41 protein-coding genes and 1 pseudogene (1 of these 42 running past the window's edge) are annotated in these 50,610 nt (G+C 72.8%); 28 read left to right on the plus strand and 14 right to left on the minus strand.

What is annotated here, in order from left to right; genetic code table 11:
• Positions 1 to 180, minus strand: the beginning of a protein-coding gene (locus ACFCXS_RS28755) for a substrate-binding domain-containing protein (protein ID WP_376646238.1). 831 nt of this gene lie to the left of the window's left edge; the window shows 180 of its 1,011 coding nt (coding positions 1–180); it begins with the start codon at positions 178 to 180; its stop codon lies beyond the left edge, outside the window.
• Between the two features lie 360 nt (positions 181 to 540).
• On the opposite strand from ACFCXS_RS28755, the gene ACFCXS_RS28760 reads away from it, so the two are divergent.
• A complete protein-coding gene (locus ACFCXS_RS28760; protein ID WP_376646283.1) occupies positions 541 to 888 on the plus strand; it encodes an ArsR/SmtB family transcription factor in 348 nt (115 codons plus the stop codon).
• Positions 878 to 3,379 carry a magnesium-translocating P-type ATPase gene (gene mgtA, locus ACFCXS_RS28765; protein ID WP_376646239.1) on the plus strand — a complete coding sequence of 834 codons (2,502 nt, stop codon included), beginning with the start codon at positions 878 to 880 and terminating at the stop codon, positions 3,377 to 3,379. Before ACFCXS_RS28760 ends, mgtA begins: the two co-directional genes overlap by 11 nt.
• Here mgtA and ACFCXS_RS28770 read toward each other — a convergent pair.
• Positions 3,370 to 4,932 carry an LCP family protein gene (locus tag ACFCXS_RS28770; RefSeq protein WP_376646240.1) on the minus strand — a complete coding sequence of 521 codons (1,563 nt, stop codon included), beginning with the start codon at positions 4,930 to 4,932 and terminating at the stop codon, positions 3,370 to 3,372. The genes mgtA and ACFCXS_RS28770 overlap by 10 nt on opposite strands.
• Before the next feature lie 77 nt (positions 4,933 to 5,009).
• On the opposite strand from ACFCXS_RS28770, the gene tatA reads away from it, so the two are divergent.
• Positions 5,010 to 5,255 (plus strand): Sec-independent protein translocase subunit TatA, encoded by a 246-nt coding sequence (tatA, locus tag ACFCXS_RS28775; protein WP_376646241.1) that lies wholly within the window; start codon positions 5,010 to 5,012, stop codon positions 5,253 to 5,255.
• Here tatA and ACFCXS_RS28780 read toward each other — a convergent pair.
• The 3 genes from ACFCXS_RS28780 to ACFCXS_RS28790 all read right to left on the minus strand — a co-directional run bounded on the left by ACFCXS_RS28780 (position 5,212) and on the right by ACFCXS_RS28790 (position 7,704).
• A complete protein-coding gene (locus tag ACFCXS_RS28780; protein WP_376646242.1) occupies positions 5,212 to 6,456 on the minus strand; it encodes a cytochrome P450 in 1,245 nt (414 codons plus the stop codon). The two genes, tatA and ACFCXS_RS28780, sit on opposite strands and share 44 nt — an antisense overlap.
• A gap of 124 nt (positions 6,457 to 6,580) precedes the next feature.
• Entirely contained in the window at positions 6,581 to 7,039 is a 459-nt protein-coding gene (locus tag ACFCXS_RS28785; protein ID WP_376646243.1) for a DUF6114 domain-containing protein, read from the minus strand.
• Complete coding sequence (locus tag ACFCXS_RS28790; protein ID WP_376646244.1) at positions 7,039 to 7,704, minus strand: DUF6230 family protein; 666 nt, start codon at positions 7,702 to 7,704, stop codon at positions 7,039 to 7,041. The genes ACFCXS_RS28785 and ACFCXS_RS28790 overlap by 1 nt, the downstream gene beginning before the upstream one ends.
• A gap of 637 nt (positions 7,705 to 8,341) precedes the next feature.
• Between ACFCXS_RS28790 and ACFCXS_RS28795 the strand changes: the two genes are divergently transcribed.
• Positions 8,342 to 8,983: a Tat pathway signal sequence domain protein gene (locus ACFCXS_RS28795; RefSeq protein ID WP_376646245.1), complete on the plus strand. Its 642-nt coding sequence runs from the start codon at positions 8,342 to 8,344 to the stop codon at positions 8,981 to 8,983.
• A 19-nt stretch (positions 8,984 to 9,002) separates the two neighbouring features.
• Here the strand turns inward: ACFCXS_RS28795 and ACFCXS_RS28800 are convergent, their stop codons facing one another.
• Positions 9,003 to 9,938 (minus strand): lytic polysaccharide monooxygenase, encoded by a 936-nt coding sequence (locus ACFCXS_RS28800; protein WP_376646246.1) that lies wholly within the window; start codon positions 9,936 to 9,938, stop codon positions 9,003 to 9,005.
• Between the two features lie 363 nt (positions 9,939 to 10,301).
• Between ACFCXS_RS28800 and ACFCXS_RS28805 the strand changes: the two genes are divergently transcribed.
• From ACFCXS_RS28805 to ACFCXS_RS28825, 5 genes are all read left to right on the plus strand, one after another.
• A complete protein-coding gene (locus ACFCXS_RS28805; RefSeq protein WP_376646247.1) occupies positions 10,302 to 12,101 on the plus strand; it encodes a S8 family serine peptidase in 1,800 nt (599 codons plus the stop codon).
• Between the two features lie 290 nt (positions 12,102 to 12,391).
• Complete coding sequence (locus tag ACFCXS_RS28810; protein WP_376646248.1) at positions 12,392 to 13,039, plus strand: ScbR family autoregulator-binding transcription factor; 648 nt, start codon at positions 12,392 to 12,394, stop codon at positions 13,037 to 13,039.
• Between the two features lie 55 nt (positions 13,040 to 13,094).
• The gene (locus ACFCXS_RS28815; RefSeq protein WP_376646249.1) at positions 13,095 to 14,285 is read left to right on the plus strand and encodes a damage-control phosphatase ARMT1 family protein; all 1,191 of its coding nucleotides are present in this window, start codon (positions 13,095 to 13,097) and stop codon (positions 14,283 to 14,285) included.
• A 133-nt stretch (positions 14,286 to 14,418) separates the two neighbouring features.
• Positions 14,419 to 16,617: a germacradienol/geosmin synthase Cyc2 gene (gene cyc2, locus ACFCXS_RS28820; protein ID WP_376646250.1), complete on the plus strand. Its 2,199-nt coding sequence runs from the start codon at positions 14,419 to 14,421 to the stop codon at positions 16,615 to 16,617.
• A 281-nt stretch (positions 16,618 to 16,898) separates the two neighbouring features.
• Positions 16,899 to 17,459, plus strand: a complete 561-nt coding sequence (locus ACFCXS_RS28825; RefSeq protein WP_376646251.1) for a PDZ domain-containing protein — start codon at positions 16,899 to 16,901, stop codon at positions 17,457 to 17,459.
• A gap of 124 nt (positions 17,460 to 17,583) precedes the next feature.
• Here ACFCXS_RS28825 and ACFCXS_RS28830 read toward each other — a convergent pair whose 3' ends face one another.
• Positions 17,584 to 18,339, minus strand: a complete 756-nt coding sequence (locus ACFCXS_RS28830) for a phosphodiesterase (RefSeq protein WP_376646252.1) — start codon at positions 18,337 to 18,339, stop codon at positions 17,584 to 17,586.
• 182 nt (positions 18,340 to 18,521) lie between these two features.
• Between ACFCXS_RS28830 and ACFCXS_RS28835 the strand changes: the two genes are divergently transcribed.
• From ACFCXS_RS28835 to ACFCXS_RS28845, 3 genes are read left to right on the plus strand one after another with little or no spacing between them, the layout of a single operon-like run.
• Complete coding sequence (locus ACFCXS_RS28835; protein WP_376646253.1) at positions 18,522 to 19,649, plus strand: aminopeptidase P family protein; 1,128 nt, start codon at positions 18,522 to 18,524, stop codon at positions 19,647 to 19,649.
• A gap of 46 nt (positions 19,650 to 19,695) precedes the next feature.
• The gene (locus tag ACFCXS_RS28840) at positions 19,696 to 20,721 is read left to right on the plus strand and encodes a phosphotransferase (RefSeq protein ID WP_376646284.1); all 1,026 of its coding nucleotides are present in this window, start codon (positions 19,696 to 19,698) and stop codon (positions 20,719 to 20,721) included.
• Positions 20,722 to 20,760: 39 nt separating this feature from the next.
• A complete protein-coding gene (locus ACFCXS_RS28845) occupies positions 20,761 to 21,465 on the plus strand; it encodes a hypothetical protein (protein ID WP_376646254.1) in 705 nt (234 codons plus the stop codon).
• A gap of 37 nt (positions 21,466 to 21,502) precedes the next feature.
• Here the strand turns inward: ACFCXS_RS28845 and treZ are convergent, their stop codons facing one another.
• A complete protein-coding gene (gene treZ / locus ACFCXS_RS28850) occupies positions 21,503 to 23,248 on the minus strand; it encodes a malto-oligosyltrehalose trehalohydrolase (protein WP_376646255.1) in 1,746 nt (581 codons plus the stop codon).
• A 173-nt stretch (positions 23,249 to 23,421) separates the two neighbouring features.
• Between treZ and ACFCXS_RS28855 the strand changes: the two genes are divergently transcribed.
• Together ACFCXS_RS28855 and ACFCXS_RS28860 are read left to right on the plus strand one after the other, a co-directional pair.
• Positions 23,422 to 23,973, plus strand: coding sequence for an FHA domain-containing protein (locus ACFCXS_RS28855; protein WP_376646256.1), 552 nt, complete (start codon positions 23,422 to 23,424; stop codon positions 23,971 to 23,973).
• 230 nt (positions 23,974 to 24,203) lie between these two features.
• Positions 24,204 to 25,550, plus strand: coding sequence for a M14 family zinc carboxypeptidase (locus tag ACFCXS_RS28860; RefSeq protein ID WP_376646257.1), 1,347 nt, complete (start codon positions 24,204 to 24,206; stop codon positions 25,548 to 25,550).
• Between the two features lie 34 nt (positions 25,551 to 25,584).
• Here the strand turns inward: ACFCXS_RS28860 and ACFCXS_RS28865 are convergent, their stop codons facing one another.
• Positions 25,585 to 26,832, minus strand: coding sequence for a M14 family zinc carboxypeptidase (locus tag ACFCXS_RS28865; protein WP_376646258.1), 1,248 nt, complete (start codon positions 26,830 to 26,832; stop codon positions 25,585 to 25,587).
• 110 nt (positions 26,833 to 26,942) lie between these two features.
• Positions 26,943 to 28,388, minus strand: coding sequence for a dihydrolipoyl dehydrogenase (gene lpdA, locus ACFCXS_RS28870; protein WP_376646259.1), 1,446 nt, complete (start codon positions 28,386 to 28,388; stop codon positions 26,943 to 26,945).
• An 85-nt stretch (positions 28,389 to 28,473) separates the two neighbouring features.
• On the opposite strand from lpdA, the gene ACFCXS_RS28875 reads away from it, so the two are divergent.
• Positions 28,474 to 29,412: a LysR substrate-binding domain-containing protein gene (locus tag ACFCXS_RS28875; protein WP_376646260.1), complete on the plus strand. Its 939-nt coding sequence runs from the start codon at positions 28,474 to 28,476 to the stop codon at positions 29,410 to 29,412.
• A gap of 2 nt (positions 29,413 to 29,414) precedes the next feature.
• On the opposite strand, the gene treY is transcribed toward ACFCXS_RS28875, so the two are convergent.
• Entirely contained in the window at positions 29,415 to 31,784 is a 2,370-nt protein-coding gene (gene treY, locus ACFCXS_RS28880; RefSeq protein ID WP_376646261.1) for a malto-oligosyltrehalose synthase, read from the minus strand.
• Between the two features lie 108 nt (positions 31,785 to 31,892).
• Positions 31,893 to 34,052, minus strand: a complete 2,160-nt coding sequence (gene glgX / locus ACFCXS_RS28885) for a glycogen debranching protein GlgX (protein WP_376646262.1) — start codon at positions 34,050 to 34,052, stop codon at positions 31,893 to 31,895.
• Between the two features lie 179 nt (positions 34,053 to 34,231).
• Here glgX and ACFCXS_RS28890 point away from each other — a divergent pair, with 179 nt between their 5' ends.
• The 4 genes from ACFCXS_RS28890 to ACFCXS_RS28905 all read left to right on the plus strand — a co-directional run bounded on the left by ACFCXS_RS28890 (position 34,232) and on the right by ACFCXS_RS28905 (position 38,682).
• The gene (locus ACFCXS_RS28890; protein WP_376646263.1) at positions 34,232 to 35,080 is read left to right on the plus strand and encodes a Tat pathway signal sequence domain protein; all 849 of its coding nucleotides are present in this window, start codon (positions 34,232 to 34,234) and stop codon (positions 35,078 to 35,080) included.
• 57 nt (positions 35,081 to 35,137) lie between these two features.
• On the plus strand, positions 35,138 to 36,484 hold the full coding sequence (locus tag ACFCXS_RS28895) for a copper amine oxidase (RefSeq protein ID WP_376646264.1): 1,347 nt from the start codon (positions 35,138 to 35,140) through the stop codon (positions 36,482 to 36,484).
• A 72-nt stretch (positions 36,485 to 36,556) separates the two neighbouring features.
• The gene (locus ACFCXS_RS28900) at positions 36,557 to 37,828 is read left to right on the plus strand and encodes an SAV2148 family HEPN domain-containing protein (RefSeq protein WP_376646285.1); all 1,272 of its coding nucleotides are present in this window, start codon (positions 36,557 to 36,559) and stop codon (positions 37,826 to 37,828) included.
• A 131-nt stretch (positions 37,829 to 37,959) separates the two neighbouring features.
• Entirely contained in the window at positions 37,960 to 38,682 is a 723-nt protein-coding gene (locus ACFCXS_RS28905; RefSeq protein ID WP_376646265.1) for a 3'-5' exonuclease, read from the plus strand.
• 55 nt (positions 38,683 to 38,737) lie between these two features.
• Here the strand turns inward: ACFCXS_RS28905 and ACFCXS_RS28910 are convergent, their stop codons facing one another.
• A complete protein-coding gene (locus tag ACFCXS_RS28910; RefSeq protein WP_376646266.1) occupies positions 38,738 to 39,601 on the minus strand; it encodes a phosphotransferase enzyme family protein in 864 nt (287 codons plus the stop codon).
• Between the two features lie 217 nt (positions 39,602 to 39,818).
• Here ACFCXS_RS28910 and ACFCXS_RS28915 point away from each other — a divergent pair, with 217 nt between their 5' ends.
• The 6 genes and pseudogenes from ACFCXS_RS28915 (at position 39,819) to mgt (ending at position 46,518) form a co-directional block, all read left to right on the plus strand.
• Positions 39,819 to 40,742 carry a carbohydrate ABC transporter permease gene (locus ACFCXS_RS28915; RefSeq protein WP_376646286.1) on the plus strand — a complete coding sequence of 308 codons (924 nt, stop codon included), beginning with the start codon at positions 39,819 to 39,821 and terminating at the stop codon, positions 40,740 to 40,742.
• On the plus strand, positions 40,739 to 41,572 hold the full coding sequence (locus ACFCXS_RS28920; RefSeq protein WP_376646267.1) for a carbohydrate ABC transporter permease: 834 nt from the start codon (positions 40,739 to 40,741) through the stop codon (positions 41,570 to 41,572). The genes ACFCXS_RS28915 and ACFCXS_RS28920 overlap by 4 nt, the downstream gene beginning before the upstream one ends.
• On the plus strand, positions 41,572 to 42,846 hold the full coding sequence (locus tag ACFCXS_RS28925) for an ABC transporter substrate-binding protein (RefSeq protein ID WP_376646268.1): 1,275 nt from the start codon (positions 41,572 to 41,574) through the stop codon (positions 42,844 to 42,846). The genes ACFCXS_RS28920 and ACFCXS_RS28925 overlap by 1 nt, the downstream gene beginning before the upstream one ends.
• A 71-nt stretch (positions 42,847 to 42,917) precedes the next feature.
• Positions 42,918 to 43,541: a TetR/AcrR family transcriptional regulator gene (locus ACFCXS_RS28930; RefSeq protein WP_376646269.1), complete on the plus strand. Its 624-nt coding sequence runs from the start codon at positions 42,918 to 42,920 to the stop codon at positions 43,539 to 43,541.
• Positions 43,538 to 44,968, plus strand: coding sequence for an MFS transporter (locus ACFCXS_RS28935; RefSeq protein WP_376646270.1), 1,431 nt, complete (start codon positions 43,538 to 43,540; stop codon positions 44,966 to 44,968). The genes ACFCXS_RS28930 and ACFCXS_RS28935 overlap by 4 nt, the downstream gene beginning before the upstream one ends.
• A 241-nt stretch (positions 44,969 to 45,209) precedes the next feature.
• Positions 45,210 to 46,518: pseudogene (mgt, locus tag ACFCXS_RS28940) on the plus strand (macrolide-inactivating glycosyltransferase).
• Here mgt and ACFCXS_RS28945 read toward each other — a convergent pair.
• Positions 46,500 to 47,450: a zinc metalloprotease gene (locus ACFCXS_RS28945; RefSeq protein ID WP_376646271.1), complete on the minus strand. Its 951-nt coding sequence runs from the start codon at positions 47,448 to 47,450 to the stop codon at positions 46,500 to 46,502. The pseudogene mgt and the gene ACFCXS_RS28945 sit on opposite strands and share 19 nt — an antisense overlap.
• Positions 47,451 to 47,684: 234 nt before the next feature.
• Between ACFCXS_RS28945 and ACFCXS_RS28950 the strand changes: the two genes are divergently transcribed.
• From ACFCXS_RS28950 to ACFCXS_RS28960, 3 genes are all read left to right on the plus strand, one after another.
• On the plus strand, positions 47,685 to 48,002 hold the full coding sequence (locus ACFCXS_RS28950) for a hypothetical protein (RefSeq protein ID WP_376646272.1): 318 nt from the start codon (positions 47,685 to 47,687) through the stop codon (positions 48,000 to 48,002).
• Positions 48,003 to 48,127: 125 nt separating this feature from the next.
• Complete coding sequence (locus ACFCXS_RS28955; protein ID WP_376646273.1) at positions 48,128 to 48,583, plus strand: hypothetical protein; 456 nt, start codon at positions 48,128 to 48,130, stop codon at positions 48,581 to 48,583.
• Positions 48,580 to 50,403, plus strand: coding sequence for a caspase domain-containing protein (locus ACFCXS_RS28960; protein ID WP_376646274.1), 1,824 nt, complete (start codon positions 48,580 to 48,582; stop codon positions 50,401 to 50,403). The genes ACFCXS_RS28955 and ACFCXS_RS28960 overlap by 4 nt, the downstream gene beginning before the upstream one ends.
• Positions 50,404 to 50,610: the final 207 nt, after the last annotated feature.

Consider the following 50,610-nt stretch of genomic DNA (forward strand, 5'->3'; position numbering starts at 1 on the left):
GCCGTGGGTGATCAGGGCGACCTTCATCCCGCCGCCCGGCCGGCCCGCGGCGTCCCCGCCCGCTGCGTCGTCGGCAGCGCCCAGGACGGAGCAGCCCGACACCAGCAGACACAGGGCGGACAGCAGGGCCGCGACACGGATGCCTGTGCCGGAGGTGCGGGGCGGGCAAGGAGTGTTCATGGGGGTGGACCTCGCTGTGCGGCCGAGCAAGAGCAGGGTGAGAGTGCAGACGGGCCGCAGGGCTGCACCGACCGGATGACTCTCGCTGGCCCGGAGCCAACCGTGTGTGACCACCGGTAGTCAAGTGAGCGGCCACATGCCGTGAGTTGATGCTGCCGCATCGTGATGATCTGTCCGGCCGGTCGAACAAAGGGGGTTGCGGTGGCTCCCACCTCGGCTTTTCCATACCGTCCGTGCGGTTCGGACGTCCGTGCGGACCGGCCTGACGACGTGCGGAACGCTCGCGCGGTGGGTCCTCCGGGCCCGCCTAGACTGGGGCGGCGCACAGGGCGAGCAGGCGGACGGAAAGGGGCGGTGACGGTGGCGGCAGCCGGCGGTGGTTTCGAGGACCCCTCCGAGGACGTGCTCGCCCAGGCGGCGGCGTCCTTCGCGCTGCTCGCCTCGCCCGCCCGGCTGCACATCGTCTGGGCGCTGGCGCAGGGCGAGAGCGACGTGACCGGGCTCGCCGAGCGGGTCGGCGGCGCGCTGCCCGCGGTCAGCCAGCACCTGACCAAACTGAAGCTGGCCGGACTCGTCCGCTCCCGCCGCGAGGGCCGCCGGCAGGTGTACTACGTCGACGATCCCGACGTCGTCGAGGTCGTGCGGCTCCTGGTGGGCCGGCTCACCGACCGCGCCGCACCGGCGCCCCGCCGCCTCCATGGCCTCTGAGCCCGCCGAGGGCACCACACTGGAGGTGCTGCGGCGGCTGGAGTCGGGGCCCCGCGGGCTGACCGACGCGCAAGCCGTCTCCCGGCTGGACGCGTTCGGCGAGAACACGCTGCCGGACCGCCGCACCCCCTCCTGGCCCCGCCGGTGCGCACGTGCCCTGCGCGACCCCTTCACCGCCGTACTCCTCTGTCTCGGCCTGGTGTCCGCCGCCGTCGCCTCCTGGGGCACCGCCGTGGTGATCCTCGCCCTGGTCGTGGTCAGCTGTGTCCTGCGGGCGAGCGGGGAGCACCGCGCCGACCGGTCCCTGGCCGCCCTGCGCGAGCTGGTCGCGGGCACCGTCACGGTGCTGCGCCGCACCGACCCCGCCGGGCAGCCGGACCCCCGGGAGGTGCCGGTCGCCGAGCTGGTCCCCGGCGACGTGCTGCGGTTCGGCCCCGGCGATCTGGTCCCGGCGGACGTACGGCTGTTGCGGGCCCGCGGGCTCATGGTGCAACAGGGGGCGCTGACCGGGGAGTCGGCGCCGGTGGCGAAGCGGGCGGCCGACGGTGACGCCCCCGACGAGTCCCGGCTGTGCTTCCAGGGCAGCACGATCGCCGCCGGCAGCGCCACCGCCGTCGTGACCGCGACCGGGGCCGCGACACGGTTCGCCGCCGCCCACCGGGTGCCGGACGCGCCCCGGCCGGGCGGTGCCTTCGACCGGTCCGTGCACGGCATCTCCTGGGTGCTGATCCGGTTCATGCTGCTCACCCCGCCGCTGGTGCTGATGGCGAACGCCACCCTGCGCGACCGCGGACTGGAGACACTGCCCTTCGCCGTCGCGGTCGCCGTCGGGCTGACGCCCGAGATGCTGCCGGTGATCGTCACGACCTGCCTGGCCCGGGGCGCCGCCCACCTCGCCCGCGCGCACGCCGTGATCGTCAAACGGCTGCCCGCCCTGCACGACCTGGGCGCGGTCGACGTGCTGTGCGTCGACAAGACCGGCACCCTCACCCAGGACCGCCCGGTCGTCGAGCGGGCCCTGGACCCGGCCGGGCGGGACGAGCCAGAGGTCCTGCACTGGGCCGCAGCCGGCGCCTGGTGGACCCTCCAGCTCGCCGAACTCCCGGCCCCCGACGCCCTCGACGAGGCCCTGCTGGAGGCGGCCGGGCCGGTGGGCGAGGAGTACGACGGGGTGGACGCCGTGCCGTTCGATCCCGTGCGGCGCACGTCGACGGCGGTGGTACGAAGCGGCCTCGGACGGCACACCGTCGTCCTCACGGGCGCCGCGGAAGCCGTCCTGGAACGCTGCGCGACAGCGCCCGGCGAGCGCGAGCGGCTGCTCGCCCTCGCCGCCCGGGAGGCGGACGCCGGGCTGCGGGTGCTGGCCGTCGCCACGGCCGACCGTCCCGCCGGCCCCCGCACGGCCGACGCCCGGGGCCTGGCCTTCCGGGGCCTGGTGACCTTCCGGGACGCCCTCGCCCCCACCGCCGCCGACGCGCTGCGCGCCCTGGCCGACCGCGGCGTCACCGTGACGGTCCTCACCGGCGACCACCCGGCCACGGCGGCCCGGGCCTGCCGGGACCTGGGCCTGGACCCGGGCGAGGTACGGACCGCCGCGCAGGTCGCCGACGGCCCCGGCGGCCCCGGCGGCCCGACGGTCGTCGCCCGCTGCACCCCCGAGGACAAGGCCCGTGTCGTCACCGCCCTGCGCGCCGCCGGGCACACCGTGGGCTTCCTCGGCGACGGCGTGAACGACGTGGCCGCCCTGCGCGCCGCCGACGTCGGCATCGCACCCCGCTCCGCCGTCGGCGTGGCACGGGAGAGCGCCGACGTCGTGCTCGCCGACAAGGACCTCACGGCGATCGGCCAGGCGATCACCGCGGGCCGGCACGCCAGCGGCAACATCGCCTCCTACCTGCGCGTCACGCTCTCCTCGAACCTGGGCAACGTCGTCGCCATGCTCGCCGCCGGTCTGCTCCTGCCCTTCCTGCCGATGCTCCCGGCCCAGGTCCTCGCCCAGAACCTGTGCTTCGACGCGGCCCAGCTCGCCTTCGCCCACGACCGTCCGGGCGCCGCGGCCCTGCGCGGACCGGCGGTGCTGAGGCCGCGCGCCTTCCTCCGGTTCGCCCTCGGCTTCGGGATCCTCAACGCGCTCGCCGACCTCGCGACCTTCGCCGTCCTCGCGCTGGCCCTGAACGGCCCCGACGCGGTGAACGACGAGGCCGTGTTCCACTCCGCCTGGTTCACGGAGAACCTGCTCACCCAGGCCGCGGTGATGCTGCTCCTGCGCACCGGCAGGCGCGACGCGGCGGGCCGCCCGCCGGGCCCGGTCGGCCTGGCGGCGGCCGGCCTCGCCGCCGTCGGCCTGCTCCTCCCGCCGAGCCCCCTCGGGGCGGCCCTCGGTATGACGGCCCTGCCCGCCGCCTACTACCTGCTGCCGGCCGCCGTCCTCGGCCTGTACGCCCTGGCCCTGGTCGCGGCCCGCACCCGGCACCGGCGGCGTCAGCCGTAGGTGAGGTTCGAACAGGGGTTGTCGTCCGCGGACCTGGCCCCGTCGGCGACCTCGGACGGCACGGCCGTCGGCGCCGGGGAGGCGGAGGCGCCCGCCTGCGGGTCGTCGGCGTACGACTGCCCGAGGACGACGCTGATCCCGCTGCCGGTCGTGGACCGGAGCTCGGCCCCGGGGAAGGCCCGGGCCACCGTCCGGGCCCGCTCCTCCATGCCCGGCCCGTACTCGACCAGCGTGGTCGTGTGGTCCTGGTCGGCCGCCGTCGCGGTGCCCGTCACGGTGAAGCCGTCCCCGGTCAGGGTGGCGGCTGCGCGGGCGGCCAGGCCCGGGACGGCGGTGCCGTTGTAGACGGCGACGTCGACACCCTCTCCGGAGACCGGAGCGGGGGAGGCGGACGACGCGCCGGAGCCGGAAGCTCCGCTCTTCTTCCCGCCGGCGTTCTTGCCGTCGATCGTGCGGTCGGACCTGAGCGCGGCCCACAGGGCGTCCGCGTCCGGCTGGACGATCGCCACCCGGGATCCCTCGTAACGCCAGGGCAGGGTGACGAACTTGGTGTTGTGCAGGTCGATGTCCTTCAGGGACATCGCGAAGGAGATCAGCTTGTCGGCGGAGCCCAGGCCGGGGTCGACGGTGAGCGACTTCGTCGCGGCGTCGGCCAGCGGCAACAGCTTCGTGGGCGTGAGGCCCTTGCTCTTGACCTCCTTCAGCAGACTCGCCACGAACGCCTGCTGGCGCTTGATCCGGCCGATGTCCGAGCCGTCGCCGATACCGTGCCGGATCCGGACGTAGTCCAGCGCCTTCTGCCCCGACACGGTCTGCTCGCCCTTGGGGAAGAGCAGCTTGCCCGGGGCGGTCAGATGCGGGTTGAGGTCGTTCTCGTAGACGTTCTGCGGCAGGCACACGCGCACCCCGCCCACCACGTCCGTCAGCGCCGCGAAGCCCTTGAAGTCGACGACGACGGTGTGGTCGACGCGCAGCCCGGTGAGCTGTTCCACGGTGTTCTGGGTGCAGGCCGGGTTGCCTTCGGGGGTCTGGCCCACCGAGTACGCGGCGTTGAACATGGTGTTCGGCCGGGCCTCGGTCCAGCTGCCGTCGGGCAGTTTGCAGGACGGGATCGTGACCAGTGTGTCACGGGGGATGGAGACGGCGATCGCGTGCCGGTGGTCGGCGTAGACGTGCAGCAGGAAGGCGGTGTCGGAGCGGCCCACGTCGTCCTTCTCGCCGCCGCCCAGCGCGTTGTTGCCGCCGGTGCGCGAGTCGGAGCCGATGACCAGGACGTTCTGGCCCTTCGACGAACCGGCGTCGGGGCGGTTGTCGGAGACGCCCCCGGAGTCGAACGTGCTGATGTCGCCGTCCAGTTTCAGATACAGCCAGCCGGCACCCCCGGCGGCCAGGACGAGCAGGGCCAGGGCGACCAGGAGGGCGGTGCGTATGCCCCCTCCGCGGCGGCGGCCGCGCCGGCGTTTGTGGTCCCGGGGCGCGCCCCGGTTGCCGCGGCCGGTGCCCCCGCTCCGGTGCCGCGGCGGGTCCGTCGTCCGATTGCTGGTGACCGTCATCGGCGTCTGTTTGCCTCTCACCCGTGGGTTGTACAGTTGCGCAATGTAGCAACTGTCGACGAAAGGGAGGGCAGGACGTGCTGCGCAACGGACTGGAGCCCTGGCATCTGCTGATCGTGGCGATCGTCGTGATCGTCCTGTTCGGCTCGAAGAAACTGCCGGACACGGCACGATCGCTGGGCCGCTCGATGCGGATCCTCAAGAGCGAGGCCAAGGCCCTGAAGGAGGAGGGCGCCGCGGAGCCGCACTCCCCGGACGCGGCGCCCGCCGCACCGCCCGTCAGCCGGTCAGAACCGGCAGCGACCGATGGCCGTGCGAGATGAAGGAGTCCACCGGCGCCAGGCCGCCCGCCGGTTCGGCGAGCGTGAGGCCGGGGAACCGGTCGAACAGCGCCGGCAGGGCCACACGCGCCTCCAGCCGGCCCAGCGGTGCGCCCAGGCAGTGGTGGACCCCGTACCCGAAGGCCAGATGATCCTTCGAGGCCCGGGTGACGTCGAAGACGGCGGCGTCCGGGCCGTGCTGCCGCGGATCGCGTCCGGCGGCGGCGTACGCGGCGAGGATCGCATCCCCCTTGCGGATCACCGCGCCGTCCGGGCCGCCCAGTTCGCCGAGGGGGAGGTCCTCGACGGCGTACCGCAGCGGCAGGCTGGCCACCGGCGCCTCGGCCCGCAACGTCTCCTCGATCACGTCGTCCCAGGAGGCCCGCCCCTCGCGGACGTGTGCGAGCTGGGCGGGGTGGGTGAGCAGTGCGTGGACGGCGTTGTCGAGCAGGTTGACCGTCGTCTCGTGACCGGCGCTGATCATCAGCATCAGCGTGTCGAGCAGCTCCTGCTCGCTGAGGCGCGTGCCGCTCTCCTCCTCGTGGGCCGAGATCAGCGCCGAGGTCAGGTCGTCGCCGGGCGCGGCCCGCTTCGCGGCGACCAGTTCACCGAGGACGGCGTAGAACCGGGCGTAGACGTCGGCGACTTCGGCCGCGTCGGCCGAGGTGTGGAAGACGCCGTCCACCACGACCCGCAGTTCGGCGCCCAGCTCCTCGGGCAGTCCGAGCAGTTCGCCCATGACCTGGATGGGCAGCGGGTAGCAGAACTCCTCGCGCAGGTCGACCTCGAGTCCGTCGGCCCCTGCCTTGGCGACACGGTCGAGGAGCGCCGCGGTGATCTCCTGGATCCGGGGCCGCAGCGCGGCGGTGCGGCGGGCGGTGAACGCCTTGGACACGAGGGTGCGCAGCCGTTTGTGCTCGGTGCCGTAGGCCGTGAACATGTTCTGCACCGCGACCCACGTGTACAGCGGCCAGTCGGGCGAGACCTCGCCGTCGGCCCAGCGCTGCCAGTGCCGGCGGGCGTCCTTCGACACCCGCGGGTCGGTGAGCAGCCGCTTCAGGAGGGGCGCGCTGCTGACCGCCCAGGCCGGGACACCGTGGGGGAGTTCGACGGGTGTCACGGGTCCGCGCTCACGGATCCGGGCGGCCTCGCCGTGGATGTCGCGGCCGGTCGGGTCGATCACCATCGGGTGGCTGAACTCCATCGGACTCTCCCTGGGCTGACGGCTGGTCGCGGGACGCGCACACGCCGGTGGGTGAGCGCGCGACACGTCCAGCCAAGTGGCCGCGGCCGGGCGGCGCCAGGGAACGGAGGAGCACTGACCTGATTCAGGCGGTCTGGCCGGTCCTCGCCTCCAGCGGCTGTGTCACGGCCTGCGCGGCCTTGGCCTCCCTGCGGCGCTGCCTGCGGCCGACGCGGGGCTCCTGGTCAGGGAGCCAGCCGAAGGCGAGGCAGCTGCCCACCACGCCCAGCAGCAGCCCGACGAAGAAGCCGCCGAGGTTGGAGGTCAGCCAGGTGCCCAGGGAGGCCAGGACCCCGATGACCGAGTAGAACAGGCGCTGGGCGGGGCTGAAGAGGATCAGTACGCCGCACAGCAGCATGACGACCGGAAGCAGGTAGCCGGCCAGGCCCTGCATGCCGACGTGCAGGATGACGTCCAGCGACGCCTTCAGCGTGAGCAGCACCTCCACCCCGCCCAGGGCGAGCAGCAGCCCGCCCCAGAACGGGCGGCCGGCCCGCCACTGCCGGAAGGCGGGCCGGACTCCCTCGCGCGGACCGCGCGACATCAGCAACCCGATCCGCTGAAGCCCAGCTTCAGGCCGGGCAGCTTGAAAACACCCGCCGTCGTGGCGTAGTTGGTCTGCCGCAGGTTGGCGATGTGCACCGTGTCGGACTGCTGGCTGAACACGCCCTTCGGCCCGCGGCCCTTGGGGCCGGCCTTGTTCAGGGTGCTGGCGTCGTTGCCGATCTCGATGTTGTTGAACGCGGCGTCACCGGTCAGCTCGGTGGAGTCGGTCGTCAGATCGCTGGCGGAGACCTTCTGCGCGCCCTCACCCGCCCTGATGACCAGGTTCGTGCCGCCCAGATCCACGCTCTGGCACAGCTTGGAGAGCGTCGCGTTCTTGATCACGGACGTGACGACCAGCACCTGGCCGCCGGTGTCGCCCGCGTTGGGGCTGCCTTCGGCCATCTCGTCCAGGCCGCCGAACTGCGCGAAGCCGGTGCCGTTCAGCTCGGTCGCGGTGACGGTGAACGGCATGCCGGAGATGGCGAACTGCACGCCCAGCGCCCCCTCGGCGGTGAGGACCGCGAGGCCGGCGGCGGCCAGGGTGGCCGGTACCGCCATCACGGCGGCGCGGCGCGCCCGGACCCGCCCGCGGCGCGCGGGACCGGCGCTGACAGCGGGGGCGGCGTCCGGTCTTTCGGGGGTGTGCTCGGCGGAGGAGGTCATGTGTGCTCCAGGTGCATGTCGGTGCGGATCGGACTTCGGTGGCACGTTGCCCTGGCGCGGACATCGACCGCGTACGCACGTCTCCCGCAACTCCCGGCGGTTGCAAGGGCTTTCTCGTTACGCCGCAGTAGCCGTCGAGGAAGTTACCGGGGGTTACATGAGGGGTCAAGGGAGTTGTGAACAAAGAGTGTCGATTGTGCGCCAGGAATGATCCGCCCGTGCTCCGGAGGGCTCAGCCCACGTACAACTCCCCTGCAAAGTCTTGACGTTGACAGACACGCAGGTCTACAACTCTCCTCGTCCCACCGGATCCGTGGCGCCGGATCCGTCACGCGGCACGTCCCCGTGTCCCGGACCCGCCCGTCCCCGTACGGGCATCCCGTCGCCCGGCGCGTCCGCACGGGCTTTCCTTCGCCCGACCCACGCCAAGGCACGGCCGCTTCCCTGATGCCGTGCCATCAGCCACCCCCCGCCCGGCCCGGCCGGAGGACCCCTCCCGTGTGAACCTCCGGCCGGTGTCCGGCCTGCCGTGGCCGGCCCGTCACGTACGGAGAAGGCGTGACGAGCCGGCCACGGCGGACGCCCGGCGCCACCCCCCTCACCCCCCGCTATGGAAAACGGAAAGAGGCACACCCGCATGCGTACACGCACCCTCCTCGCCCTCACCACCGCCGTCGCCGCCCTGGGCCTCGCCGCCCCCGCCTCCGCGGCCGACACCCCCGTCCTGACCACCGCCGACGGCTCGGCCGTCGCGGTCGGCGACGTCCTCGACGCGTCCCTGGCGAACGGCACCGCCGCCACCTTCTACTCCAGCGCGACCGGCACCAGCGGCATCTCCTGCACCAAGTCGGCGTTCTCCGCCACCGTCACCGACAACCCGGCCGCACCCGGCACCGCCACCGAGTCCCTGACCTCGCACAGCTTCGACACCAGCAGCTGCACCACCAACGTGGTCGGGGTGCTCGGCGTCAGCGGCATCACCGTCGACAACCTGCCCTACACCACCAGCGTGTCCTCCGGCGGCGCCGTCTCCGTCACCCCGGCCGCGGGCTCCACCGTCCAGTCCACGGTCAAGCTGCGCACCCTGCTCGGCAGTGTCACCTGCGTCTACCAGGCCCCCGGCCTGACCGGCACGGCGAGCAACGCCGACAACAGCATCTCCTTCACCAACCAGCAGTTCACCAAGGTGTCCGGCTCGTCACTGTGCTTCGCCAACGCCTTCTTCACCGCCAAGTACGCCCCGGTGACCAAGGGCGGCGCCGCCGTCAACGTCAACTAGGCAGTCGCCGGGCGCTGATTCAGCGCCGCCGCAGTCGTACCGCCAGGGCGGCGCCGCCGGTGAGCAGCAACACCGCCGCGGCGCCGCCCGCCAGCATCGGCGCGGACGGGCCGGAAGCCGGCTCGGACGTACCGGCCAGCGGTGTCTCGTCGCCACCCCGGGGCCGCGGGTCGGGGGGATCCTGCACGGCAGCGCTCGCCTTCGGCTCCTCCTTCTCCGGCTGCGTCTTCCCGCCGCGCTCCTTCTGCTCCGGTTCCTCACCCTTCTTCCGCTCAGGCCCGGGTTTCTTCTCCTGAGGCCGCTGCTCGGTCTTCGCCTCGGGAAAGACCACGTCCGAGCACGAGTAGTAGGTGTCCGGCGTGCTGCTGTTCTGCCAGACCGTGTACAGCACATGGCGCCCGGTGCGGTCCGACGGCAGCGTCGCCTCGAAGCGGTACGCACCGTCCGTCAGCGCCGGGTCCGTCACCTGGGCGAACGGCTTCTCGGGCAGGTCGGACCAGGACAGCGGCCCGGCCGGGTCGTAGCCGGGCTTCGTCAGGTACATACGGAACGTGCCGGTGTGCGGGATCGTCGAGACGTACCGCATCCGCAGGGTCGCACCGGGCGTCATCCGGGTCGACGGCCAGTCGGCGCGGGCGAGATCGAGACCCCGGTAGGCGGGCAGGCCGCCGCTGCACAGCTTCCCGTCCGGAACGACCTCCCGGTCCCGGCCGTTCACGTTCGCCACCCGCAGGTTGTCCCATGCCGTGAAGGGCCCGCCGTTCGCCGCGACGGCGGCACGGCACGCCGCCGTGCCCGTGCGGCCGCCACCCTCCGGTGAACAGGCCACCACCCGGCTCACCGGGTCCGTCGGAGCCCCGTGGGCCCGGGCCGGTCCCGCCGCCCACAGCGGCAGCAGCAGCGGGGTCACGAGGGTGGCCGCGAGTGCGGTGCGGTGTGCGGTCGTACGAGGCATGCCTCTGCTTCTCCTCGGCCCGGGCGAACGACGTTCGGTAGTGCAGTACGGGAAATCGACCCGACGCGTTCATCACGCCACGACCTGCTCGAAAAGGGTCCATTGGGCGCCCGACTGCCCGCCGTAGAGGGTGGTGTTCCAGCCTGATCGAGGGTTTCCCCCGTATCCCGGTGACCTTCCCTTTGCCTATCGTTCGACCACAGCTGACCCACAGGTAACCCCGAACGGGTCCGCTTTCGCCTCACGCATGGCCGGCCATCGCGTCGCTCTTCGCTTTTCGAACCACCCCCCTGCGCTTCGAGGACGAAGCGAGTCCACCGCCGCTCCGCCCAGCCCGGAGTCCGGCCACGAAAGGCAACGACCGTGCGTACCTCCCCAGAGCTCAGACGGAAGCTGATATCCGTCGCCGCAGTCTCCGCCGCCCTGCTGACCGCGGCCCCCGCCTCGGTCGCCGTCGCCCAGGAGGCCGCCCCCCGCGCGGCCGCGGTGCCGGCCGCCCGGACCGAGGCCGCCCCCGGCATCCAGGCCGAGCGCCTCATCGTCGGCTACAAGTCCGGCGCCGCCGAGGCCGAGTCCAACAAGGCGGCGGCCGCCGACGCCGAGTCCAAGGCCGAGAAGACCGGCGAGGACGTCGACTTCCAGCGCCGCCTCGGCACCGGCGCCGCCCTCGTCGAGCTGGGCGACAGCCCCGACCGGGCCTCCGTCGCCGACGTCGTCGCCCAGTACAAGGCGGACCCGCAGGTCGCCTACGTCGTCCCGGACCGCCTGAACAAGCCGACGGCCGTCACCCCGAACGACACCGACTACGGCAAGCAGTGGGACCTGTTCGAGTCCACCGCGGGCATGAACGTCCCCGGCGCCTGGGACACCACCACCGGCAGCGGCGTCACCGTCGCCGTCATCGACACCGGCTACGTGGCCCACTCCGACCTGGCCGCGAACATCGTCGGCGGCTACGACTTCATCTCCGACACGGCCGTCTCCGTCGACGGCAACGGCCGTGACAGCAACCCGGCCGACCCGGGCGACTGGTACAACGACAACGAGTGCGGCCAGGGCATCCCGGCCTCCACCTCCTCCTGGCACGGCACCCACGTGGCCGGAACCATCGCCGCCGCCACCAACAACGGCAAGGGCGTCGCCGGTATCGCCTACGGCGCGAAGATCTCCCCGCTGCGCGTCCTCGGCAAGTGCGGCGGCTACGACTCCGACATCATCGACGCCATCACCTGGGCGTCCGGCGGCACCGTCTCGGGCGTCCCGGCCAACACCAACGTCGCCAAGGTCATCAACATGAGCCTCGGCGGGGGCGGCGCCTGCTCCTCCGCCACCCAGAGCGCCATCAACGGCGCCGTGAACCGCGGCACCACGGTCGTCGTCGCGGCGGGCAACGAGAACCAGAACGTCTCGAACGCCTCCCCGGCGAACTGCAACAACGTCATCGCCGTCGCCGCGACCAACCGCGCGGGCAGCAGGGCCTCGTACTCCAACTACGGCTCGCTCGTCGACATCGCCGCCCCGGGCGGTGAGACCCGCACCTCCACCGCCAACGGCATCCTCTCCACCCTGAACTCCGGCACGAAGACGCCGTCGAGCGAGAACTACGACTACTACCAGGGCACCAGCATGGCGACCCCGCACGTCGCGGGCCTCGCGGCGCTGGTGAAGTCGGCCGACTCCGCCCTCACGCCGGCCCAGGTCGAGTCGGCCATCAAGGCCAACTCCCGTCCGCTGCCCGGCACCTGCTCCGGCGGCTGCGGCGCGGGCCTCGCGGACGCCGCCAAGACGGTCCAGGCCGTGAAGGGCGGCACGTCCACCGGCACGACGTTCTCCAGCACCACCGCCGTCGCCGTCCCGGACAACGGCGCCGCGATCGAGTCGCCGATCAGCGTCACCGGCCGCAGCGGCAACGCCCCCTCCGCCCTCCAGGTCGGCGTCGACATCACCCACACCTACCGCGGCGACCTCGTCATCGACCTGGTCGCGCCGGACGGTTCGACGTACCGCCTGAAGTCCGCCGCGTCGGACTCGGCCGACGACGTGAAGACCACGTACACGGTGAACGCCTCGGCCGAGGCGGCCAACGGCACCTGGAAGCTGCGCGTCCAGGACACCGCGGCACAGGACACGGGCACCCTCAACGGCTGGAAGCTGACCTTCTGATCCCTGTGATCGATCTTCCGGAACTCTGAACGAGGCGGGCCACAGAGCGGGCGGGCCGGCCGGTGCGGATGGGGCACCGGCCGGCCCGCCTTCACGTATGGCCCCGCTTCCCTCACAGTTAGATACCGAACGCGCTGTTTTCTTTCACCAGTTGCGCTTGTTCTGCCGGATGTGCACCCGCACTCCGGCATACTGGCGTGATGAGCGCCCTCTCAGGGTGAGTTATCGTGTACGGGGGGTAAAAACAAACGGCATGACCCGTTCATTTCCGTCCCGGGAGAGTTCAGTCGATGGCGAGGCAGTTGCGAGCCGAGCAGACCCGCTCGACGATCATCACGGCCGCCGCTGACCTGTTCGACCGTCGCGGCTACGAGTCGACCAGTCTCAGCGACATCGTGGAGCACGCTCACGTCACCAAGGGTGCCCTGTACTTCCACTTCGCGGCGAAGGAGGATCTGGCCCACGCCATCCTCGAACTTCAGTCGCACACCGCCCGCCGACTGGCCACCGAGACCGACAACCGCGGCCACACCGCTCTGGAGGCGCTGATGCGCCTCACGTTCGGCATCACCCGCCAGTCCGTCGAGGACCCGGTGCTGCGGGCCGGGCTGCGGCTCGCCACGGGCGGGATCCGGCCCCGGCCGCCGCTGAGCCACCCGTTCACCGAGTGGCTGGACATCGTCACGGCCCGGCTCGTCGGCGCGGTCAAGGAGTCCGACGTCCACCCCGACATCGATATCGACGTCGTGGCCCACTCGCTGGTCTGCTTCTTCGTCGGGACCCGCGTGGTGGGGCGCTCCCGCGAGCCGGTCGCGCGCCAGCCCCGCCGCACGGCCGAGATGTGGAACATACTGATCCGCGGTCTGGTCCCGGTCACCCGCCGAGCCCGCTATCTGAGCCTGGCGGCACGCCTGGAGCGGGAGATCGCCCCCGTGTGACCCGACGGCGGGCGGCGCGACCCGTGCGACGGGCGGGCGCGTTACGGTGAGGCCCATGCCCGACACCCCCTCCGCACCCCTGCTCCTCGCCGACCGGCCGGGCTCCTTCCCCCACAGTGTGCTGGCCGAGCGGCACCCCGCGATCATCCAGCAGGTCCGGGACGCCTTCCCGTACGAACCCGCGCAGCACCGCGCCCTCGACGAACTGCTCGCCAACTGCACCGAGGGCACCATCGAACCGCTCCCCGCCGACGCGCACGACCGGGACCGCTGGGAGACCTGGGGGCTTCGCGAACACACCGGACGCTCCTGGTTCGACGTGCCGTGGCTGTGGTCCGAGAGCTGGTTCTACCGCCGGCTGCTCCAGGCCGTCGGCTTCTTCGGCCCCGGCCCCTGGCAGGGCATCGACCCCTTCCGCCCCTTCAAGCTCGCCGAACTCGACTCCGCCGAGACCGACCGTGAACTCGCCGCCCTCGACGACCTGGCCGACCGCCCGGCCGCCGAACAGGCACAGGCTCTGCTGCACGGCTCCCTGTGGGGCAACCGCGCCGACCTCGGCTTCCGCCTCTCCGCCGAAGGCGCGCGGGCCGCGGACGCCGCGCCCGGCCTGGTCGCCGACGACAGCGACCGGCTCTGGTCGCTGCTGGACGACGCCGGCGGGGGCACACTGTGCCTGGTCGCCGACAACGCGGGCCGCGAACTCGTCCCCGACCTCCTCCTTGTCGCCCATCTCCTTCGGACGGGCCGCATCGGGCAGGCGGTCCTGCACGTCAAGCCCTACCCCTACTACGTCTCGGACGCCACCACCGCCGACGTCGTCGACGCGCTGCGCCGGCTGACCGGCGCCCAGGGCGCGGCCGCCGCGTACGGGCGAAGGCTCTGGTCCGCCCTGGCCGACGGCAGCCTCACCCTGCGCGCCCACCCCTTCTCCAGCGCCCCGCTGCCGTACGAGGAGATGCCCGGCGACCTGCGCGCCGAGTTCGCCTCGGCCACGCTCACGATCGTCAAGGGCGACCTCAACTACCGCCGCCTGGTGGGCGACCGGCTGTGGGCCCCGACGACTTCCTTCCCGGACGTCACGGCCCACTTCCCCGGCCCGGTCGCCGCCCTGCGCACCCTGAAGTCCGACGTGATCACCGGCCTCGACGCGCACACCGAGGCCGCCCTGGTCGCGGCGGAGGGCGGGCGCTGGCGCACCGGAGGCACGCACGCGCTGATCCAGGTGCGGGACTCCGGTAAGGAGTGAGGGGGAACCTGAGGTCGGGGGAGGAACGCCACAAGTCCTCTCCCTGACTCCCGTGTTGGCCCCGATTCACGCGATAGTGTGATCATGTCCGGTCCGGCGGATGCCGCCGTGGACCCCCGGGTAGGGCCCGGCCATGACGCAGCCGTTCGAACTCCCGCACTTCTACCTGCCGCACCCCGCGCGGCTGAATCCGCACGTCGACGAGGCCCGGGCCCATTCGACCGAGTGGGCGCGCGAGATGGGCATGCTGGAGGGGTCCGGCGTCTGGGAACAGGCCGACCTCGACGCGCACGACTACGGCCTGCTCTGCGCGTACACCCACCCCGACTGCGACGGCCCCGACCTCTCCCTCATCACCGACTGGTACGTGTGGGTCTTCTTCTTCGACGACCACTTCCTGGAGATGTACAAGCGCAGCCCGGACCGCGCCGCGGGCAAGGCCCACCTGGACCGGCTGCCGCTGTTCATGCCGCTGGACCTGTTCGCTCCCGTCCCGGCGCCCGAGAACCCCGTCGAGGCGGGTCTCGCCGACCTGTGGGCGCGCACGGTGCCGAGGATGTCCGAGGGGTGGCGCCGGCGCTTCGCCGTGGCCACCGAGCACCTGCTCAACGAGTCGATGTGGGAGCTGTCCAACATCAACGAGGGGCGGATCGCCAACCCCGTCGAGTACATCGAGATGCGCCGCAAGGTCGGCGGCGCCCCCTGGTCGGCGGGGCTCGTGGAGTACGCGACCGCCGAAGTGCCCGACCCCGTCGCGGGGACCAGGCCGCTGAGGGTGCTGATGGAGACGTTCTCCGACGCCGTGCACCTGCGCAACGACCTGTTCTCCTACCAGCGCGAGGTCGAGGACGAGGGCGAGAACAGCAACGGCGTGCTCGTCCTGGAGACCTTCTTCGGCTGCACCACCCAGGAGGCCGCCGACACCGTCAACGACATCCTCACCTCCCGCCTCCACCAGTTCGAGCACACGGCGTTCACCGAAGTGCCCGCCGTGGCCCTGGAGAAGGGCCTGCGGCCGGACGAACTCGCGGCCGTGGCGGCGTACACGAAAGGCCTTCAGGACTGGCAGTCCGGCGGCCACGAATGGCATCTGCGCTCCAGCCGCTACATGAACGACAACGCGGTGCGCGGCGGCAGTCCCTGGCCCGGATGCACCGGCTTCGGCACGTCGGCGGCCGACGTCCGCACCCTGTTCGCCACGGCCGGAGCGATGGGGGCACCGCCCGCGCCTGTCGGGCAGTGGGGGAGGCTGCGCTCCTTCACGCACGTGCCGTACCGGAAGGTCGGGCCCTCGCGCATCCCCGACATCCGCATGCCGTTCCCCCTGGAGCTCAGCCCGCACCTCGACAACGCCCGCCGGAACCTGCGCGAGTGGACGGAGCGCGTGGGCATCCTCGCCGAGGGCGTCTGGGACGAGGACAAGCTCCGCGCCTACGATCTCGCGCTCTGCTCGGCCGGCATCGACCCGGACGCCACGTCCGAGGCCCTCGACCTGAGCGCGCAGTGGCTCGCCTGGGGCACCTACGGCGACGACTACTACCCGCTGGTTTACGGCCACCGCCGCGACCTCGCAGCCGCCCGGCTGGCCACGGCCCGCCTGTCCGACTGCATGCCGGTCGACGGTGAGGAGCCCCCGCTCCCGGCGAACGCCATGGAACGCGGACTGGCCGACCTGTGGGCGCGCACCACCGACGGGATGACGCCCGAGGATCGGCGCTCGTTCAAGGACGCGGTCGACGCCATGACGGAGAGCTGGCTGTGGGAGCTGTCCAACCAGCTCCAGAACCGTGTGCCCGACCCGGTGGACTACCTGGAGATGCGCAGGGCGACCTTCGGCTCCGAGCTCACCCTGAGCCTGTGCCGGAGGGGACACGGCCCGGCCATCCCCGCCGAGGTGTACCGCAGCGGTCCGGTGCGCTCCCTGGAGAACGCCGCGATGGACTTCGCGTGCCTCCTCAACGACGTCTTCTCGTACCAGAAGGAGATCGAGTTCGAGGGCGAGATCCACAACGCGATCCTCGTCGTGCAGACCTTCTTCGGCTGTGACTACCCGACCGGGCTCGGCATCGTGCACGACCTGATGAGCCAGCGCATGCGCCAGTTCGAGCACGTCGTCGCACACGAACTGCCCGTCCTGTGCGACGACCTCCGGCTCTCGGCGGATGCACGAGCGGCGATGGGCGAGTACGTGGCGGACCTGCGGAACTGGCTGTCCGGCATTCTCCACTGGCACCGGGAGGTGGACCGCTACAAGGACGCGTGGCTGTCCCGGCGCACCCACGGCTTCCTCCCGGGCCGGCCACCCGCCCTACCCGTGCCCGCCCTTCGCTGAGCTCGGCGATCGCCTGGGGCGGACTCCTCCGGTGAGGGGGCGATCCGCCGGGAGGGCCACACCGGCCGGGCGGTCGCCACCTGCTCCACGGCTCGTACCGCCCCCGGAGACCCGGGTGCGGTACGAGCCGTGCCCGCGTTCGGCGCCGCCCCCTGGCCGCTGAGGCCCTCGGTCAGTCTCACTCGTTCGTGGCTCGTCGGCCGCCGATGCGCCGGGTAGAGCACCTGCCGAGATCGTTCCGGGACCGGCCGGAGCCGATCGGCACCATCCGGAGGCGAGCCATGGAACAGACCGCGCTGCGACCCAAGCCGATGCCGGGGCAGGACCCCGGCGGGGCCGCGCCGGGTACGGGGCCCGGCCCGGCACGGCCGCGCCCGCACGCCGCCCGGCGCCGGGGGAGGAGGCTCCTCAACGTCCTGCTCGCCGGGTTCGCCGGCGCGGTCCTGGTGCTGTCCGGGATCGGCCTCGGGGCGATGGGGACCACGGTGCTCGGCAAGGGCGCACGCCTCGGCCCTCGCGGATGGCACACCCCGTCACCTCCCGTTCCCTCGCCCGTCTCCGCTCCCTCTTCGCCCACCGCCGCCTCCCTCGGTGTGCAGGTCATGGACGCCCGCAAGCCGGGGGCCGTGGTCGTGGGACTGCACGTCCCCGGGCCGGCCCAGGCCGCCGGTCTGGTGCGCGGCGACGTCCTCCTCGCCTTCGGCGCGACCCGGATCGACACGGCCGCCGATCTGGCCCGGGCCGTCGCCCGTGCCCGCCCGGGCTCCGAGGTCAGGCTGACGGTCCGCCACCGCAGCGGGGGCTACGAGCAGCTGACGCTCGTACCGGCCGTCGAGGCGTGAGGCGCGCCCGCACGGCACCACGGGGAAGCAACTCGTGAGCCGGACCCTCGTGGCGCGACGCGGAAGCAATTCGTGAGCCGCACCCTCGTGGCGCGTCGCGGAAGTGGCTCGTGAGCCCGCACCGTCACGGCACCACGCGGAAGTGGCTCGTGAGCCGGCCCGAGTCGTCCAGGACGTGGAGGGCGAACCCGGGCGGTGCCTCCCGGTCCGCGATCTGCTCGCCCTCCCAGGGCAGCCGCAGCGTCCATGTCACGCCGGGTCCGACGACCAGCGGCCGCCCGGCGAACGTGGTGGCGGCGGGGGTGTGGGCGTGGCCGGTGATCAGCCCGGCGATCTCGGGCCGGCGGTCCAGCAGACCGGCCAGCCGGCCGGGGTGCCGCAACGGGTAGGAGTCGGGCAGGGGGTGGTGCAGCGCCACCGGCGGGTGGTGGAGGACGAGCAGGGCCGAGAGTCCGTCGTCGAGTTCGTCGAGGGTCGTCTCGATCCAGTCGTACGTCTCCTCGTCCAGCTCCCCGTCGTCGCGGCCCGGGACACTGGAGTCGCACATCAACACCGCGCCGTGGTCGAAGACCTGCACGCTGTTGACCGGCCCCTCGCCCCCGGGCCGGCCCAGCAGCGCCTTGCGGTAGGGCGTGCGGCTGTCGTGGTTGCCGGGGCAGGTCAGCACCGGGAACGGCGTGTCACCGGTCCGCAGCCCCAGGATGCGGGCGGCCTCCTCGTACTCGGGTTCCGTGCCGTGCTCCGCGATGTCCCCCGTCACCAGCAGCGCGTCCAAGGGCCCCGGCAGCTCCCGGAGGCGGTCGCGCACCCGCTCGGCGCGTTCCGTGGCCCGCGCGCTCGCGTCCAGATGCAGATCGCTGATGTGTGCGAGTACCAGCACCGTCGTGGACCCCCTCGATCGAATGCTAATGGAAGATCTTCATCTAAGCATTAGAGCTAATGCCAGGGCAATCCATTGTCGTTAGGCAGGTCGCCGGGTGAATGCCCCCAGACGGCTCGCGCCGCCCCCTTCGGCCGGGCAGGATGCTGCCCGTAGCCCCTTCGTCCGTCTGGGAGGCCCGGATGACCGGAAGCACGGCAGCGTCCTTCACCGCCGACGACTACCGGGCCCGCATGGAGCGAGCCGCGCGCACGGCGGCCGAGGCCGGTCTGGCGGGCCTGCTGATCGCCCCGGGGCCGGACATGGTGTGGCTCACCGGCTACACGCCCCCGGCGGTCACCGAGCGGCTCACCCTGCTGGTCCTCGCCGCGGGGCAGGACCCCGTCCTGGTCGTCCCCGCGCTGGAGGCCCCGGACGCGCGCCGGGCGGCCGGCGCGGCCGCGCTGACCCTGCGCGACTGGACCGACGGCAAGGACCCCTACGCCGCCACCGCCGCCCTCCTCGACACCTCGGGCCGCTTCGGCATCAGCGACAACGCCTGGGCGCTGCACCTGCTGGCCCTCCAGCGGGCCCTGCCCGGCAGCTCCCACGCCTCCCTCACCGAGGCCCTGCCCATGCTGCGCGCCGTCAAGGACACGGCGGAGCTGGACCTCATGACGGCCGCGGGAGCCGCCGCCGACGCGGCGTTCGAGGAGATCCGCGGCGTCCCCTTCGCCGGACGCAGGGAAGCCGAGGTCGCCGCGGACCTCGACCGGCTGCTGCGCCGCCACGGACACGAGCAGGTCGACTTCACCATCGTCGCCTCGGGCCCGAACGGCGCCGACCCGCACCACGAGGCGGGCGAGCGCGTCATCACCCGGGGCGACATGGTCGTCCTCGACTTCGGCGGCCTGCGGGACGGCTACGGCTCCGACACCTCCCGCACCGTCCACGTCGGCGAACCCACCGACGAGGAGCGCCACGTGCACACCGTGGTGCGCGAGGCCCAGGAGGCCGGCTTCCGCGCGGTGCGGCCCGGGGCGGCCTGCCAGGACGTGGACCGGGCCGCCCGCCGGGTCATCGCCGACGCGGGCTACGGCGAGTACTTCATCCACCGCACCGGACACGGGATCGGCGTCACCACCCACGAGCCGCCCTACATGATCGAGGGCGAGGAACGGCCCCTCGTGCCCGGCATGTGCTTCTCCGTGGAACCGGGCATCTATTTGCCCGGCCGGTTCGGGGTCCGCATCGAGGACATCGTGACCGTCACCGAGGACGGCGGGCGGCGCCTGAACACCACCACGCGCGAGCTGGCCATAGTGGAGTGAGGCACCGATGTCCCCAGCTCGCCTCCCGAACGGCAACGGCGCGACCATGACCCAGGCACCCACACCCACCGCGGACACCGTCCGCCGGCTGGTCCAGTCCCTCCTCGACGACGCCAAGGACGGCAAGAACGCCAAGGACGGCCAGAGCCCCAAGGACGGCAAGAACGCCGCGAGCGGCAGGAGCGGCCGGGGCGGCAAGGAGAACCGGCAGGGCGGAAGCGGTCCCGGCCCCGACGTCCGGCCCGCCACAGCGGATGCCGACCCCGTCACCTGGTGGGTCGGCACCCGCCACGTGCTGCGCCTGGCCCCCGACCGGGAGGCCACCCTGCGTCAGCGCCGCGAACTGCGCCTGCGCGACCTCGTCCGCCCGCACGTCCCGGTGGCGGTGCCGGTCAGCGTCGCGCACGGCGAGTGGGCCCCCGGCCTGAGCTACACGCTGGACACCAAGGTGCCCGGCGGCTCGGGGGAGGAGCACGACGTGTCCGCCGTCGGTGAGGCCGATCTCGCCGGGCTGCTCACGGGCCTGCGCGAGGTGCCGGTCCGGCAGGCCGAGACATTCGGCGTGCCGCGCGCCGCGTCGCGCTCCCTGGAGGCACTGCGCCGGGCCGCCGTACGCGCCGCCGAACGCCTCGCCGACGCCGACGAGTTCGACCCCGCCCGACTGAACCAGCTCACCCCGCCCGCCGCGTCCCAGCTCGCCGCCCAGCCCGGCTCGGCGGTCCTCACCCACCACGCCCTCACGGGCGGCCACCTCGTGGTCAGCGCCGACGGCAGGGTGCGCGGTGTGCTCGGCTGGGCGGGCACGGCCGTCGGTGACCCGGCCGAGGACATCGCGGGTCTCGCCCTCGCCGTAGGCTCACCCGCCGCCGTACGTGCCGCCACGCTCGCCGGCTACGGCGCCCGCCCCTGCCTGCGCGGCCTGTGGCTCGCCCGCTGCGACGCCCTGGTCCATCTCGCCGGCGACCTCACCGGCAAGGACGCCACCCTCCTGCGTACCCGGCTGCGTCGCGCCTGGGAGCCGATCCTGCTGGAGCGGGTGACGGATCTGGGGGACCCCGACGACGTCCCGTAGGGCCGCGGCGCCGCGATGCCGTACGGCTATCCTCCGCGCATGAAGCCCAGCGTCGTGGCCGTGTCCCTGCTGACCGCCGCCGCCCTCACGTGCCTGGCCGGCTGCTCCGGTGCCACCGCGCCCGCCGCGCCGGGCACCACGGCGTCCCCGGTACGGCACCAGACACCGGCACAGCGCCTCACCACGCTCGTGGTCACGGCGGCCGACCTGGGTACCGGCTACTCCGTGCGGCCCTTCGACCCGGCCGGGGACAAGCCCGTCTTCGCCCGGTCCGCGCGAGAGATCACCGGCAACGCCTGCACCCCGCTGGCCGCCATGACGCACCAGTTGCCCCTCGGCAGGCCGCAGGCCGCCCTGAGCCGCCTCGTGGCGACCCGGGAGGCCCCCGGCACCCGCATCCACGTCACGCTCGCCGTCTACGACAAGGGCGGGGCGCTGACGGCGATGGACAGCCTCCTCGCCGACGCCGTGCAGGGCTGTTCCCTCGGCTTCACCGTCCAGGCGCACGGCAAGAGCGAGCTGTACGACCCGTTCGAGCCCGAGGACACCCCTGCGGTGGGCGACGAGGCGCTCGCCTACCGCGGCGTCGTCACACCCGAGGCCGGCACACCCCGCCCGCTGCGCACCACCGTCGTACGCCACGGCGACGCCATCTTCGTCTGCACCGCGGTGGGCGGCGCCCGCATCGCGAGGCCGGGGCTCCTCGCACCCGTCATCGAGGCGCAGGACGCGAAGCTCCCCTGACGCGCCGCGCGCCGAACTCCCCCGACGCGCCGGGCGCTCACCCCTGCAGCAGCACCACGGCCGACTCCCCGGGCAGCCGCACCACACCGTCCGCCCCGGGCCGCTCCACCGGCTCCCACGCGGCCAGCACACGCGCGTCGGGCACCCCGAGCGGCAGGTCTGCCTCCTGCGAGGCCAGGTTCACGGCCACGAGGACGTCCCCGCGCCGGAAGGCGATCCAGCGGCGCTCCTCGTCGTAGGCCACCTTGGTGTCGGCGAGGTCGGGGTCGGTCAGGTCCGGCTGCTCGCGGCGCAGGGCCAGGAGCTGCCGGTACCAGGCCAGCATGCGCGCGTGGGGCTCGCGTTCCGGCTCGGACCAGTCGAGGCAGGAACGGTCCCGGGTCGCCGGATCCTGCGGGTCGGGCACGTCCTCCTCCTTCCAGCCGTGCGCGGCGAACTCCCGCCGCCTGCCCCGCCGTACGGCGTCCGCGAGCTCCGGGTCGGTGTGGTCGGTGAAGAACTGCCAGGGCGTGCCCGCCGCCCACTCCTCGCCCATGAAGAGCATCGGGGTGAAGGGTGCCGTCAGGACCAGCGTGGCCGCGCACGCCAGCAGCCCGGGGGAGAGAAGGGCCGAAAGCCGGTCGCCCTGGGCGCGGTTGCCGATCTGGTCGTGGGTCTGGCCGTAGCCGAGCAGCCGGTGCCCGGCGACCCGTGTGCGGTCCAGCGGGCGACCGTGGTGGCGCTCCCGGAAGCTGGAGTACGACCCGTCATGGAACCAGCCGCCGGTCAGGGTCTTGGCGAGCCCGCCGAGCCCGGCGCGCGCGAAGTCGGCGTAGTAGCCCTGCGACTCGCCGGTCAGGGTGGTGTGCAGAGTGTGGTGGAAGTCGTCGTTCCACTGCGCGTGCAGCCCGAGGCCGCCCTCGGCGCGGGAGGTGATGAGCCGCGGGTCGTTCAGGTCCGACTCGGCGACCAGGAACAGCGGCCGGTCCGTCTCGGCGGCCAGGGCGTCCACGGCCGCCGACAGTTCCTCCAGGAAGTGGCACGCGCGCGTGTCCACCAGCGCGTGCACCGCGTCCAGGCGCAGACCGTCGATCCGGTAGTCGCGCAGCCAGGCCAGCGCGCTGCCGATCAGGAACGCGCGCACCTCGTCCGAGCCGGGCGCGTCCAGGTTGACGGCGGCGCCCCACGGGGTGTGGTGGGTGTCCGTGAGGTACGGGCCGAAGACGGGCAGGTAGTTGCCGGAGGGCCCGAAGTGGTTGTGCACCACGTCGAGCACCACGCCCAGGCCGAGCTCGTGAGCCCGGTCGACGAAGCGCTTCAGCGCCTCGGGCCCGCCGTACGGCTCGTGCACCGCCCACAGCGAGACACCCTCGTAGCCCCAGCCGTGCGTGCCCGGGAAGGGGGTGAGCGGCATCAGCTCCACGTGCGTGACACCCAGTTCGGCGAGATGCCCGAGCCGCTCGGCGGCCGCGTCCAGGGTGCCCTCGGGGGTGTACGTCCCCACGTGCAGCTCGTACAGCACCGCGCCGGCCAGGGGGCGCCCCCGCCACTGCGCGCGCCACGGGTACCGCTCGTGGTCGACGACCGCGCTCAGCCCGTCCGGGCCGTCCGGCTGCCGCCTTGAGCGCGGATCGGGCAGCACGCGCCCGTCGTCCAGCGCGAAGCCGTAGCGGGACCCCTCGCGCGCATCGGCCTCGCCCCACCACCACCCCGCCCGTTCCGGATCGCGCTCCAGCACGCGTGTGACGTCGTCGCACCGGAGCGTCACACGACGGGCCTGTGGTGCCCACACCTCGAACTGCACGGACGGTTCCCCTTCGTCTGTTCACCATGAGGTAGCCCGTCCATGGTGCGTCACATGAGATCAATCCGCCGGGGCATCCACCCATTTGCGGCGGGTCTCACCGGGTACGCGCGTGTGGCGGCCGATCTCCCGTTTCCTGGACAGCCCGGCCGCACTGCCCGACAATCACCAGCGTGACGTCGTCCTTCGAGTTCAACACGTCCCCCGCGCGGCTCTCCGACGTGGAGCGCGACCGGGTGCTGAAGGTGCTCCGCGACGGCGTCGCCATGGGCCGCCTGTCCCACGACACGTTCGTCCACCGCATGGAACTGGCGCTCGCCGCCCGACGCCCCGACGAACTCGCCGCGCTCACCGCCGACCTGCGCACCGAGAGCCGCCTCTCGCGCCTGGTGTTCGGCACCGTCGAGGCCGTCTCCGGCTTCTCCCTGCGGCTGCGCAGGGCCTGGCAGGCAGAGCGGCTGCCCAAGCTGCAGCTGCCCCACCCCTCGCACGGCCATCCGCTGCGCATAGGCCGCGACCCCGCCAGCGGACTGCGCCTCAACCACGAGACGGTCTCCCGCGTGCACGCCGAACTCCGCCACCAGGGCGGTCTGTGGGTCCTGCGCGACCTCGGCTCCACCAACGGCACGACGGTGAACGGCAGGCGCGTGGTCGGCGCGGCCGTCGTCCGCGAGGGCGACCAGGTGGGCTTCGGGCGAATGACCTTCCGGCTGTCGGCGGGCTGACCTTCCCGCTGCCCTCCGGCTGACCTTCGCGCTGCCCTCGGGCTGATCTTCCGGCTGTGGGCCGGCTGACCGGAAACGGAACCACGCCTCAGCTCTGGCCTGGGCCTTACCGAACGTCGGCCCCGGGACCTTGGCCGAAATCCGGTTGCCGTCCACGGTGTTGACGTGTCCCCGAAGTCGTGACTCACTGTGCGTACACCATCTACACCTGGTGAACCGACGGCACCGCATTGGGGAGGTGTGCCCTGCCGCCCCTGCTGCGCTACCCGACCGTCGACGAACTGGGTGCCCGGGCCGCCACCCTCGTCGCCCGCCACCCCCGTGACGCCCGGCTCCGCCGGGTCGGCACCTCCCGCGCGGGCACCCCCATGTGGCTGCTCTCCGTGGGGCACGGCAGCCGTCACGCGCTGGTCGTGGCCGGTCCCCACGCCAACGAACCGGTGGGCGGCGCCACCGTGCTGCGACTGGCCGAGCGGGCCCTGGCCGACCCGCGGCTCACCGAGGGCGCCGACGCCACCTGGAACCTGCTGCTGTGCCTCGACCCGGACGGGTCGCGCCGCAACGAGGGCTGGCTGCCCGGCCCCTACACGCTCGGCAACTACATCCGGAACTTCTTCCGGCCCGGCTTCCTGGAGCAGCCCGAGTGGCTGCCCGACGGCGCGGCGGGCGCCGCCCTGCCGGAGACCCGCGCCCTGCTCGACCTCCAGGACGAACTGCGCCCCTTCCTCCAGTGCTCCCTGCACGGCGTCGACATCGGCGGCGGCTTCGTCGAGCTCACCCACGACCTGCCGGGCCTCGACCGGCGCCTGGCCCACATCGCCGCACGGCTCGGCATACCGCGCGAACTCGGCGCGTACGACGCCCTGTACTGGCCCGGCCTCGGACCCGCCGTCTACCGGATCCCGCCGCCGCGCCGGGCCGATCTGGTCGCGGCCATCACGGAGGCCGCCGTCGAGTCCACGTGGTTCCACCCGTACCGGCACGGCACCGTCACCGCTGTCGTGGAGGCCCCCATGTGGGGCGTGACGGCCGTGGCGGACGGCTCCCCGCCCACGGACCGGGACGCCGTGCTCCGGACCGTCAGCCGCACCCTGCGCCACGACACGGGGCTCCTGCGGCAGCTCCTGGCCAGGATCCGGCCGCACCTGGCCACCGTGCCCGACGCGGCCCGCCTGCTCGCCCCGGTCGACGACTACCTCCTGGTCTGCCCAGGCCTCGCCGACGCCTGGGACCCCGACACCGGCGACGGACCGGCCCACCCCCTCCCGCCCCTGAGCACGGCCCACCTGGTCGCCCTGCGCATCTCCGGGCGGCGGCTCGCGCTGCGCACCGCGGGACTGCTGCACCAGCTCGTCCGGGCCGCCGGCCGTGACCCGGCCGGGGTGCTGCCGGAGCTGGACCTGCTGATCGAGCAGTGGTGCGCCGAGTACCGCGACGGCTGCGGGGCGCGCTGGATACCGGTGGCCCGGCAGGCGGAGTACCAGGCCCGCGTGGTGCTCGCCACGTTCGAACTGGCCGGACGGCACGCGCGCGCGTGCCCGGGGCCGGGCGAGCCGGTGCCGGTGCAGCGGGACTGAGCCGGCAGCCGATCGACCGTGTGCCCGAGTGCCGCTACGCCCTCTCGCGCGCGTGCAGCGCCGCCGCGACGACCGTGCGGGACTGGTGCTCCACCTGGTGCTCCAAGGGCACCCAGCGGGCGCGGAAGCGTTCCGCGAAGGCGTCGCTCCAACTCGAGACGAGCCCCTCGAGCTGCTTCGCCGCCTCGTCGTCGGCCCCGCGCAGCACGCGCAGCAGCATGGCCGCCGCCCGCAGCGGCACACGGCGTGCGAAGGCGTCCACGCTGCCGACGTACGCCCGGGTGAGGTCGGCGGGCGGGGTGTGCAGCAGGTCGGAGGCCAGCCCCGGCACCAGTTCGAGACCCCACCGGGCGGCCCGCAGCAACGGGTCGTCCACGTCCGCCAGCCGGGGCAGCGCATGGTCGAGCACACGCGTCACCTCCAGCGCGTCCCGCTGCAGCCGGCGGGCCAGCAGACCGATCGCCGCCGCCGGAGCCGGGTGCGGAGCAGGGTCGTCCACCAGATCGCTCGCCCACATCGGCACTTCGACCACCGCGGTCAGTCCGCCGTACCGGTGGGCGTGGTACCAGGTGCTGTGCCGCGCGTCGTCCGGCAGGCTCGGGTACGCCGGCCCGATCCCCGGGGCCGGCATGACGTGGACGCCCGGCCCGGACGCGGGCCAGCCGGCGGCGTCGGAGGCGCCGGTCTCCACCGGGATGTGCAGCTCGGCCGCCGACTTCGCGAACGGCTCCGCCAGCCCGGGCACGTCCCTCGTCAGCTGCACCCAGCTGCCGCCCAGGTCCGTGCCGTGCAGGGTGACCTGAAGGTAGGGGCGCAGCTCGTCGATGACGCCCGTCAGGGCCCGGGTCTCGGGCGGCAGCCGGTCCGGCGGCAGCAGGGACGGCGCCCACTCGGGCTGTTCCGGGCCCGCGGGGCGGAAGAACCCGAGGTGGTAGTCGAAGAGGCTGCGCGGCGCCGGCGTCACGTGCAGGCTCGCCCCGTCGGGGTCCGCGCACAGCAGGAAGTGCCAGGAGACGCCGTCGCGCAACTCCCGCTGCTCCAGGACCCGCCGGGCCACCGCGAGCAGGGTGCAGGAGCCGGTCGGCTCGTTGGCGTGGGCGCCGGCGACCACCAGTACGGCACGGCGGGCGCGGCCCACGGACAGCAGGTGCAGAGGCCTGCCCGCGCGTGAGACACCCACCTGCCGCAGGGTGCACACGCCGGGGCGCTGAACGGTCAACGCCCGGGCGGCTGAGACCTGTTCGGTCACCGTCGGGTAGCGCAGCTCCGGCAGGACACTCACCCCCGTCACATCCGCCCGAGTTCGCCATCGCAGTACCCCACGGCCATGGTGCGGTGTCAAGGGCGCGACAGGGTCGTCTCCCGGGGGCGCCCGAAAGCACGGCCCGCCGCCTACTGCTGGTGCAGCCCCCGCCCCGCCAGGGTGAGGAACACCTCGCCGACCGCCTCGGACAGGGTCGGGTGCGGGTGGATGTGCCGGGCCACGTCGGACGGCTCGGCGTCCCAGCCGACGACCAGCTGGCTCTCGGCGATCGTCTCCGACACGTGCGGACCCACCAGGTGCACGCCGAGCACCCGCCCGCCGGCCTCGGTGACGACCTTCACCGTCCCGCCCTGCCCGTGCACCATGCCCTTCGCCACGGCCGTCAGGGGCATCGAGCCGGTCTCCACCTCGTACCCCCGCGCGCGTGCCTCGGCCTCGCTCAGGCCGACGGCCGCCGTCTGCGGCGACGAGTACGTGACCCGGGGCACGGCCGCGTAGTCCACGGGCGCGGACGGCAGCCCCGCCAGCGTCTCGGCCACCAGCAGGCCTTCCGCGAACGACGCGTGGGCCAGCCCGAGGGACGGCGGGGGCAGCAGGTCGCCCACCACGTGGACACCGGGCACGGCCGTCTCCAGCCGGTCCCAGTCGGCCGGTACGACGAACCCGCGGGCGTCCGTGGCGAGGCCCGCGGCGGCCACGTCCAGGCCGTCGGTGACCGGGGCCCGCCCGACCGCCACCAGCAGCCGCTCGGCGTCCACCGTGACGGTCTCGCCCCGGGCGGTGCGCACGCGTGCCCGCACCCCGTCGGTGAGGACCTCGGCGTCCAGCAGGCGGGCGCCGGCCCGGACGTCGATGCCACGGTTCTTCAGACCCCGGGTCAGATGCCGGCTCACCTCCGCGTCCTCCAGCGGCACGATCCTGTCGGCCGCCTCGACCAGGGTGACCTCGGCGCCCAGGGAGCGGTGGAACGACGCGTACTCCACGCCGATCGCGCCACCCCCGAGCACCAGCACGGACGCCGGGAGCCCGGGGGCGAAGAGGGCGTCGTCGCTCGTGACCACGCGCCGCCCGTCCGGCTCGAGCCCGGGGAGCGTGCGCGGCCGTGAGCCGGTGGCCAGAACCAGTCCGCGGCGCGCGGAGAGCTCGTGGACACCGGGTTCGCCGCGCAGGCCCGCGTGGCCGCCCGGCGTGCCCGGGCCCGTCACCCGCACCGAGCGCGGGCCGGTGAGGCGTGCGTTCCCCGCGATCACCCGCACCCCCGCGTGTGCCAAATGTGCCTGAACGCCCTGGTGGTTGCGGGCCACGATGTCGTCGCGCGTGGCCACCAGGGCGGACCAGTCGACCGCGTCCAGGGTCGCCTTCACGCCCCAGCGTTCGCGCGCCTCGGCGATGCCGTCGACGAGTTCGGCCGCGTGCAGCATCGCCTTGCTGGGGATGCAGCCGCGGTGCAGGCAGGTCCCGCCGACCTTGTCCCGCTCCACGAGCACGACCTCCAGGCCGAGGGCCGCGGCGCGCAGGGCGGTGCTGTAGCCGCCCGTGCCGCCGCCGATGACGATGACGTCCGGTGAGTCCATGGCCCCAGCCTCCGCCCGGCCCTTGCCATGCGTCCAAGGCAATGTTCTTGTGGGATCGATGCAGGGCGTTTATGGGGGAGGGGCCGTGAGCCTGCGCCAGATGGAGTACTTCCTGACGGTCGTCGAGGAGGCGTCCTTCACGCGCGCGGCGGAGCTCCTGCACGTCTCGCAACCCGCGCTCTCCCACCAGGTCAAAGCGCTCGAACGGTCCGTGGGCGGAGCCCTCCTGGAGCGCCTGCCGCGGGGAGTGCGCCTGACACCGATGGGGCGCGCCTTCCGGCCGCACGCCGAACTCGCCGTGCGCAGCGCGGCACAGGCCCGCCGCGCGGCCCGCGCCGCGGCCGGTGCCGAGGGCGGCGAACTCCACATCGCCGCCGTCCACTCCGTCGCGGTCGGCGTCCTCCCCGACGTCTTCGCCCGCTGGCGCGCCGCTCACCCCCGCGTACTGCTGCACCTCCACGAGTACGCCACTTCCGAGGCGCTGGAGGAACAGATCCTGCGCGGCACCGCCGATCTCGCCGTCGGCCCTGCACCGGCCGACCCGGCGGGCCCCGTCCTACCGGTCGGCCAGGAGGAGATCGTCCTCGTGGTGCCCTTCGACGACCGCTTCGCGGGCCGGACGACGGTCACGCTGCCGGAGCTGGCCGACCGCCCCTGGGTGCGCTGCGCCATGGAGCCCGTCGTCCACGGAGAGCGATTCCTCGACTGGGCGTGCGGCCGCGCGGGCTTCACCCCGCACACCGCCGTGTTCACCGAGCACACCTCCACGGCGGTGCGGATGGCCGCCGCCGGGGTGGGCGTCTGCGCCGCGCCCGCCCACCTCGTCCGCGACGCCGTCGGCGGGGGCTGCGTCGTCCTCACTCCCGACCCCGCCTGGAGGCGCACCCTGACGGTCTTCTCGCGCCTGGCGCCGACCGGCGCGGCGGAGAGGTTCGTCGACCTGCTGCGGACGTCCTGGCCGCGCCCGCGAGCCCGGCTGCCCGTCCACGAGGACTGCCCGCAGGACGGCCCCGCGGTCGCCTGACCTCAGTCGCCCACCCGTTCCAGCAGCGCCACCGGCAGCCCCTCGAACAACTCCTCCACGCGCGCGTGTCCCGAGAACTCGCGCTCCGGCTGCAGCACGGCGGCCCAGCGGCCCGGCGGCAGCGGCAGTCGTGTGTCCCGCCAGCCGCCGGCCTCCGCGAGCCGCAGGGACAGGCGGGTCACCGCCGTCAGCACCTCGCCGGAGCGGACGAAGGCCAGGCAGTGCGCGGCCGCCGGTCCCTCCGCCGGCAGCGCCATGTACGTGGCCGTGTCACCGAAGGCGCCGGGCCGCCGCGCCCGCAGCCCCAGCGCCGCCTTCGTCACCGCCGCCTTCTCCCCGGAGGTGCCGCCGGACTCCGCGGGCGGGAAGTCCACCGCCCGCCGGTTGTCCGGGTCGACCAGCGCCCGGTACTCGGCCTCCGTGCCCTGGTAGACGTCCGGGACGCCCGGCATCGTCAGCTGCACCAGGGCCGTGCCCAGCACGTTGGCCCGGACGTACGGCGCCAGCGACTCCCGGAACGCGGCGATCCGCTCGCCCGGCGCCCCGCACGGCCCGGCCGCCACGAACCGCTCCACCGCCTCCTCGTACGGCGGCTCCTGCTCGGTCCAGCTCGTGTACAGGCCCGCCTCCCGCACGTGCTTCAGCAGCGCCCCCTGCACCCGCTCCAGCGCATCCTGGGCCGGCCCCAGCCCGAACACGGTCTGCCAGGCCGCCCACGCCAGCTGCGCGTCCGGCACGCCCTCCCCGTCACGGGTCACCTCCGCGAGCACGTCCGCGAAGCGGTCGGGGCACTCGGTGAGCACGTGCAGCGCCGCCCGGACATCCGCGCTGCGCTTGGTGTCGTGCGTCGTGGCCACCGTCCCCGTGAGGGGCCAGTCGCGCTGCACCCGCGCGCAGTACGCGTGGAACTCCTCCGGCGACAGTGCGGGAGCACCCGGATTCCCGCCCACCTCGGTCGCCGACAGCAGCGGCACGTACCGGTAGAACGCCGTGTCCTCCACGGACTTGGCCCGCAGCGCCGAGGAGGTCTGCGCGAACCGTGTCCGGAACTCCAGCTGGGCCGGCTCGTCGCCGTACCGTCCCAGCACCAGGTCCCGCACCACGTCCACCGCACCGGCCTCCTCGGGCACGGCGAAGGCGTGCCGGGCCTCGGCGGCGGCCTCCTCGGTGACCACGGCCGCCGCGTCGCAGGACGCGTAGGGCCGGTAGACCTCCATGCGGACCAGGAGCTCCTGGAGCGCGGTGCGCAGCGCCCAGGGGGCGCGGTCGCGCAGGGCAGGCTCGGGGGAGGTCGCGCACAGCCGGCTCGCCACCCGGGTGAGCCGGTCCGTCTCGGTCGCCAGCTCGTGCGTGAGGACCTTGTACGCCGCCCTGCGCACCGTCGCCTCCCACTGCCCGCCCCGGTCCGTCTGCGGGGCCGCGAAACGCCGGTAGCGCCCCAGCAGGTCCCCGAACCCGGCGGGGTCCGTGAACACCCCGTCCACGTGCCGCAGCGCGTCGTAGCCGGTGGTCCCCGCGACGGGCCAGGACGCCGGCAGCCGCTCGCCGTCGGCGAGGATCTTCTCCACGACCGTCCAGCGGCCCCCGGTCGCCTCGTGCAGCCGCCGGAGGTAGCCGTCGGGGTCGGCGAGCCCGTCGGGGTGGTCGATGCGCAGCCCGTCGATCACGCCCTCGTGCAGCAGCCCGAGGATCTTGTCGTGGGTGGCCTCGAACACCTCCGGGTCCTCCACCCGCACCCCGATGAGCTCCGAGATGCTGAAGAACCGCCGGTAGTTGAGCTCGGTCCGGGCCAGCCGCCACCACACCGGGCGGTACCACTGGGCGTCCAGCAGATGCGGCAGCGGCAGGTCCTCGGTGCCCTCGCGCAGCGGCAGGACGTGGTCGTAGTAGCGCAGCACGTCACCGTCGACGCGCAGCTCGTCGAGCACCTCGCCCAGCGGCCCGCCGAGGACCGGAAGCAGCACCTGCCCGTCCTGCGCCTCCCAGTCGATGTCGAACCAGCGCGCGTACGGCGACTTCGGCCCCTCGCGCAGCACCTCCCACAGGGCGCGGTTGTGGCGCGGGGCCATGGCCATGTGGTTCGGGACGATGTCCACCACCAGGCCGAGCCCGTGCTCGCGCGCGGTGCGCGCCAGCGCCCGCAGCCCCTCCTCGCCGCCCAGTTCCCCGCGCACGCGCGTGTGGTCGACGACGTCGTAGCCGTGCGTCGAGCCCGGCACCGCCTCCAGGACGGGGGACAGGTGCAGGTGCGAGACGCCGAGCGAGGCCAGGTACGGTACGACGGCCGCGGCTGCTCCGAAGGGGAACTCGGGCTGCAGCTGCAGCCGGTACGTGGCCGTGGGCACCACCGGGTCAAGTCGCTCAGGTGTCATGGAGACGTACGTACCCGCCCTGCCGCCGTTCGTGTCATCCCCCGCGGCAGGTGCCCCGCGCGTCGCCCGGACGAGTGGCTTTCCGGGCGACGCGCACACGCCGGGCGGTCACACGGGCCGCTGGAGCACGGTCATGCTCCGGTCCGTCAGGGTCAGCCGGTCCCCGGCCTGCACCTTGGCGCCGGTGTCCGAGGGCACACCGGCGGCGAGCGCGGTGTCGACCACGACCTCCCACTGCCGCCCGTGGTTGACCGGGACGACGAACTCCAGCGGCTTCGGGGAGGCGTTGAACATCAGCAGGAACGAGTCGTCGGTGATGCGCTCCCCGCGCGCCCCGGGCTCGGAGATCGCGTTGCCGTTGAGGAACACCGTCAGCGCCGACGCCTGCGCCGAGTCCCAGTCCCGCTGGGTCATCTCCCGGCCGTCCGGGGTGAACCAGGCGATGTCGGACAGGTCGTCGTGGGTGCCCTCCACGGGCCGTCCGTGGAAGAAGCGCCGCCGGCGGAAGACCGGGTGGTTGCGGCGCAGCCACACCATCGCGCGGGTGAAGGCCAGCAGCTCGGTGCTCGCACCGCCCTCGGCGTCCCCGGCACTCTCGGCGTCCTCGTCGGCCTGGTCGCGCTCCGGCCATTCCACCCAGGAGATCTCGTTGTCCTGGCAGTAGGCGTTGTTGTTGCCACCCTGGGTGCGGGCGAACTCGTCGCCGTGGCTGATCATGGGCACGCCCTGGGACAGCATCAGCGTCGCGATGAAGTTCCGCATCTGCCGCTCCCGCAGCCGCAGCACGTCCGGGTCGTCGGTCTCGCCCTCGGCCCCGCAGTTCCAGGACCGGTTGTGGCTCTCGCCGTCCCGGTTGTCCTCGCCGTTGGCCTCGTTGTGCTTGTCGTTGTAGGCCACCAGGTCGTGCAGGGGGAAGCCGTCGTGGCAGGTCACGAAGTTGATCGAGGCCAGCGGGCGGCGCCCGTCGTCCTGGTACAGGTCGGACGAGCCGGTCAGCCGCGAGGCGAACTCCGCGAGCGTGCGCTGCTCGCCCCGCCACAGGTCGCGCACGGTGTCCCGGTACTTGCCGTTCCACTCGGTCCACAGCGGCGGGAAGTTCCCCACCTGGTAGCCGCCCTCGCCCACGTCCCACGGCTCGGCGATCAGCTTCACCTGCGAGACCACCGGGTCCTGCTGCACCAGGTCGAAGAACGACGACAGCCGGTCCACCTCGTGGAACTGCCGGGCCAGCGTCGCCGCCAGGTCGAAGCGGAACCCGTCGACGTGCATGTCGGTGACCCAGTACCGCAGGGAGTCCATGATCAGCTGGAGCACGTGCGGGGACCGCATGAGCAGGGAGTTTCCCGTCCCTGTCGTGTCCATGTAGTAGCGGGGGTCGTCGGTCAGCCGGTAGTAGCGAGAGTTGTCCAGGCCCTTGAAGGACAGGGTCGGGCCCAGGTGGTTGCCCTCCGCGGTGTGGTTGTAGACCACGTCGAGGATCACCTCGATCCCGGCCTCGTGCAGCGCCTTCACCGCCGACTTGAACTCCAGCACCTGCTGGCCCCGGTCGCCCCAGGACGCGTAGGCGTTGTGCGGGGCGAAGAAGCCGATGGTGTTGTAGCCCCAGTAGTTGTTCAGGCCCATGTCGACCAGCCGGTGATCGTTCACGAACTGGTGCACGGGCATCAGCTCCAGGGCCGTGACCCCGAGCTCGGTGAGGTGCTCGATGGTCGCCGGGTGCGCGAGGGCCGCGTAGGTGCCCCGCAGCTCCTCCGGGAGGCCGGGGTGGCGCATGGTGAGGCCCTTGACGTGGGCCTCGTAGATCACCGTGTGGTGGTACTCGGTGCGCGGGCGCCGGTCGTCGCCCCAGTCGAAGTAGGGGTTGACCACGACCGACGTCATCGTGTGCGGCGCGGAGTCGAGATCGTTGCGCCGGTCGGGATCGTCGAAGTGGTAGCCGTAGACCTCCTCGCCCCAGTCGATCGAGCCGCTGATCGCACGCGCGTACGGGTCGAGCAGCAGTTTCGCGGAGTTGCAGCGCAGCCCGCGCTCCGGGGCGTACGGGCCGTGCACCCGGAACCCGTACCGCTGCCCCGGCATGATGCCGGGCACGTACGCGTGCCGCACGAAGGCGTCGCTCTCCCGGAGCTCGATCGCCGTCTCCGAGCCGTCGTCGTGCAGCAGACACAGCTCTACTCGGTCCGCGGCCTCCGAGAAGACCGCGAAGTTGGTACCGGCGCCGTCGTACGTGGCACCGAGTGGATACGCCTCGCCAGGCCAGACCTGCATGGATACGACTCTTTCAGGTGTGCGGCGCCGGTGGGGACGCCTTGGTCCCGAGTCTCCCCGAAAGTGAGGGAACCTCCTATGACTTATCTCCCTCTTACCGAGTGACCAGTGCATACGCGGTATGCCGAACCGATGGGGCAATCACATACTCCCGGGGCTTGGGGGAGTAGGGGGAAGACGTGCGCAACATAGTGCACCGCCACCTGGGCAAGATGGTGGCCGGTACCGCCATCGCGGTGGCCGGGACCGCCGTGATGGTGGCGGTGACCCTGCCGGGCACGGCGGGGGCGGACGACAGCGGGACCACCCGGGCGGGACGGTCCGTCCCGCAGGAGGCCGGAGCCGCGGGGGCGGGTGCCACGGGGACGGGCGCCGCGGGGGCGGGCGGCCGGGCCGTGACACCGGGTGTCGTCGAGGCGCCCCCTGCCGAAGGGCAGCAGGGCGAGGGCCGTGATCCGCTGACCGACGACGAGCTGCAGCGGGTCGAGAAGATCGCCCTCAGCCGGGAGCTGTTCCGCAGCGGCGAGAGCGTCGACGGGGAACGCGGTCCCGAGCGCCTCACCGTCGACCTCGCCGAACCGGAGGCCGACGAGGCCGGCAGGCCGGACGCGCCCCGCCGCGCCGACGTGACGTTCTACGACTACCGGGACGACACCCTCGTCACCCGGACCGTCGACCTCGGCACCGGCAAGGTGGTGCACACCGGCACCCAGCACGGCGTCCAGCCGCCGCTGAGCCGCGCCGAGAAGGCCGAGGCGGCGGCCCTCCTGATCGCCGACCCGCTGGGCTCGGGCCTGAAGGCCGACTACCAGGACGCCACCGGCAGGGCGCTCACCTCCCCGGACCAGCTCCAGCTCGGCGGAGCCGTCTACCGGGCCGCGCCGGGCGCCCAGCCCGCCGTGCTCGACACGTGCGGAGAGCACCGCTGCGTCCGGCTCTTCCCGAAGGTCAAGAACGGTCCGTGGGTCGACGCCAGGTCGCTGGTGATCGACCTGAGCGCCCGCAAGGTCGCCCGGCTCGGCCGCTGACCCGCCCGCTTCACTCACCGTCCACCTCGCTCCTCCTCGTCAGGGAGTCATCTCGTCATGCGCGTGAACAGCAACACCAAGGCCCGCACCCGCGCGGCCGTGGGCCTGACCGTGGCCGCGCTGGCCGCGGGCGCCACGGCCGGCGCGGGCCCGGCCACCGCCCGGTCCGAGGCGGCCGCCGCCCAGCCGAAGGCCGCCCCCGCCGCGCCGCCCGCGGCCGACTGCAGCGCCGCCTACCGCGTCGAGCAGAAGCTCTCCTCCGGCACCACCTGGCGGATGTGCTGGCGCTACGACGGCAAGGCCGGCCTCGTCCTGGAGAACATCTCGTACCAGCCCAAGGGCGAACCCAAACCGATCAAGGTCCTCAACAGCGCCCGCCTCGGCCAGATCCACGTCCCCTACGACGACGGCAAGGTCGAGTACGACGACCTCACCGGCTTCGACTTCGCGCAGGGCCTGATGAACCTCGCGCCGGGCGAGTGCCCCGGCGGCACCATCAAGACCGTCAAGGTCCCGGACTCCTGGAACGAGGACCCGAACGTCAAGGGCCTGTGCACCACCACCCGCTCCCGCGGCCACGCCTACCGCATGCAGGGCGACACCGCGAACAAGGTCTTCCAGGCCGAGGGCAAGGACCTCCTCGTCTACACGGTCAACCAGGTCGGCTGGTACGAGTACATGACCGAGTGGCGCTTCCAGGACGACGGCACGATCACCATGAACGTCGGCGCCACCGGCAGCCTGTCCTGGGACGACTACGACGCCGGCGACGGCCGCGGCTGGCCGATCGGCAAGGGCGCGAGTGCCGCCAAGGCCACCAGCCACAGCCACAACGCCTTCTGGCGGCTCGACTTCGCGCTCGACGGCTCCACGAAGAACACCGTCGAGCAGTACGACTCCACCGTCACCGCGCCCACCCGGGGCCAGCGCGCGCCCACCACCAAGACCACCCGCACCAAGGTCGCCAAGGAACTGGCCGGGGACAGCAAGAGCTACCGCTGGTGGCGCGTGGTCAGCGCGACCGGCAAGAACAAGGACGGACACGCGCGCTCCTACGAGATCGTCCCCGGACCCACCACCAAGTACCCGGGCCGCAGCTACACCAAGCACGACGTGTACGTCACGCAGTACAACAAGTGCGAACTGTTCGCCAGCAACAACCCCGGCAACTGCGGGGCGGGCGCCGGGAAGTCCGTCGACAAGTGGGTGAACGGCCAGGCCCTGACCCACCCCGTCGTCTGGACGAACATCGGCTTCCACCACATAGCCCGGGACGAGGACCAGCAGCCCATGCCCGTCCACTGGCAGGGGTTCTCCATCGTCCCGCGCGACGTCACCGCCATGAATCCGCTCACTCCGGCCGAGCTCGGCTGGCAGAACGGGCACTGGCGGCCCCGGGGTTGAGAACGACCCTGCCCATCCGGCTGCACCGCCGACCGCTCCCGGAGTACCCTTCCTTGATCGTTGGCAAGGGGAGTGCTCGGGGGAGCGGAAGGCGGTGCGCGGGTGGGCTCGGGAGGGCTGGAGTTGCCCCCTGGTGACGAGGGTCACGAGGGGAACTCCACAGACGTCCCGGCCGGAGCCGTGTCCCTGGCACGGCCGATGGACGCGTCGGGCTCGATCGGCCCGGAACTGGACTGGGGCGCCGACGCCTGGCGCGAGGTGCGCACCCGCGCCCAGCGGGCCGGCCGGGCCTACATCTGGCTGAACCTCGTCGAACAGCGGCTGCGCGCGGTCGTCGCCGCCGTGCTGCGGCCCGTCTACGAACCCGTCCACGGCGAGGACTGGGTGGTGGCCGCCGCCGGACCGGCCGGTCAGGAGTGGGTGCAGCGCGCGGTGGCCGTCCGCGAGGTCAGCCGCCGCAAGGGCTATCTGCTCGACCCGGCCGACGACAACGTCCTCTCCTTCCTCACCCTGCCCCAGCTGCGCGAGCTGATGGTGCAGCACTGGCCCTGCTTCGAGCCGTACTTCGACGACCGCCGGGACGTCGAGCTGGCCCTGGACGAGCTGGAGGTCACCCGCAACGTCGTCTCCCGCAACCGGGCCCTGTCGGAAGCCGTGCTCAACCAGGCCGAGCGGGCCTCGGCGCGGCTGCTGGAGATGCTCGGAGCGGGCGGTGACGTGCCCTCGGCGCGCCGGCTGCCCATCGACGCGGTCGAGGACCTGGTCGGCGACCGGTACGCCGACGTCGTCGCCGTGCACCCGGACCGGGTGCGGCTGATGCGGCAGTTCCCGGCCGAGGACATCTTCGGCGGCGCCCGCCGTCTCGACGCCATCGGTATCGGCCTCAACCTGCTGGTGCAGAACTTCTCCGGGCGGCGCCTGGTACGGCTCGCCGAGTCCGGCTGCCGGGTCAGGCTGCTGTTCCTCAACCCGGCCTCCAGCGCGGTCAAGCGCCGCGAGCGCGAACTGGGCATCAAGCGCGGTGAACTCAGCCGGGCCGTCGAGATGAACATCCTGCACATGCGCCGGGTGCGCGCCCGGCTGCGCGACCCGGGCGCCTTCGAGATCCAGGTCTTCGACGAGACGCCCCGCTTCACGGCGTACCTGGTGGACGGCGACGGCGCGGACGGCATCGCGGTCGTGCAGAACTATCTGCGCCGCACCCGGGGCATGGAGGCACCGGTGTTCGTCCTGCGCAACGGCAGCAAGGTGGTCAAGTCGGGCGAGACGGATGAAAGTGGCCTCTTCCCCACGTACCGCGAGGAGTTCGAGGTGATGTGGGCGGATTCACGGCCGGTGTCATGAACTGCGCCCCGGACCGGGGTGATTCTCCGGCCCGAGCCCGGGCATGAGCGGAACGCGATCCTCTGATTGTCAGTGGTGCGTGCGAAGGTGGTGACCACTGGGGGAACGCACCACAAGAAGGGGGACCGCCCATGGGCTGGCACCGGGAGCTGCTGGTCGGCTTCGACCTGGAGACGACGGGCACGGATCCGCGCGAGGCGCGCATCGTCACGGGGGCCGTGATCGAGGTCAGGGGCACGGAGCCGATCGGGCGCCGCGAGTGGCTGGCCGACCCGGGAGTGCCGATCCCCGAGGACGCGGTGGCGGTGCACGGCATCAGCAACGAGCGGGCGGCGGCCGAGGGCAGACCGGCCGACCAGGTCGCGGACGCCCTCGCCGACGTCCTCACCTCCTACTGGAAGACGGGCGTGCCGGTCGTCGCCTACAACGCGGCCTTCGACCTCACCCTGCTCGCCGCGGAGTTGCGGCGCCACGGGCTGCCGTCCCTGCGGGACCGCCTGGGCGGCGTGGACCCGGCCCCGGTCATCGACCCGTACACCATCGACCGCCGGGTCGACCGCTACCGCCGCGGCAAACGCAACCTCGAAGCGGTCTGCGCCGAGTACGGCGTCGTCCTCGACACCGCCCACGACGCCATGGCCGACGCCCTGGCGGCGGCCCGCCTCGCCGGGGCGATAGCCGACCGACACCCCAAGATCGCCATGCTCGGCCCGGCGGCGCTGCACCACCGCCAGATCGAGTGGTACGCCGAGTGGGCGGCGGACTTCCAGAGCTTCTTGCGCGGCAAGGGAGACCCCACCGCCTCGGTCGACGGGACCTGGCCCCTGCGCGAGTCGGCCGACGAGCCGGTCTGAGACGGCGGGCGGGCGGTCAAGGGTCAGGCGCCGGGCGGCGGCAGGGTGCCGGCGGTCAGAACGGATACCACCGCACCGTCTCGTCCCCGTCCCTGAGGGACCTCACCCGCCGCCCGAACTCGGCCAGCGCCTTGGGGTTGCCCGGCGCGTGCTGCGCGACCCACGCACAACTGGCCGTCTCCCGGGCGCCGCGCAGCACACCACAGCCCTCCCAGCCGCGCACGTCCCAGCCGTAGGCCCGCGTGAACGACGCGTACGCCTCGTCCGGCATCCCGTACCGGTCGTGCGACAGCGCCATCACCACCAGATCGTGCTCCCGCAGGTCCGCGGAGACCGTCTCCAGGTCCACCAGCACGGGCCCGTCGGGTCCGACGTGCACATTGCGCGGCAGGGCGTCCCCGTGGATCGGCCCCGGCGGCAGATGCGGTGTGAGCGCGGCGGCCCGATCGGCGAACCCGTCGCGCCGCTCGCGCAGATACGCCGCGTCCGCCGGATCGATCGCCTCCCCGGCGAGCCGCAGCCACCGCTCCACACCGCCCAGCAGATCGCGGGGCGGGAGGTCGAAGGGAGGAAGAGGCACGGCGTGCACGACCCGCAGCAGTTCGGCCAAGTCCCGCGGCTCGGCGGGCCGCACCGCGTCCGGCAGCCGGTGCCACACCGTCACCGGATGCCCGTCGACCAGCAGCGCCTTCGGCTCGGCCGCCCGCACCGCCGGCACACCCGCCTCGGCGAGCCATGCCGCGACGTCCAGTTCGCGGCGCGCCCGGTCGAGGAGTTCGGCGTCCCGGCCGACCTTGACGACCAGGTCACCGGCGGCGAACACCGCGTTCTCGCCCAGAGCGAGCAGCCGCGCCGACCCGGCCGCACCGGGCAGCACCCCTGCCGCGTCCAGTACGTCCCGCGCCCGTGCCTCGTCCATCGTCCGCCTCCGTCGTCCACGCCTCGACCGCCGGGTTCCGGCCATCCACCGGTCAGTGTCGCATCGGCACAGGTCGGACGGCGTACGCGGTGCCTTGACGAGGCATATGGCCTCCACGAGCATGACCAGGCCGGCCGAGCCGCGCGAAGGGGCTGATTCCGTGACACCGGTGACCGAGGCAGCGTCCCCCTCGCCCCCTCCGCCGTCCTCGCCGCCCATGTCGTCGAGGTGGCGGGCCGGCCGCCAACCCGGCGGGGACCGGCCCCGGCCCGCGGCCGGCCACGGTGCCTGGTTCCTGGTGCTGCCCGCCCTGATCCCGATCCTCGTCCTCAGCGTCGGCCCGCTGCTGTACGGCATCCTGCTGGCCTTCACCGACGCACAGTCGGGCCGCGTTCAGCCCACCCGCTGGATCGGCGCCCTCAACTTCCGGGACCTGCTCCACGACACCCTGTTCTGGGAGTCGTTCCGGGTCGGGCTCGTGTGGGCGGTCGGTGTGACCGTGCCGCAGTTCCTGCTGGCGCTCGGCCTCGCCCTGCTGCTCAACCAGGACCTGCGGCTGCGCTGGCTGGCCCGGGCCCTGGCGATCATCCCCTGGGCCATGCCCGAGGTCGTCGTCGGCATCATGTGGCGGCTCGTCTACAACCCGGACGCGGGCATCCTCAACGAGACCCTGCGCGACCTCGGGCTGGGCAGCGGCCGGGACTGGCTCAGCGGACTGGCGACCGCGCTGCCCGCCGTGATCCTCGTCGGCGTCTGGGCGGGCATGCCCCAGACGACGGTGGCGCTCCTCGCCGGGCTGCAGAACACCCCGCGCGAACTGCACGAGGCGGCGGCGGTCGACGGCGCGGGCGCCTGGCGCCGTTTCCGCACGGTCACCTGGCCCGCCCTCAAGCCCATCGCCCTGGCCATCACGGCGCTCAACCTGATCTGGAACTTCAACTCCTTCGCCCTGGTCTACGTGCTGACCAACGGCGGTCCCGGCGGCAGGACCCGCCTGCCCATGCTCTTCGCCTACGAAGAGGCCTTCCGCTACGGCCAGTTCGGCTACGCGGCGGCAATGGGCTGCGTCATGGTGGCCGTGATCTCCATCGCCCTGGCCGTCTTCCTCGCCGGCCGCATCCGGGGAGGTGACGACGCGTGAGGACCGGCCGCCCGGCCCGCGTCGGCCAGTACGCCGCGCTGCTCGCCTACCTCGTCTTCCTGGCCTTCCCGTTCCTCTGGCTGGTCTCCACCGCGTTCAAGCCACCGCGCGAGCTGGGCAGTCTGCACCCCACCTGGATCCCGAGGGACCCGACCCTCGGCAACTTCCGGCAGGCCTTCGACGAACAGCCGCTGCTGCACGCCGCCCTCAACTCGCTGCTCGCCGCGCTCACGGCGGCCGTCGTCGCCGTCCTCGTCGCGACGCCGATGGCGTACGTCGTCGCCCGGCGCCGCACCCGGCTCGCGAAGGCGGTCACGGGCTGGGTGGTGGTCAGCCAGGCCTTCCCCTTCGTCCTGCTGATCATCCCGCTGTTCCTGGTGCTGAAGAACCTCCGTCTGATCAACTCCGTGCCGGGGCTGGTGCTGGTGTACGTGGTGTGGGCGCTGCCCTTCGCGCTGTGGATGCTCGCCGGGTACGTACGGGCCGTGCCGCCCGAACTGGAGGAGGCAGCGGCGGTCGACGGGGCGGGCCGGGTGCGGACGCTGGTGTCGGTGACCGCGCCGCTGCTCGCGCCGGGCATCGTGGCGACCGGACTGTTCGCGTTCATCACCGCGTGGAACGAGTTCTTCTTCGCGCTGGTGCTCCTCAAGACACCGGAGAAACAGACGCTCCCCGTGGTCCTCACCCACTTCATCGGCGCCGAGGGCGTCGCCGACCTCGGCCCGCTCGCGGCGGCGGCGTTCCTCGCGACCTTGCCGTCCCTGGCCGTCTTCGCGATCATCCAGCGGCGGATCACGGGCGGCATGCTCACCGGGGCGGTGAAGAGCTGATGCGTACTCGCCTGCTGGCCCTGGCCCTGCTGCTGCTCCTCGCCGGCTGTTCCTCGGGCGGCACCCGCGACGACGGACGGATCACCCTGCGCTTCCAGTCCCTGGCCTGGCAGGAGGAGTCCGTCGAGGCCAACGAGCAGCTGGTGAGGGAGTGGAACGCCACCCATCCGGACGTCCGCGTCGAGTACGTCCAGGGCACCTGGGACAGCGTCCACGACCAGCTTCTCACCGCCTTCGAGGGCGGCGAGGCTCCCGACATCATCCACGACGCCTCCGACGACCTCGCGGACTTCGCCTACGGCGGCTACCTCGCCGATCTGACCGGCCTGCTGCCCGCGAGGCTGAAGTCGGACATCCCGCACCGCAGTTGGGAGACCACGACCTTCGGGGACGGCGTCTACGGCGTGCCGTTCCTCCAGGAACCGCGCGTGCTCATCGCCAACGCGACGTGGCTGCGCGAGTCAGGTGTACGGATCCCGACCCCCGAGAAGCCCTGGAGCTGGGGCGAGTTCCGCCGGATCACCGCGCGCCTCGGCGGCGGGGGGAAGTACGGCGTCGCCTGGCCGCTGAAGGAACCCGTGTCCGCGACGCTCAACCTCTCGCTGTCGGCGGGCGGGCAGTTCTTCCACCGAGGGCCGGACGGCAAGGTGACGGTGCGGTTCGAAGCGGCCGACCAGGTGGTGCCGCGCACGGTGCACGCCCAGGCGAACACCGACCGCAGCGCCTCACCGACCACCTTGGGCAGCGGCGGTTCCGACACGCTGCCCGGCTTCTTCGCGGGCCGGTACGCGATGGTCCCGCTCGGCTTCTCCTACCGTCAGCAGATCGTCCAGCAGGCCCCGAAGGGCTTCGAATGGCAGGTGCTGCCCGCCCCGGCGGGGGCCGGCGGCCTCACCCAGGGCGTCAGCCCGCAGACGCTCTCCATCGCCGAGGACTGCCCGCACAAGAAGGAGGCCGCGGAGTTCCTCGACTTCTTCCTCAGGCCACGGAACATGGTCCGCCTCGCCCTCGGCGACTGGATGCTGCCCACCGGCAGGCAGGCCCTGCAGGACCCCGCCCTGCACCGGGCGAAGGACGGCTGGAACACCGGCACGGCCCTCGCGGAGCACCTGAGACCGGCACCGGCCCAGTCCGTCCGCGGCTACCCGGAGTGGAAGGACAAGGTCGCCACCCCCGCGTTCCAGGAGTACTACAGCGGAGCGATCGGCATACGTGAGCTGCGGGACCGCCTGGAGCGGGACGGCAATCTGGTGCTGGCGCGCTACCAGCGCTGAGTACCGCCCCCGGCCACCGCCGCGATCAAGGCCGTAGACAGTGTCTACGGCCTCCTGGTAGACACTGTCACATGGATGCCGAGGGGACGCTGCGGGAGCGGCTGGTCGATGCCGGGGTGGAGTTGGTGCTGTCCGAGGGCAGCGGTTCGGTCGGGCTGCGGGAGATCGCCCGCCGGGCGGGTGTGTCGCACGGCGCGCCGCGTCGGTACTTCCCGACGCACCGGGCGCTGCTGTCCGCCATCGCCCGCCGGGGCTTCGAGGAACTGGGCGCGCGGTCCGTCGCGGCCGCGTCCGAAACCGCCTCGCCACGTGCCCAGTTGGCTGCGCTGACGCGGGTGTACGTCGACTATGCGCGGGAGCGGCGTGGCATGTTCGAGTTGATGTTCCGTCATGACCTGCTCGACAGCGCCGGGCAGAGCGAGGCGCCGGCCGGACCCCGGCTGCGGGAGGCGACGCTGCCGATGTTCCAGCGGGTCGTCGAGCTCGTCGCCCGGTGCAGGGGAGAGGCCGCGGAGTCCTCGGCTGCCCTCACCGCGGCCGCGCTGTGGGCGAATCTGCACGGCATCGCCCAACTGTGGTCCTGGGGCAGCCTCCAACTCGCTGTCGGCGGCAGTCCGGGCGCGGAGCCCGCCGACAGCCCCGACCGGATCATCGAGGCGGCGCTGGACGCTCATCTCGGCCCGGCCGCTTCATGACCGGCCGGCTGCGGCGCTGCGCCCCGCTCCTCGTCAGCGCGGCCGGGGCGATGATCGTCGCGCTGGACGGCACCGTCCTGCTGGTGGCCCAGCCCGGCCTGCAGCGCGCACTCGCCGCCGGCCCCGCACAGGTCCAGTGGACCAGTACCGGCTACCTCGTAGCGGTGGCTGCCCTGCTCGTCCTCGCGGGCCGGCTGGGGGACCGGTACGGGCACCTGCGGCTGCTGCGCACCGGTCTGCTCGGCTTCGGCGCCGCCTCGGCCGGGATCGCCCTGGCGCCCTCGGTCGGCTGGGTGATCGCCCTGCGTGTGGTCCAGGGCCTGTTCGGCGCCCTGCTCCAGCCGGCGACGCTCGCGGTGCTGCGGTCGGTGTACCCGGACCGGGAGCTCCGCCGGGCGGTCGCCGTGCGGACCGGAGCCATCGCGGTGGCGGCGGGGAGCGGGCCGGTGCTCGGGGGAGTCCTCGTGGCGCACTTCGGATGGCGGGCCGTGTTCTGGCTCAACGTCCCGGTCGTACTCGCCGCGGTGCTGCTCGCTCTCGCGGTCCGCCTTCCCGCTCCTGAGCGACCGGCCCCGCAGCCACTCGACCTCACCGGCGCGGTGCTGCTGGCGGGCACCCTCGCGCTCTTCGTCCACGCCCTGGCGGGCGTCCCGGCGCACGGCTGGACCGCCGCACCCGCACTGCTCGAACTGTCCGGTGCGGCGGCCCTGGCGGCCGCGCTCGTCGTGAGCCAGCGCCGGGCCGCCCACCCCATCGTGCCGTCGGCCGTGACACGGTCGGTTCCGGTGACGGCCTCCATGACGCTGCTCCTGCTCACCACCGCGGGTCTGTTCGGCAGCCTGTTCACCGCCACCTTCCTCCTTCAGGGCGTCCTGGGTCTGGATCCCCTCGCCACCGGACTCCGGGTCCTGCCGCTCACGGTGCTGATGGTGCTCGGATCGCCACTGGCGAGCGCCGCCCTGGGCCGATGGGGCCCGCGACCGACCGCTGTCACCGGAACGCTCCTGGTCGTGCTCGGTGTCGCGGGCCTCGCACGGTTGTCCGCGAGTGACGCGGTGGGGCCTGCGGGTGCCTTCTTCGCCCTGATCGGTGCCGGGTTCGCCGCCGTCATGGTCACCGCCACCGGGACGGTCGTCGGCGACGCACCGCCCGAGTACGCCGGAGCCGTCGGCGGGCTCAAGCAGACGGCGACGAACATCGGCCCGACCCTCGGCATCGCCGTCGCGACGAGCGTGGGCGCCGCCGCCTCCGCCGGTCCCACCCTGCTCGCCCTGGCGGCGATCACGGCCCTCGGTCTGCTCCCCGCGGCGCTGCTGCCCGGGAACCGGACGTCGGGCATGTCGCGACGACGACCTGGGCCCGGGCCCGGGGCCCTGCGCGTCGATGGCCGTCCTGTGCGCCCGCGGCGCACTCGTGACGGCGTGTGACCGGTGGGCGGCGCAGCCGCTGCTCCGTCGTGCGGCCCGGGTGAAGAACCCGTTGTGCGCTGCCGCCGCACTCACCTGGCGTGCCGCTCGTGGGCATCGACGCGATCCGCATCGCCGGTCACCTCCCGGGCCGCGCGCACGCCGTACGGGTGCGCAGCGGGCCCTGGAGCCCTGACCGGCCCGGGGAACCACACCCGTTGACCCCACGCCCGTGGAACCCACGCCCGTTGAACCAAACTGCTTGCACGAGACGTCTCGTCTCGCGTACGGTCGGGCTCATGACCAGTCGCGCCCACATCGCCATGTTCTCCATCGCCGCCCACGGTCACGTGAACCCGAGTCTGGAAGTGATCCGCGAGCTCGTGGCGCGCGGCCACCGGGTGACCTACGCGATCCCGCCGGTCTTCGCGGACAAGGTCGCGGACACCGGCGCCGAGGTGAAGCCCTGGAACTCCACCCTGCCCTCGCCCGACGACGACCCGGAGGCGTGGGGGAGCACCCTGCTGGACAACGTGGAGCCGTTCCTCGACGACGCGATCCAGGCCCTCCCGCAGCTGATCGAGGCCTACGAGGGCGACGAGCCGGACCTCGTCCTGCACGACATCGCCTCCTACCCGGGCCGCGTGCTCGCCCACCGCTGGGGCGTCCCCGCGGTCTCCCTCTCGCCGGCCATGGTCGCCTGGGAGGGGTACGAGGAGGAGGTCGCCCGGCCCATGTGGGAGGAGCCGAAGAAGACCGAACGGGGCCGCGCCTACTACGCCCGCTTCCAGGCCTGGCTGGAGGAGAACGGGATCGACCGCCATCCCGACGACTTCGGAGGCCGGCCCGACCGTTCGATCGTCCTGCTCCCCAAGGCGCTCCAGCCCAACGCGGACCGTGTCGACCAGCGCGTGTACTCCTTCGTCGGAGCCTGTCAGGGCGACCGCGCCGCCGAGGGCGGCTGGCAGCGGCCGGCCGACGCCGAGAAGGTCGTGCTCGTCTCCCTCGGGTCCGCCTTCACCAAGCAGCCCGGCTTCTACCGGGAGTGTGTCGAGGCGTTCGGCGACCTGCCGGGCTGGCACCTGGTGCTCTCGGTCGGCAAACACGTCGACCCGGCCGAGTTCGCGGACGTCCCGGCCGACGTCGAGGTGCACTCCTGGGTGCCGCAGCTGGCGATCCTGAAGCAGGCCGACCTGTTCGTCACGCACGCGGGCATGGGCGGCAGCCAGGAAGGCCTGGTCACCGCCACGCCGATGATCGCCGTACCGCAGGCGGCGGACCAGTTCGGCAACGCGCAGACGCTCCAGGGTCTCGGCGTCGCCCGCTGTCTGACCACCGAGGAGGCCTCCGGCAACACCCTGCGGGCGGCAGGCCTCGCCCTGGCCGGCGACCCGGAGGTGGCCCTGCGTCTGAAGGAACTCCAGGCGCAGGCGGCCCAGGAGGGTGGCACGCGGCGCGCGGCCGACCTCGTCGAGGCCGAACTGGTCGCCGCCCGGGGTGCCGCCGGCACCCCCCAGGGCTGTCGGCCGTGCCCGCTCCCGTCAGGTCGTCGTCACACCGCGACGGCCTGACGGCTGAGGGGCAGCCGGGCGTTGTCGAGCGTGGCGTCCATACGGGCCGACTGCCCCTTGGTGAACATGAACATCGCGGCGTCGTCGGTGTAGTCCATGTAGTTCATGAACATGTCGCCGTCCGGTCCGTTGCCGCACGTCACATGGGGGAAGGTGGGGGAACCGGCGTTCGCCCCGGCCTGATTGGGGGTGTCCGCCACGAAATCGCTGCCACTGCACCCCTCGTCGTCGTCGCCCCAGATGTGCCGCAGGTTCAGCCAGTGCCCGATCTCGTGCACGGCCGTGCGGCCACCGTCGAAGGGGGCCGTCGCGGTGCCGGTGGTGCCGAGGGCGGTATGGGTGATGACCACGCCGTCCGTGGAGGCGGCGCCGCCCGGGAACTGGGCGTAGCCCAGCAGCCCGCGGCGCAGTCGGCAGACCCACAGGTTCAGGTAGATGTCCGCGGGCCAGGCGTCCTGGCCCCCGCTCAGGCTGAACTTGACCAGGTCGTCGGTGCCCCAGTCGTCGACCGCGCTCTCGGTGCGCGTGATGCCGTCCGTGGGGCGGCCCAGCGGATCGGTCCGGGCGAGGTGGAACTGCAGGCGTGCGTCCGCCACCAGGTCCTGCCAGACCGCGGGCACCTTGCTCACGTCCGGATTGCGCGCGTGGAAATCCTGGTTGAGCACGTCGATCTGACTGTGGATCTGGGCGTCGCTCACGTTCTGTTCGGGGTGGCTGTGGACGACGTGCACGACGACCGGGATGTCGATCAGGCCCTGCCGGGCGGTGACCTGATCCATCGACTCGTAGGCGAACGCGGTGTTCTCGATCAGGGCCCGGTTCTCGGCGTACTCCGGATTCAGGGTGAGGAGTCTGCGGTGCACCTCCATGGCGCCGCACCAGCGGCTGTAGTCGGGCGAGGTGGCGCGAAGGAATGCCTGCGCATCGGACATGGCGTGCCCTTCGAGGGGAGCGAAATGTGCCGCGCACGCGGCTGCGGAACTGCGCGTCTGAAACGCGTCGCGAGGGCCGGGCGACGTCGGGCGGAGCGGTCGGTTGCCCGTTCCCTCCGGACCCATACACTGATAATTCTAGTCATGTTGGAATGAGAGCGACAATTTCTGCTCAACAGTCATAATCTCGGTAGTGGCGGCAGGACGGCGTCGAACGAGCGAGGGGGCCGGGTCATGCGAGAGCCCCCGCCGGGCCTTTTCCGCTCGTGGTCGCACTCCTACGAGGAGGACCACGACGACGTGCGGGTCTACCGGCCGGACGACTTCCCCTTCCCGCCCGCTCGCGGCCGCCGCGGCATGGAGTTCGCCTCCGACGGCACCCTCGTCGACCACCCGCTGGGCCGCGGCGACGCGCCCGACGCCGTACCCGGCCACTGGCGGCTCGTGTCGGACCGTCACCTCGCGCTCACCTTCGGGGGCGCCCGCCCGGACCGGGAACTGGAGATCGTGCGCTGCGACGAGCAGGTGCTGCATGTGCGCCGGCTGACGTAGGGCCTGTTCGCGACCTTGTGTCCGTCGCAAGTTGAATGAGTAACCGCACGGTTGAGCCGTCAATTTCATTTCGTTCCGGACTGCTTGTCACCCTGCTCGGAGCGGCGGAAACTGGAAACGATGACGTGGAGCCCACCGACACTCCGACTCCACGCCGCCCCGACGAGCACGATCCAAGGGGTGACCTGGTGGAGAACGAACTGCACATCCTCCTCACCGAAGAAGACGCGGAAGCCGAACGCGTCGCGGAGCTGACCGGCTGTCTGCGCGAGGAACTGCTCGACCTCGACGTGGACGACGTCACCACGCTCCCCGGCGGCGAGGCCCCGCCCGGAGCGCGGGCCGTGGACGTCACCCAGATCGGTGCCCTGCTGGTGACCCTGGGCAGCTCGGCGACCGCCCTCAACCAGGTGATGACGGTGATCCGGTCGTGGATGGGCCGTCGCCATGACAGCCACCCGTCCCTGCACCTGCGGGTGGGAGACGACGTCCTGGAGGTGTCCGAGGCGACCGACGACCAGGTCGCCGAAGCGTTCAGGATCTTCGTCGAGCGCCACTCCGGAGCCGGAGCCCAGCCATGACGGACTCCAGACACGCACTGATCATCGCCAACGACCGGTACGCCGACCAGGGACTCAAGAAGCTCAGGGCGCCCGCCCAGGACGCCGCGGCTCTCGAGCGCGTGCTGCACGACCCGCAGATCGGCGACTTCGAGGTGGAGGTCGTGCACAACGCCTCGGCCGACCTCATGCGCAGACGCATCCAGGGCTTCTTCAACGACCGCCGCCGCGCCGACACCCTCCTGCTGCACTTCTCCTGCCACGGCCTCAAGAGCGAGTCCGGCGAACTGTACTTCGCCGCCAGCGACACCGAGCCGCCGCTGCTGGCCGCGACCGCTGTCGCCTCCCAGTTCGTCCGCGGCTGCATGTCCGCCACCCGGGCGGGCCGCAGCGTCCTGTTCCTCGACTGCTGCTACGGCGGAGCCTTCTCCCGGGGTTCGGCCTCCGTGCGCGCTTCCGGAGAGGTCAACGTCCTCGAGTCGTTCGCGAAGGACGAGCCGGTCAGCGGGCGGGGCTGGGCCGTCATCACCGCGTCCGACTCCATGGAGTACTCCTTCGAGGGCACCGAACTCGCCGAGAACTCCGCTCCGCGGCCTTCGGTGTTCACGCACGCGGTGGTCGAGGGCCTGGAGACGGGCGAGGCCGACCTCGACGCGGACGGCAACGTCTCCCTCGACGACCTGTACGAGTACGTCTACCGGCACGTACGGGAGCAGAACCCCCACCAGACGCCCAAGAAGGCGGCGGAGCTGCAGGGGGAGCTGCATCTGGCACACAGCCGGCGCGGCGGCATCAAGATCGTCGCCGTTCCCTCGCCGTCCCCCCTGCGGGCGGCCCTGGACAGCGACGACTTCCTCACCCGGCAGGGCGCCGTCACGGAGTTGTGCAATCGGCTGCAGCGCCCCGAACTGGCCGTGGCGGAAGGGGCGCGTCAGCACCTGGGGGAGGTCGCCCACAACGAAGTCCAGCCGCTCGCCGATCTGGCGGCCGGCGCCTTGGGCAGGATCCGCCTGGCACCGTCCCCGCACCACCTGGACTTCGGCAGGCTGCCGAGGGGCTCGACCCCTCCCGGGCGGTCCGTCACCCTGCACGGTCCACCGCTGGCCCGGCACTGCCTGGTCCAGCCCAACCAGGCGTGGCTGAGGGTGGATCCGACTCGCAGCGGTCTGGAGGTCCACGTCGACACGGCTGCGACGGGGCACCTCTCCGGGGACCTCGTGCTGAGGGGCGTGGCCGACGAGTCGGTGATCCACGTCGAGGCGGAGGTGGCCCCGGCCGCCGAGGACGGTCCCACGCAGACCGAACCGGACGTCCCGCACGACTCCCCACCGCCGAAGCCCCGAGTGGAGGACAAACGGCGCACGGTGGTCGTCGAGCCCCCGCGCACCCCGCCCCCGCCCAAGCCCGAGAAGCCGCCCAGGGCCACTGGAGACCGGAAGCAGACGGACCCGACAACCTCGTCCCGGCGCGCTCCCGCCCTCGCCGGTGCCGCCCTCGCCCTCGCCGTCACGGCGCTCGCCATGCTCGTCATGACCGTCCAGAGAGGAGTGGTGGCCGTCGTGGCGCGGGCCGACGCAGGGGTGAACGGCAACATCGAGGACGACCTCCGCGAGTACGGAGCGCTCACACCGCTCATCGTGTGTCTGATCACCGGTGCGGTGGCGCTGGTCGCCGGCGCGTTCGCCCGGCACGACCTGGACGCACGGCGGAAGCACTACACGAGAGGGGCTGCGAGCGGCACGCACACCCTGACCTCGGTCGCGAAGGGGCTGGCGATCCCCGCGCTGACTTTCGCGGTCCTCGCGGGCATCGCCTACCTGGTGGGCAGCGGCGAGTGGTGACCACCTGCCGCGCCGACAGCGCCGGTTCTCGCGGCCCCTGACCCATCGGGGCGTGGCCGCGGGCGTCTGCGGGGCGAGGCGCTGCTGGCCGTCGTCGTGATCGCCGCTCTCCCGGCCGCCCTCCCCCTCCCCCGGCCGGATCCGTGAAGCGGCCCGCACGGCCCTCGCCGACGACTTCGTACGCCGCCTCCCCGACGGGTACGACAC

The organism is Streptomyces sp. NPDC056373, assembly GCF_042262425.1.
In the GTDB taxonomy this organism is placed as follows: Bacteria; Actinomycetota; Actinomycetes; order Streptomycetales; family Streptomycetaceae; genus Streptomyces.

Coding starts and splice junctions, on each gene's coding strand:
- mgtA (WP_376646239.1), top strand. CDS start 878: ATGGCCTCTGAGCCCGCCGAGGGCACCACACTGGAGGTGCTGCGGCGG.
- ACFCXS_RS28770 (WP_376646240.1), bottom strand. CDS start 4,932: ATGACGGTCACCAGCAATCGGACGACGGACCCGCCGCGGCACCGGAGC.
- ACFCXS_RS28780 (WP_376646242.1), bottom strand. CDS start 6,456: ATGGAGTTCAGCCACCCGATGGTGATCGACCCGACCGGCCGCGACATC.
- ACFCXS_RS28785 (WP_376646243.1), bottom strand. CDS start 7,039: ATGTCGCGCGGTCCGCGCGAGGGAGTCCGGCCCGCCTTCCGGCAGTGG.
- ACFCXS_RS28790 (WP_376646244.1), bottom strand. CDS start 7,704: ATGACCTCCTCCGCCGAGCACACCCCCGAAAGACCGGACGCCGCCCCC.
- ACFCXS_RS28795 (WP_376646245.1), top strand. CDS start 8,342: ATGCGTACACGCACCCTCCTCGCCCTCACCACCGCCGTCGCCGCCCTG.
- ACFCXS_RS28800 (WP_376646246.1), bottom strand. CDS start 9,938: ATGCCTCGTACGACCGCACACCGCACCGCACTCGCGGCCACCCTCGTG.
- ACFCXS_RS28810 (WP_376646248.1), top strand. CDS start 12,392: ATGGCGAGGCAGTTGCGAGCCGAGCAGACCCGCTCGACGATCATCACG.
- ACFCXS_RS28815 (WP_376646249.1), top strand. CDS start 13,095: ATGCCCGACACCCCCTCCGCACCCCTGCTCCTCGCCGACCGGCCGGGC.
- cyc2 (WP_376646250.1), top strand. CDS start 14,419: ATGACGCAGCCGTTCGAACTCCCGCACTTCTACCTGCCGCACCCCGCG.
- ACFCXS_RS28825 (WP_376646251.1), top strand. CDS start 16,899: ATGGAACAGACCGCGCTGCGACCCAAGCCGATGCCGGGGCAGGACCCC.
- ACFCXS_RS28835 (WP_376646253.1), top strand. CDS start 18,522: ATGACCGGAAGCACGGCAGCGTCCTTCACCGCCGACGACTACCGGGCC.
- ACFCXS_RS28840 (WP_376646284.1), top strand. CDS start 19,696: ATGACCCAGGCACCCACACCCACCGCGGACACCGTCCGCCGGCTGGTC.
- ACFCXS_RS28845 (WP_376646254.1), top strand. CDS start 20,761: ATGAAGCCCAGCGTCGTGGCCGTGTCCCTGCTGACCGCCGCCGCCCTC.
- lpdA (WP_376646259.1), bottom strand. CDS start 28,388: ATGGACTCACCGGACGTCATCGTCATCGGCGGCGGCACGGGCGGCTAC.
- treY (WP_376646261.1), bottom strand. CDS start 31,784: ATGACACCTGAGCGACTTGACCCGGTGGTGCCCACGGCCACGTACCGG.
- glgX (WP_376646262.1), bottom strand. CDS start 34,052: ATGCAGGTCTGGCCTGGCGAGGCGTATCCACTCGGTGCCACGTACGAC.
- ACFCXS_RS28895 (WP_376646264.1), top strand. CDS start 35,138: ATGCGCGTGAACAGCAACACCAAGGCCCGCACCCGCGCGGCCGTGGGC.
- ACFCXS_RS28905 (WP_376646265.1), top strand. CDS start 37,960: ATGGGCTGGCACCGGGAGCTGCTGGTCGGCTTCGACCTGGAGACGACG.
- ACFCXS_RS28910 (WP_376646266.1), bottom strand. CDS start 39,601: ATGGACGAGGCACGGGCGCGGGACGTACTGGACGCGGCAGGGGTGCTG.
- ACFCXS_RS28915 (WP_376646286.1), top strand. CDS start 39,819: ATGTCGTCGAGGTGGCGGGCCGGCCGCCAACCCGGCGGGGACCGGCCC.
- ACFCXS_RS28925 (WP_376646268.1), top strand. CDS start 41,572: ATGCGTACTCGCCTGCTGGCCCTGGCCCTGCTGCTGCTCCTCGCCGGC.
- ACFCXS_RS28930 (WP_376646269.1), top strand. CDS start 42,918: ATGGATGCCGAGGGGACGCTGCGGGAGCGGCTGGTCGATGCCGGGGTG.
- ACFCXS_RS28935 (WP_376646270.1), top strand. CDS start 43,538: ATGACCGGCCGGCTGCGGCGCTGCGCCCCGCTCCTCGTCAGCGCGGCC.
- ACFCXS_RS28945 (WP_376646271.1), bottom strand. CDS start 47,450: ATGTCCGATGCGCAGGCATTCCTTCGCGCCACCTCGCCCGACTACAGC.
- ACFCXS_RS28950 (WP_376646272.1), top strand. CDS start 47,685: ATGCGAGAGCCCCCGCCGGGCCTTTTCCGCTCGTGGTCGCACTCCTAC.
- ACFCXS_RS28960 (WP_376646274.1), top strand. CDS start 48,580: ATGACGGACTCCAGACACGCACTGATCATCGCCAACGACCGGTACGCC.